We start from the raw sequence: 57,521 nt of genomic DNA, 5'->3' as shown, positions 1-57,521 counted from the left end.
GCTGCTCGGCGGACAGGTGCAGGGTGATGCGCTCCCGCAGGTCGTCCAGGCTGGACAGGAAGTCCAGCGGCCGGTCGCCCGCGAGGGCCCGCAGCCCCTGCTCCTGACCGAGGGACACCCGGTGTCCGGTGTGTACGAGCACGGGCACGCTGGCCAGCGCCGAGTCGCCGCGCATGGCCTCCAGGAAGTCCGCGCCCTCGTCGTGCGGCATGCCGAGTTCGAGGACGACACAGTGGCAGGGTTCGGCCGCCAGGGTGCTCGCCGCCTCCTGCGCTCCCACGGCGGTGATGATGTCGATCGCCCCGTGCGGGTCGTCGGGGTCCTGCGCGAGGTCCGCCACGGCCCGCTCCGCGACCAGCGTGAGCAGACCGCGCGGGCGCTCCTCGATGACCAGCAGCCGGCGCCTGCGCTGCTCGGGGGAGGGCGCGGGGCCCGTGAGCGCCCGGGGTGCCGTCTCCTCCTCGGGGGCGACGCCGTCGTACGCATGCTCCGCCGGCCGGCCCCCGTTCTCCAGCTGCTCCTCGAAGTCGGCGCGGGCCACCGGGAGATGGAGCGTGAAGGTGCTGCCCTGGCCTGGGGTGCTGTCGACGGTGACCGCGCCGCCCAGCAGGTGGGCGATCTCGCGGGTGATGGACAGACCGAGTCCGGTGCCGCCGTACTTGCGGCTGGTCGTCCCGTCGGCCTGCTGGAACGCCCCGAAGATCGTCTCCAGTTGCTGCTGCGGGATGCCGATGCCGGTGTCGATGACCCGGAACGCCACGATCGGTCCGCCGCGGTGCACACCCGGCGGGACCTCATGGTCGGCGGCGGGCTCGATGCGCAGCTCCACCCCGCCCTGCTCGGTGAACTTCACCGCGTTCGACAGCAGGTTGCGCAGGATCTGCCGCAGCCGGGAGTCGTCGGTGAGCAGGTCGGCCGGGGTGCCGGGCGCGGTGGCGACGGTGAACTCCAGGCTCTTCTGCGTCGTCATCGGCCGGAACGTCGCCTCGACGTACTCCAGGAGCTTGCGCAGCGGCACCCGCTCCGGGGCCACGTCCATCTTGCCCGCCTCGACCTTGGACAGGTCGAGGATGTCGTTGATCAGCTGGAGCAGGTCCGAGCCCGCGGAGTGGATGATGCCCGCGTACTCGACCTGCTTCGGGGTGAGGTTGCGCGAGGGGTTCTGGGCCAGCAACTGGGCCAGGATCAGCAGGCTGTTGAGCGGGGTGCGCAGCTCGTGGCTCATGTTGGCCAGGAACTCCGACTTGTACTTGGACGCCAGCGACAACTGCTGCGCCCGGGTCTCCAGTTCCTGCCGCGCCTGCTCGATCTGGAGGTTCTTCGCCTCGATGTCGCGGTTCTGCGAGGCCAGCAGCGAGGCCTTCTCCTCCAGCTCGGCGTTGGAGCGCTGGAGTTCGTCCTGCTGGACCTGCAACTCCTCGGAACGGGCCTGGAGTTCGGCGGTGAGCCGCTGCGACTCGTCGAGCAGTTCGTCGGTGCGGACGTTGGCCACGATGGTGTTGAGGTTGACGCCGATGGTCGGCATCAGCTGGGCCAGGAAGTCCTGGTGGATCTGGGTGAAGCGGCTCACCGACGCCAGCTCGATCACCCCGAGGACCTGCTCCTCGACCACGATGGGCAGCACCACCAGCGCGGTCGGCGACACCTGTCCGAGACCGGAGGAGATGGTGACGTACCCCTCGGGCAGCTCCTCCACGGTGACGGTACGGCGGTTGCGCGCGGCCTGACCGACCAGCGAGCGCCCGACCGGGATCCGGGTGGGCCGCTCGTCGTCGTCCGGATAGCCGTACGACCCCACCAGGCGCAGTTCCGGCCCCCGTACGGTGTCCTCCGCGAGGTAGAAGGCGCCGTACTGGGCGGCGACCAGCGGGGTGAGCTCGTCCATGATGAGCTCGGCGACCACGGGCAGGTCGCGGTGGCCCTGCATCAGGCTGGAGATGCGGGCCAGGTTGGTCTTGAGCCAGTCCTGCTCCTGGTTGGCCCGGGTGGTCTCGCGCAGGGACTCCACCATGGAGTTGATGTTGTCCTTGAGGTCGGCGACCTCGCCGGAGGCCTCCACGGTGATGGAGCGGGTCAGGTCGCCCTCGGCCACCGCGCTGGTGACCTCGGCGATGGCGCGGACCTGCCGGGTGAGGTTCCCGGCCAGTTCGTTGACGTTCTCCGTCAGCCGCTTCCAGGTGCCCTCGACGCCCTCGACCTCGGCCTGGCCGCCGAGCCGGCCCTCGCTGCCGACCTCCCGGGCGACGCGGGTGACCTCGGCAGCGAACGACGACAGCTGGTCGACCATCGTGTTGATGGTCGTCTTGAGCTCCAGGATCTCGCCGCGGGCGTCGACGTCGATCTTCTTCGACAGGTCGCCGTTGGCCACCGCGGTCGTCACCAGGGCGATGTTGCGCACCTGCCCGGTGAGGTTGTTGGCCATGGAGTTGACGTTGTCGGTGAGGTCCTTCCAGGTGCCGGCCACGTTGGGCACGTGCGCCTGGCCGCCGAGGCGTCCCTCGGTGCCGACCTCGCGGGCCACGCGGGTCACCTCGTCGGCGAACGCGGACAGCGTGTCGACCATGGTGTTGATGACGTCCGCGAGGGCCGCGACCTCGCCCTTGGCCTCGACGGTGATCTTCTGCGAGAGGTCGCCGCGGGCCACGGCGGTGGCGACCTGGGCGATCGAGCGGACCTGACCGGTCAGGTTCGACGCCATCACGTTGACGTTGTCGGTGAGGTCCTTCCAGGTCCCCGACACGCCCCGCACGATCGCCTGCCCGCCCAGGTTGCCCTCGGTGCCGACCTCGCGGGCGACGCGGGTGACCTCGTCGGCGAAGGCGGAGAGCTGGTCGACCATCGTGTTGATGGTGTTCTTGAGTTCGAGGATCTCGCCGCGGGCGTCGACGGTGATCTTCTGGGAGAGGTCGCCCTGTGCCACCGCGGTCGTCACCTGGGCGACATTGCGGACCTGCGACGTCAGGTTTCCGGCCATGAAGTTGACCGAATCGGTGAGGTCCCGCCAGACGCCGCCCACCCCGGGCACCTGCGCCTGACCGCCCAGTCGGCCCTCGCTGCCGACCTCGCGCGCGACACGGGTGACCTCGTCGGCGAAGGCGGACAGCTGGTCGACCATCGTGTTGACGGTCTCCTTCAGCTGGAGGATCTCCCCGCGCGCGGGCACGTCGATCTTCTGGGAGAGGTCGCCCTTGGCCACCGCGGTCGCCACCTGGGCGATGTCACGGACCTGCGTGGTCAGGTTGCCCGCCATCGCGTTGACCGAGTCGGTCAGGTCGGCCCAGGTGCCGGAGACGCCCGGCACCTCCGCCTGGCCGCCCAGCGTGCCCTCGGTGCCCACCTCGCGGGCCACGCGTGTGACCTCGGAGGTGAACACGGACAGCTGGTCGACCATGCCGTTGAAGACCGTGGCGATGTCGCCCAGCAGCCCCTGTCCGTCGGCCGGCAGCCGGGTGCCGAAGTCGCCGTCGCGCACGGCGGTGAGCCCGGCCAGCAACTGCCGCAGTTCCTGCTCACCGGGAGCCTGCTCCCGGGCCTCCGTCGACGTGCTGGTCATGGCACCCTCGTTCCGCTCCCCAAGAGTCCCCGCTCCGGGGACTCGGAACCGCGCCGAGCCTGATGAAAGGCTCGCTCACCAGCGGCAATCCCGCACCCCACGGGGCTGCCAGATGAGAAATCCGTCGAAGATTAACCCAGGTTCCGAGCGGCGGCCAAAGCTCGGGGAGAGCGTTGTGACACGGCGAAAAATGACGTCACGAACCTGGCATGAGGGCATTGATCCCGGGTACTCGGGTCGATTTTCACGTCTCCGCGTCCGTCGCCGCGAGGGCGTCCTCCAGGGTCGGGTGAAAGGGCACGAAGGTGTCGAGCCCCACCAGCTGGAGGGTGCGCAGCACGGACCCGCGCGCCCCCACGAGCCGCAGCCAGCCCTGCGCGGCCTGCGTGGAGTGGAAGGCGGCGATCAGCGCGTTGACACCGCTGGAGTCCATGAACGTGACCTGGCTCAGGTCGACGACGACCCGGTGACCGGCAGCGGTGTCCCCCGGGGACAGGGCCCGCGTCAGGCCGGGCACGCTCTGGTGGTCGATCTCTCCGTCGAGGCCGAGGACGGTGATGTCGTCGGCCTCGGTACGGACCACGGACAGTCTGCCGTGTCCCACTGCTTCCCGGTTGTCTGCCACTTGGTGCGTCCTCTGCGCGTTCGATGGGGGGCTCTCACGCCGTTGTTGCCACCGTTGCCCAGGAAGTCCGGGTGCGAAGCATGGGACGGCCCATTCGTTCGTGGGCGGCGCGGATCCGGGCGGCACAGGAGTAAGGCGGGAAGGACGGGGTATCCGGGCGCCCATGAACGGGGTATTGGAGATGGTCGGCAGGGTGCGGGTCCTGCCTGAGGAGTGTTCGCGGATGCCGGAAGCCGCACCTGTCGAGGTGACTGTGGCCCTGGACGGAGCGGACGGCTGTATCGCCGACGCGCGGGACCAGACGTCGAAGTTCCTGACACGGGTGCAGGGGGAGCGGGGCCTACCCGTCTCGGCCCGCGCCAGGGATCTGGGGCAGCTGGTGGTCAGCGAGCTGGTCACCAACGCGCTGAAGTACGCGCCGGGGCCGGTGCTGCTGAACCTGCGCGTCCACGACGGCATGCTGGAGATCGAGGTGTGGGACAGCGATCCCACCCTTCCGATGGCCCGAGCCGCCGACGCCGGGCGGGTCGGTCAGCACGGTCTGGAGATCGTGATGGCGGTGGTCCAGGGCTTCGAGGCACGCCGGGAGTCCGTGGGCAAGCGCATCACGGTCCGCCTGGCCCTCATCGACGGCATGCCGGGCTTCCCCGACTGAGGAGCCCCGCGGGACGGACGAGGCGAGCGAGAGGGACGTGCCCCAGGCACGTCCCCCGACCCTCCTCGCTCAGCCCAGGTGGTCGGCGACGAGCAGCGCGAACTCGTCGGGTGTGGCGAGGCGGATGCCGAGGTCCTCCGCTTTGGCGCGCTTGGATCCCGCACCCTCACCGGCGACCACGAGTGAGGTCTTGCGGGAGACGCTGGAGGACGAGCGACCGCCCGCGCGCTCGATGAGTTCGTTCATCTGGTTGCGGCTCAGGCTCTCCAGGGGCCCGGTCATCGCGCCGGTGACGACGACCGTCATGCCCGCGAGCGGCCCCGCGTCCGGCACGCCCTCCGGGGCTTCGGACGTTTCGGACGCCTTGGGCGCCGCCGTGTCGCCCTCGCCTGCCGCGGGCGGGGGAGTGGCGCCGGGTTCAGTCATGTTCACCCCGGCCGCCGCGAGTCTGTCGATCAGCTCCGACAGCTCCGCGAGCTCGGCGACGATGGCGGGCGCCTTCTCCGGACCGATGCCCTCGACCTGCTGGAGGGCATCGGCGTCGGCGGCACGGATGTGGTCCATCGTGGCGAAGTGCCGGGCGATGCGGCGGGACATCGAGCGGCCGGTGCCGCGGACTCCGAGCGCGCACAGCACCCGCGACAGCGGCCGCGTCCGGGCCGTGTCGATGGCGGCGAGCAGATTGTCGGTGCTGGTCTCGCCCATCCGCTCCAAGGCCAGCAGCTGCTCACGGGTCAGGGCGAACAGGTCGGCCAGGTCAGCGACGAGTCCCGCCTCGACGAGCTGCACGACACGCGTGGCACCCAGGCCCTCGATGTCGAGCTGGTCGCGTCCTGCGGCGTACGACAGGGACGCCACCAGATGGCAGTTGCGGCCCTGCTCGCACCGCCAGCGTTCCTGACCGGTGTCGATGGCAGAGCCGCACCGGGGGCACACCTCGGGGAACACGATCGGCTGCTCGTCACCGGTGCGCAGATGGGCCACCGGTGCCTCGATGCGGGGGATGACGTCGCCGGCCCGATGGACCATGACGTGGTCGCCGAGGCGCAGGTCGCGGCGGGTGATGTCGGCCGGGTTGTGCAGGGTCGCGTACGTGATGGTCGCGCCCTCGATCTGCACCGGTTCGAGGACGCCGCGCGGAGCGATGATCCCGGTGCGGCCCACGTTCCACTCCACCCCCACCAGCCGGGTGATCTTCTCCACCGCGGGGAGTTTGTAGGCGATCGCCCAGCGGGGCGCGCGCGAACCGGATCCGGCGGCCCGCTGGTCGGCCGCCAGATCGGCCTTGACGACGATGCCGTCGATCCCGAAGGGCAGCTCCGCGCGCAGCCCCGCGATCTCCCGCACCCGCTCCAGGACCTCCTCCACGGTGGCGGCGGTGACCGTGGGCACCGCGGTCGCGGCGGTGGTGTGCACGCCCAGCCGCGCGGCCAGGGCCATCAGCTCGCTGTGCGCGAGCCCTTCCAGCCGCTCGGTGAGTTCGGCGTCGGTGTCGGGCAGGGGCAGCAGGCCGTAGCCGAAGAACGTCATCGGCACGGTGTACGCCCGGTCCTTGGCCCGCAGGGTGCCCGCGGAGGCGCCGCGCGGGTTGGCGAACGGCTGCCCGCCGTGCCCGGTGCGCACCCCGTTGGCGTGCTCGAACTGGGCCGTCGTCATCAGGACTTCGCCGCGCACTTCCACGGTCACCGGCTGGTCCAGCTTCTCCGGCAGCCCTTCGAGGGTGCCGAGCGCGTGCGAGACGTCCTCCCCGGCGATGCCGTCGCCGCGCGTGATCAGGCGGGTCAGCCGGCCCTCGGTGTAGCGGGCGGCGACGGCGAGACCGTCGAGCTTCGCCTCCACGCTGAAGCGCTCCACCTCGTGCCCGATCCGGCGGGCCAGCGAGGCCGTCCACGCGGTGAACTGCTCGGGCGAGAACACATTGTCCAGGCTCAGCATCGCCACGGTGTGCGGCACATCGCCCTCGACCGCGCCGCCGGCGACCTTTCCGGTGGGGGACTGGGACAGCACCTCGTCGGGGTGCGCGGCCTCCCACGCCGCGATGCCGCGCACCAACCGGTCGTAGGCGTCGTCGTCGAGCGGGGAGGTGCCGTCCGTGTAGTAGGCGGCAGCGGCCGCCACGACGTCCTCGACGGCCTGCGCGTAGGCGACGGCGTCCACGATCTGCGCAACTGGTGTGGTCATGAACTCATCCTGCCTGCCACCACTGACAACGCGGCGAGCCCCGCGGGAGCGACCCCCTGCTCGGCACGGTCCGGATGTCCTGCTGCCACCTCGCGGCACGACCAGCCGTCCCAATGGTCAGGCGTCGAGCGGTGCGGTCTCCCGGTCGCTGGTGTCGGCGGCCGGGGCGATGAGGATGGCGGAGGCGACGAACACCAGGACCGCGACCATCGCCGCGCGCAGCCCGTAGTGGTCACCGAGGAACCCGAGGGCCGGCGGTCCGACGAGGAAGGCGACGTAGCCGATGATGGCGACCAGGGAGACCCGCGCGGTCTGGTCGGGGCCCGAGTCGCCGGCCGCCGACAGGGCCACCGGGAAGCCGAGGGAGGCCCCGAGTCCCCAGAACAGGACGGAGGCCGCCGCTATGACGACGTTGTCCGAGAAGATCACGAGGACGAGTCCGACGGCTCCGGAGACGGCGCTGGCCCGCACGACCGCGGCCCGCCCGAAACGGACCAGGAAGTACGTGCCGCAGAAGCGGCCCAGGGTCATCGCGGCCGCGAACCCGACATAGACCAGGGAGCCGGCCGTGGCGTCGAGGCCGTGGCCGTCCACCATGAGCAGCGGCAGCCAGTCGTTGGCCGCCCCTTCGGCCAGGGCCATGGCCAGCACGATGGCACCGATGAGGAGCAGTTTGCGGTCCTTCCAGACCTGCGGCCCGGCTCCCTTCACCGCCTCGGCGGTGCGCGGCTCCGTGCTGAGGCCGACGCCCCTCGGAAGCGCCCGCACGGCATGGAGCAGCATCCCCGTGGCGGCCAGGGTGACCACGGCCAGGTGCCAGGAGACGGGGACCCGTGCCGCCGTCGCCGTCATTCCGGCCAGCGCGCCGATCACCGTGCCCAGGCTGAAACAGCCGTGCAGGGTCGGCAGCACCGGTGTGCCGGTGATCCGCTCCACGTCGGCGCCGTCCACGTTGACCGCCACCTCCCCCGACCCCATGCCCGCGCCGAACAGGAAGAGGCCGGCCGTGACCAGCGGCGCCGACGACATGGCGCTGCCGGCCGCGATGACGCTCGTGGCCGCGATGATCAGCACGGTGCCGAGGACGATCACGGGCCGCGTGCCCAGGCGCGCCACGAACCGGCCGGAACACAGGATGCCGAGCATGGATCCCACGGACAGGCCGAACAGGATCAGCCCCATCTGCGCGGTGGACACGCCCAGTTGGTCCCGCACGTCCGGAGTGCGGGTCACCCAGGAGGACAGGGCGATGCCCGGGAGGAAGAAGAAGAGGTACAGGGCCTGGCGGCGCCGCCGCACGGCGGGGTCGGTCAAGAGAGGGCTCCGCGGGGGTCGGAAGAATGGGCGGGCACGTGACGAGTCCCGCGCCCATCGGGTATGCACAAATGTACATAACCGCGAGGCGCGGGAGAAGAGAAGGCGGACCACCCCAGATGACCGGTAGCAACCGCGGCCCCAACGACCCCCTGCGCCGTGAGCGCATCCTCGACGCGGCCCTCGACGTCATCGCCGAGCACGGCGCCATCAAGGTGACCTTCCGCAGGATCGCGGCAGCCGCCCAGGTGCCGCTCGGATCGCTCACCTACTACTTCGACGACATGCAGCATCTGCTCACCGAGGCGTTCACCCGCCTCGCCGAGTCCGTCTCCTCGCGCTACGGCGCCCTGCTGACCGCGGCGCGCACTCCGCAGGAGGCCCAGGAAGCCGTCGTCGAGATCATCTGCGGCAAGGTCTGGGGTACCGACCGCAACCTCCTGCTCAGCTACGAGCTGTACGCCTTCGCCACCCGCCACCCCGAGCTGCGTGCGGTCATGCGCTCCTGGATGCAGGCCAGCCGGGACTCCCTGGCCAGGCACTTCGACCCGCTCACGGCCCGGGCCCTGGACGCGCTCGTCGAGGGCTTCTCCATCCACAACTCCGTCGACGCCCGGCCCACGGACCGCGCGGACGTGGCGGCGATCGTACGGGCCGTGGTGGACCGCCCCGAGGCGAGGGCGACGTACGCGCCGGGCCCCCGGGAGTAGCTCCCGGCGCGTGCGCCGCACCGCCCCCTAGCCCAGGGGCGCCGGCCGGTCGTAGACGTGGTCGGGAGTGACGATCTCCGTGATCGCCCGCGCGAGCAACGACGACGGTTCCTGTCCCTGGTACGTGATGTCGGTGTTGATCATCAGCACCAGGGTGGCCTTCTCCGAGGGCAGATACACGGTGACGGTCTCGTAGCCGGGGATGGAGCCGTTGTGCCCGATCCAGCCGCCGCTCTCGAAGATGCCGAGGCCGTAGCTCGTCCCCGGGTGGCCGGTGGGCAGCATCTTCAGCCGCTCGGCCTGCGTCTTCGGCCGCAGCAGCGTGCCGGTGGCGACGATCTTCGCCCAGCGGCGCAGGTCGTTGAGGTCGGAGATCATCGCCCCGGCCGCCCAGGCCCAACTGGGGTTCCAGTTCGTGCTGTCGGCGACCTCACCGCTCAGCGTCTGGTTGGTGTAGCCGCGCGGGTGCGGCCGGGGGAACTCGAAGCCCTCGGGAAGCAGCGTGTGGGGCAGACGCGCGGGACGCAGCACCCGCCGTTCGAGGAAGTCGGCCAGCCGGCGCCCGCTGACCTTCTCGACCACCAGCCCGAGCAGGACGAGGTTGGTGTTGGAGTACTGGAACTGCGTGCCCGGCGCGAAGGTGTTCTTGTGCTTGAAGCCGTACGTCAGCACCTGCCGCGGGGTGAAGAAGCGCCTGGGGTCGCTCAGCAGGTCGTGCTGGAAGTCCGCGTCCTCGGTGTACGGGAAGAGCCCGCTGCGCATCTCGGCGAGGTGACGCAGCGTGATGCGGTTGCCCTGGGGCACACCGTGGACGTAGTCGGAGATCGGTTCGTCGAGTCCGACCAGGCCGTCGTCGACGAGTTCGAGCAGCGCGGTGACCGAGAAGGTCTTGGTCTCGCTCCCGATGCGCACGAAGACGTCGGTCCTCATCGGCTCGCCGGTGGCCTTGTCCGCGACGCCGGTCGCGCGCACGTAGCTGCCTTTGCCGGGCATCCACAGTCCCGCCACGACACCGGGAATGCCGGCCTGCTGACGGACCTCCTCGATGGCCTTGTCCAGCCGCGAGGCCACCGCGCGGTCGAGTTGCCGTGGAGGGCAGTCGTCGTCCACGGACCGGTGGGGCGGGTTCGTCTGCGCGGCCGCGGCGGGGGTCGCCGCCACAGGAGCCAGCAGGGACGCCACGAGCAGGGCAGCGGCGCAGATACGGCGAGCTGAGATGCGAGGGGCGGGGACACGACAGGCGGGGTTACGACGTCTCACGGCTCGGTGCCTCTTCCAGGTCCGGGGGAGCGGGTCGTCACCATCGCTGCCCTGGGAGTGCGCCCTGCGTCCGGTCACCCCCAGGGGAGTCCACCCGTTCGGCGCCGCCCGAGTCGCTCCGACGCACTAGCGGATGTAGAAGGGCGATCGCCGGGAGCCGGATCCGTCAGCCCGTGGGGCCTGGCTTCCAGCCCCAGGCCGTGATCATGCCCGCCGACAGCGCGGCACACTCGTCGGAGTCCAGGTAGAGGAGCGCGGCGTCGATGGTGTCGTCGTCGACCGTGCCGGTGGCGAGCATGGCCTGACGGCTGCGCTCCCAGGTGTCCGCCCAGAAGCGGCTGATGGGGCTGCCCGGCGTCAGCGGGGGTGCGTACAGCTCGGCCGCGGCGCGCACCAGCCCCGCCCCGCGCAGCAGTTGAGGGGAGGACGGCACCCACGAGACATCGGTGCCGATGGTGGCGCGCAGCCCCAGCCACATGGCCTGCATCACCTCCGTGTACGGCGTGTCGGGGGTCCGGTCGGTCGTCAGGTCCACCGCGTCGCTGAGCACCAGCACCCCACCGGGCGCGACGAGTTCGGCCAGGTTCGCGATCACCCGTTCCCGGTCGGCCAGGTGCATCAGCACGAAGCGGGCGTGGACGAGCCGGTACCGGCCGGGGGCGAAGCCCGGCGCGGTGATGTCGCTCTCCAGCACCTTCAGCCCGGGGGTGGGCCGTCGCGCGAGGAACCGCACGTCACGGTCCACGGCCAGCACGCTCTCCACGCCGCGCTCTTCCAGCAGCGCGCGGGACACCGTGCCCGTCCCGGCCCCCACGTCGAGACAGCTCCAGCCCGGGCCGACCCCGAGGGCCCGCAGCCGCGTCAGGGTGATCTCGTCGTAGGCGAGAGCGCCGAAGTCGATGCGCTCGCCCTCACCCTCCTGTTCGGGACGGAAGACGTCCTCGCCGTAGCGGCCGCCGCCCTCCGGGTCCCCGGTCGAGGCCGCCATCAGCTCACCGCCCGCGTGGTGCGGTGCAGCGGCTGACGACCGCCGGGTGCGCTTCGGTGGCACGGGCGGCGTTCCGGCGCCTGCGGACGACCGAGGCGAGTGCCGTCGTACGGTTTCATTGCGGGACCTCTTCACGCAGCGGGCGGTACCCGGCGGCCCGTCCGGCGCCGCCGTCCGACCGATGTTCCCCACGCGGCCGCCCGCATCACCGAGGCGCGCCGTGTCTGAGCCGATCGGCGCACAGGCGGCACCCGCCCTCGGTCACCTCGACCTCACTCCGTGCTGCGCAGAGCGCTCCAGGTGTCGTGGGCCACGACGCCGTCCGCGTCCAGACCCCGGTCGCTCTGGAAGGCCTCGACCGCGGCCTCGGTGCCGGACCCGAACTCACCGTCCACACCGGTGCTTCCCACGCCGTAGCCGCGCTCGGTCAGCATGCACTGCACCTGCTGCACGCGTTTGCCGCTGTCCCCGAGGCGGGTGCGGCCGTTGCCGTTGTAGTAGGTGCACTCGGAGAGCCAGGGGGCGGTGCCGGGGTCCGTGGTGGGGCTGTCGTCGGACGGTGTGGGGGAGGGGGAGGCGTCGGGTGCGGAGGTGCCGTCGTCCGGGTCGTCGGCCGGACTCGAGGCCGTGGGCTGCTGCTTCGGATCGGCCCCAGCCCCGGTCCCGACCCCGGCCCCGGTACCGCCCTCGCTCGCCTCTTCGTTCAGGGCGCCGTCGAGGTCCGGCCGGGACTGTCCGCCGGAGATCTGGGAGGCGGGCAGGGTCGAGACGTCCCGGGGCGCGGCGCCGATGCCCCTGGCGCCTCCGGCCTGCGGGGCGGAGCCACCGCCGGGGGTGTCCGGACGGGTGAGCAGAACGGCCGACGCGGCCACCACGCAGATGACGAGGGCCGCGGCGACGACCAGCCCCGTCTTGTTCTCCCGGAACCCCCGGAGCCGTGCGAGGACTCCGACGGGACGCGACGGGCGTACCGGCGGAGTCACGGCCGACGCCGGGGACCGTTCCGTCGAGGCCGCCCGCGGCACCGGAGGGTGTTCCTGCGGAGCCGAGGCCGGCACCGGCGGCTCCGGTACGGCCAGAACGGCCGGGACAGGCTCAGGAGCAGGCCGGAGTGACCGCGGCGGCAGGCTCTCCGCACCCCGCACCCGGACCATGCTCGCGACCGGCAGTCGATGCAGGGTCTCGTACGCCCGCTGCCGGTCCGAGACCTTCTCGCCCAGCGGCTCGGGCCAGGCGGCGGGCAGGATGCGCGCCCCGGCCGTGTCGATCAGCTCCCGCGGGGTGGGCCGTCGCGCGGGGTCCTTGGCCAGGCAGGCGGTCAGCAGCGCACCGAGTTCCGCGTCCACCGCCGATATCTCGCCGATCACCTCGGGGTTCGGTTCCTCGAACGCGACGCGGTGCATGACGTCGACACCGGTTCCGTCGCCGAACGGAGCGCGCCCGGCCGCCGCGTACACCAGGGTCCCGCCGAGCGAGAACAGGTCGGACGCCCCGTCGGAGATGCCTTCCCGTAAATGCTCGGGAGACATGTAGGCCGGGGTCCCCACCCGGTTGCCGGTACCGGTGATGGCGCTCGCGTCCGCGGCCTTGGAGATGCCGAAGTCGATCACATGCGCGCCCCGGACGGTCAGCAGCACGTTGGACGGCTTCAGATCCCGGTGCACGATCTCCTCGGCACCGAGGTCCGCCAGGGCCTGTCCGAGTTCCGCCACCAGCCGCCACACCGCGGCCGGCTCCAGGGCGCCGCCCTCCCGTACGGCCTCCGCGAGATCGAAGCCGGGGAGGTACTCCGTGGCCATCCACAGCAGTTCGTCCTCGAAGCCCGTGCCGCACAGGCGCGGGGCGTGCGGGGTGCGCAGCCGGGCGTGCACGGACGCCTCCCGCTCGAACCGCCGCCGGAACCGGGGATCCTCCGCGTACTCCGGCCTGATCACCTTCACCGCGACCAGACCGGGACCGTCGTCCGCGGGACGCCCCAGGTAGACCCGCCCCATGCCCCCGCTGCCGAGCACCGCCACCGGCACATAGGGGCCGACCCGCGCCGGGTCCGTCGCACGCAGTGGTGAGGCGCCGGTCCGCCGCAGCGCGGCAGCCGAGTCGTCCGACGGCACGGGCCGCTGTCCCGACAAGGAATCCCCCGAAGTCACATTCGATGCACGCCAGTTCGGCCCCCGTGAGGCACGAGATTAACCCAGCCGATGCACACGGTCAGCAATTCGGTCACTTCTGTCACCGAGGTCACGGGTCGGGTGCGGCTGCGGGTGCCGGTGTGGGCGCGGCCCTCCGCCCGACCTCCGGCGCTACGGCCCCTCAGCTCGCGTGAACCCGGGCTCTGCTCGGTTGGCCGAAGGCCCCCGCGGCACGCCGATGTGGAGGGCGCACACGTCGTCGGGGTGGTCGGCGTGGGCCAAGGACGTGTGCAGGGTGGTGAGGCTGTCCGGGTGGGACATGTCCAGGACCGCCGCGGCCGTGGTGGCCAGGGCGTTCAGGCCCGCACTCAGGTCCTGGCCGGGGTGCTCGATCAGGCCGTCGGTGAACAGCAGCAGCTGGTCGCCTTCCTGGAGCTGCAAGGTGGCTTCCGCGAACACCGGGGTGGTCGTGGCGCCCAGGAGGATGCCCGCGGGCCGCCGTACCGTGTGCGCCTCGCCGTTCCGGACCAGCAGCGGCGGCAGATGGCCGGCCTGGGCCCAGGTGAGGGTGCAGTCGGCGGGACGGTAGCGCGCCACGATCATCGTCGCGGTGGTGTGCCGGTCGGTGGGGGAGCGAAGGTGCATCAGCAGCGCGTTGAGCCGGGTGAGCGCGTCCGTCAGACCGGACCCGGTGATGATCATGCCCTTGGCCGTGAAGCGGAGCTGGGCCATCGTCGCCACGGCGTTGATGCCGTGCCCCATGACGTCCCCGATGACGAACAGCGCGTCCCCGTTGGGGAGTTCGATGGCGCTGTACCAGTCGCCGCCGACGCTGATGCCCCGCTCGGCCGGATGGTAGAAGGCGTTCGTCCACAGCCCGGCGAGCATGACGGGCCCCGTGGGCAGCGGCAGCAGGGCCTGCTGGAGCCGGGCCGCCATCCTGCGCTCGGCCTGGAGCAGCCCGCGCTGGGCGGAGACGGCGCGTTCGCTGCTGAGCAGGGCCAGTTCCGCGTCCCGTTGACCGGAGAGGTCCTGGAAGAAGCCGTGCACCTCCAGCGGGGTGCCGTCGGCGTCGGTGATCGCCTCGGCGACGATCCGCAGATGCCGTACGCCCGCCCCGGTCGTGATGCGGAAGGGCTGGTCGATGGCGGTGCCGTCGCTCAGCAGCCGCTGGGCCGCCGCCGTCAGCGCGGGCAGGTCCTCGGGCAGGACGCACTCGGGCAGCTCCTCCAGCCGCAGCGGCCCGAGGCTCCGGTCCCGGTCGAAGATCGTGAACACGTGCGGGGACCAGGTGATGGTGTCGCTGATCAGGTCCCAGTCGGCCCAGCCCAGATTGCCCAGCCGCTGGAGCGTGGCCAGCCGCTCCTCCTGCCGTGCCGTGATGTCGTGCCGGACCCAGGAGACGACGAGGTGCTCGCCGAGCCGTGCCACTCGCAGCGAGAAACTGGAGTGCCGCGGGATGCCGGCCACCACCTCCTCGTAGGTGAACGGCTCGCCCGCGAACGGCCTGCCCGTGGCGAGGACGTCCAGGTAGCCCTTCCACATGTCCGTGCCGGCGAAGGTCGGATAGCACTCCAGCACCCGCAGGCCGACGAGTTGGCGTCCCGTACGGCCGGCGACGTCGACCGAGTCCGGTGCCGCGGCCTCGATGCGGAAGTCCTCCACGACACCCTCGGGCGAGGACAGCGGGGAGAGCAGGATCACCGATCCCGGGAGTGCGTCGAAGATCTGCTGCACACTGTCGACGGACGGCTTCCTCCGGGACACCTCCGCGTCCAGGGTCGCCAGCCGCCCCGCGCACAACTGCACGGCGGCCACGAGCAGTTCGCGTTCGGCGGGGGTGAAGGGCCGGTCGGTACCGCGCAGTACGGCGACGACCTCGTCGGCCTCGCCGCCCGCGTCCACCGGAAGCCAGGCCCGCGAGGGCCACCGGCGCACGGTGTCGTCGGGCACCAGGTACGCCTCGCGCGGCTCGGGTCCCTCCGACCACAGCGGTTCCTCGCGTACGGCCGCCCCGTCCCCGGCGACGGCCAGCCGCTGCCAGCGGACGGCGTCCACACCGTCGATGCCCGCGTGCCCGGCCAGCCGCACACCGTCGCCGCTCGCGAGGTAGATCAGCACGGCATCGGCCTCGGCGCCGTCGCGGAGGTGTTCCAGCAGACAGCGGGCCAGCTCGTGCCGGTCCGCCACACTCGCGAGGCCGAGGCCCAGCCTGCCCAGCAGCAGCGCGGCGTCACCGGCGGGGTCCGGGGCGGCGGAGGACGGCTCGGCGGGCACCAGGTACTGGGCGGAGTCGAACACCGAACCGCCGCTGTCGGCGTCGGGTCGCCTGCGCCGATGGCCGCGCCGCCGCCGGGCCGGACGGATGGCGCCCAGCGTCAGCCAGCACTCCTCCACGAGCGTGCGGCCGGCCCCCGCACACCGGTCCAGGAGCAGTTCGTAGGCCTCCTGGGCGGAGCATCCCTCCTGCACCATGACCGCGCCCTTGGCCCGTTCGAGCACCGGCAGCAGGGCCGCGACGCGCTGAAGATCCACGATCTCGGCCCGCTGGCGTGCGACCACTTTCGCCAAGGCCGAGGAGTCGGACGCCGGCCGAGGCGGCTGTTCCCGTGACGTCACCTGTCGAGCATCGCACAGCGGACGGCCGTGGTCAGCCGGGGCAGTGGCCGGTCGGTGGCCCGTCAGTGGGTGTCGAGCATGCCCTGCCGCAGCCGGGCCAGCGTGCGCGACAGCAGCCGCGAGACGTGCATCTGGGAGATGCCGAGGCGTTCGCCTATCTCCGACTGCGTGAGCTCCTCCACGAACCGCATGTGGATGATCTGCCGCTCGCGGTCCTTCAGGCCGGCGATCAGGGGAGCCAGCGCGTGGAAGTCCTCCACCAGCTCCAGGGCGGTGTCGTCGGCGCCGATGAAGTCCTGGAGCACGGACTCGCCGTCCTGGCTGCCGTTGATGGTGGCGTCCAGGGAAGCGGAGTTGTAGCCGTTCGCGGCGATCCGGGCCTCGATGACCTCGTCCTCGGGCAGGCTCATCAGCTCCGACAGTTCCTTCACCGTCGGGGTACGGCCGAGGCGGCTGCGGAGTTCCTCGGTGGCGCGGGCCAGCTGGACGCGGGCCTCCTGGAGCCGCCGGGGCACGTGCACGGCCCAGGTGGTGTCCCGGAAGAACCGCTTGATCTCGCCGACTATGTAGGGGATGGCGAACGAGGTGAACTCCGCCTCGCGGGACAGCTCGAACCGGTCGATCGCCTTGATCAGGCCGATCATGCCGACCTGGACGATGTCCTCCATCTCCTCCGGTCCACGGCTGCGGAACCGGCCGGCCGCGAAGCGGACCAGGGACATGTTCATCTCGATGAGCGTGTTGCGGGCGTAGCTGAACTCCGGCGTGCCTTCTTCCAGTACGGCCAGCTGCTCGAAGAACAGCCGCGACAACTGCCGCGCGTCCTTGGGTGCCACCTGAGAGGGCTCGGCCAGCTGCGGCAGCTCGGTGGTCTCCGACGCGATCGTCGTCCTGGTCGACACCGCCATGATCGTTCCCCTCCCGAAGTCGAGTCCTGCGCCGTCGGCCACCCCGGGGCCGACGATCCAGCGCCTACCCCGGCATTCACCGTCCACGCCTGCGAAATGCGTCGGCCGCGGAAAGTGTCCCCCGGGAGGTTTCAGGAACGGCCGGATGCCGTCTGTGCACCGGTGTGTGAACGCCCATAACCTGTGCGGCCTTCGCGTACTGGAGGGTCTCGTGAACCGTCTCCGTGCCGTCGTCGTCTGCCTGGTCGTCGCGTGGGTCACGGTCGTCCTGCCGGCCGCCGCCGTGCCCCCGGGCTGGACGGCGCTCCCGGTGCCCGCGGCCGCCCCGCCGGTGACCGTGTCCGACCTGGCCGCCCGCGGCCCGGCCGAGGCCTGGGCGACCGGCTACGAGAACACCTCCGACGGGCTGCGGCCCCTGCTGTACCGGTGGGACGGCACGGTGTGGAGCCGGGACACCGGCTTCCCCGGAGCCGGCGAGCTCGGCCGGCTCGGCAGGGTGCAGTTCGTCGGGGACGAGGTGTGGATCCTCCACGTCCACGACGGCGCGGGGGAGATCCTGCGCCGGTCGGCGGCCGGTTGGAGCGCGGTCCCGCTGCCGCAGACCCTGTGGACCTACCAGGACTTCACCGCGGTACCGGGTGCCGCGTGGGTGGTCGGCGAGGACGAGACCGGCCTGAAGGTGCTGCACCACGACGGTTCCCGCTGGACCGCGCAGGCCACCCCGGACGGCGTGCTGTACCTGATGGGGATCACCGCGCGCACCGCCACCGACGCCTGGGCGTGGGCGGACACCACCACCGGTGCCACCGTGCTGCGCTGGGACGGCACGCGCTGGCGCGACGCGCGGGTGCCGCTGCCGCCGGACAGCAACGTGCACACGATCCTGCTCGAACCGTCCGGTCGGGTCACGATCGGCGGCAGCCAGTACACCGACGGCGTCGCCGGCACCTACCTGCTGACCTGGAACGGACACGCCTGGCGCACCACCCGCCCGCCCCTGGGCGACACGTACACCGAGGGCATGGTGCGCGGCCCGGACGGCGCGCTGTGGCTGCCGGTGCGCAGCGACCGCGCCTTCCAGTCCAGGTACGCGCGCGTGGACGGCCGCCGCACGACCTTCTCCTACGGCCCGGAGCGCACCGACGCGATCGACGTCAGACCCGTCGCGCTGGCGAGAGCCGGATCCTCCCTGCTGTCCTTCGGCACCGTCGAGATCTACGGCTCCCAACCCCATCTCATGAGTGAGCGGAGGGAAGGTTGACCATGGCACGCCGACTCCTCGTCGCGGCCCTCGCCGTCGCCATGACCTTCATGGCGATCCTGACCCCGGCCGCGGCGGACACCGCGTCCTGGCAACACGTCCCCGTCCCGGCACAGGTACGCCCGCAGGCCGCGCTGAACGAGGCCGTGGCGTTCGGGCCGGACCTGGCCTGGGCGGTCGGCGCCGACGCCGTGGGCCGCCAGGCGCCGGGCTTCCCCCTGGTGCTGCGCTGGGACGGGACCGCCTGGCAGCGCCAGAGTCTGCCCGGGATCGGCTGGCAGGGAGAGCTGCTGTCCACCGCCGCGACCTCGCCGGCCGACATCTGGGCGGTCGGCCGCGACTCGGCGGGCGGCACCCGCCTGCTCCGCTTCGACGGCACCGGCTGGCGGGAGAGCCGACCGCCGCGCGGTGTCGTGCTGAGCAAGGTCGTCGCCGGGGGCGGCGAGACCTGGCTGATCGGTGCACGGGACGGCACACAGGTGCTGCTGCGCCGGGACGGGCACGGCTGGCGGGAGCTGCCGGTGCCGCCCGGTTCGGTGTACGGCCTGCACGTCCTGGCGGCCGACGACGTGTGGGCGGCGGGTGCCACCGACGCGGGGGCGGCCGTGTCGCACTGGGACGGGCAGGAGTGGCGGCAGACCGTCGTGGACGGCTTCCCGCGCTCGGCGGTGGGCAGTGTGCTGGCGGTCTCGCCGACCGAGGTGTGGGCCGGGGGCACGGCGGGCTTCGTCGGCGGTCCGCCCGGCCGGCCGATCCCGCCCCTCCTGGTCCGCTGGGACGGCCAGACGTGGAGCCGGGTGACCGTCCCCACCGACTTCGGCTCCATCAGCTCGCTGGCCCCGGGCACGTCAGGCGGCCTGGCCTGGGTCGCGGTGTCCCGCTCCCAGAAGTGGGGTCCGCCCGGCAGCACCCCGCCGCTCGTCCCCGGGCCAGACTTCCTCGCCTGGGACGGCCGGTCCTTCACCGAGTACGGCGAACCGGCGGTGGCCGGGGAGGGCGACTCCTCGGTGCTGCGGCCGGCACCGGTACCGGGCACGGAGACCGTGTGGTCGGTGGGCCGCGCTGACGGCCCCGAGGGCACGTTCGCACCGCGCATCCTGCGGTTCGGCTGAGCACGCCGGGTCCGGGTCGCCGTACGAGGACGACCCGGCGTTCCGGTCAGGCGGCCGCGGGTTCCAGTCGTACGACGATGCCCTTGGACGCCGGCTGGTTGCTGATGTCGGCGACGCTGTCCAGCGGCACCAGGACGTTGGTCTCGGGGTAGTAGGCGGCGGCGGAGCCGGGCGCGGTCGGGTAGGAGACGATCTCGAAATTCGCCGCGCGGCGCTCGCTGCCGTCCGCGCCGACGCTGACGAGATCCACATGGTCGCCCTGGGCCAGGCCCAGACGGGAGAGGTCGGCCGGGTTGACCATGACGACCTGCCGGCTGCCGTGGATGCCCCGGTAGCGGTCGTTCAGGGTGTAGGGGACGGTGTTCCACTGGTCGTGCGAGCGCAGGGTCTGGAGCAGCAGATGTCCCTCGGGGGCCTGCGGGACCACCCGCTCGTTGCGGGTGAACAGGGCTTTGCCCGTCGAGGTCTTGTACACGCCCTCGTTGACCGGGTTGGGCAGCTGGAAGCCGCCGGGGCGGGACACCCGCCGGTTGAAGTCGTGGAATCCCGGCACGATGCGGGAGATCCGGTCGCGGATCGTGCCGTAGTCCGCCTCGAATTGGTCCCAGGGGATGTCCCCCTTGCCGTCGAGGGTGCGGCGGGCGAGCCGGCACAGGATGGCGACCTCGCTGAGCAGCATCCGGGACGCCGGTTCGAGACGCCCCTGGGAGGTGTGCACCTCGCTCATGGAGTCCTCCACCGTCACGAACTGCTCGCCGTCGGCCTGGACATCACGTTCCGTGCGGCCGAGGGTCGGCAGGATCAGCGCGGTCTCCCCGCAGACGGTGTGCGAGCGGTTCAGCTTGGTGGAGATGTGGGCGGTGAGCCTGCACGAACGCATCGCCTCCTCGGTGACCTCGCTGTCGGGAGCGGCGCGTACGAAGTTGCCGGCCAGGGCGAGGAACACCTTGACGCGGCCCTCGCGCATCGCCTTGATCGCGTTCACCGAGTCGAGGCCGTGCGGGCGCGGCGGGTCGAACCCGAACTCCTCCTGGAGCGCGTCCAGGAACGAGTCCGGCATCTGCTCCCAGATGCCCATGGTGCGGTCGCCCTGGACGTTGCTGTGCCCGCGCACCGGGCAGGCGCCGGTGCCGGCCCGCCCCAGATTGCCGCGCAGCAGCAGGAAGTTGACGATCTCCCGGATGGTGGGCACACCGTGCTTGTGCTGGGTGATGCCCATCGCCCAGCAGACGACGACGCGTTCGCTGCGCAGGACCTCGTCGCGGACCTTCTCGATCTCCTCGCGGGTCAGTCCGGTCGCCGTGCGCACCTCGTCCCAGTCGACCGTACGGGCGTGCCGGGCGAACTCCTCGAAGCCGGAGGTGTGGGCCTCGATGAAGTCGTGATCGAGAACAGTGCCGGGGCTCGCGTCCTCGGCCTCCAGCAGCAGGAGGTTCAGGGCCTGGAACAGGGCGAGGTCGCCGCCGGGCTTGATGTGCAGGAAACGGTCGGCGATCTGGATGCCGCGGCCGACGACCCCGCTCGGTTTCTGCGGGTTCTTGAAGCGCCGCAGTCCGGCCTCGGGCAGCGGGTTGACCGCCACGATGCGGGCGCCGTTGCGCTTGGTCTCCTCCAGGGCGGAGAGCTGGCGCGGATGGTTGCTTCCCGGGTTCTGCCCCACCAGGAAGATCAGCTCGGCGTGGTGGAGGTCGTCGAGGCTGACGGTGCCCTTGCCGGTGCCCAGCGTCTCGCTCAGGGCGAATCCGCTGGACTCATGGCACATGTTGGAGCAGTCCGGGAGGTTGTTGGTGCCGAAGGCGCGGGCGAAGAGCTGGAGGACGAAGGCGGCCTCGTTGCTCGCACGCCCCGAGGTGTAGAACACGGCCTCGTCGGGGGAGTGGAGTGCGGTGAGCTCCCCGGCCAGTACGCCCAGGGCGTCCTGCCAGCCGAGGGGCTCGTAGTGGTCGGAGCCCGGCCGCTTGATCATCGGTTCGGTGAGCCGGCCCTGCTGGTTGAGCCACATGTCGGAGCGCCCGGCGAGGTCGGAGACGCTGTGCTCACGGAAGAAGTCGGCGGTGATCCGACGGGTCGTGGCCTCGTCGTTGATGTGCTTGGCGCCGTTCTCGCAGTACTCGTTGCGATGGCGGTGCCCCGGCTTGGGATCCGCCCACGCGCAGCCGGGGCAGTCGATCCCGCCCACCTGGTTCATGGTCAGCAGGTCCACCCCGGCCCTGCGCGGGGAGGTCTGCTCCAGCGAGTACTCCAGGGCGTGCACGACCGCGGGAACGCCCGCCGCCCACTTCTTCGGCGGTGTCACGGAGAGGGTGGTCTCCGGCTCCTCACCGGGCGGGTTCTGCATCGGTTCGCCTTTCTCTTGCCGGGTCCGGTACGCGGGTCAGCCGACGGGCCAGTGGGCCACCCGGCTCCTCGGCGGTTCCGGATGATCGTGCTGCACACGGCCGTGGCGGATGGTGCCGCGCCATGCGCCGCCCTCCTGCCCCAGGCCCTCGATGAACTCCTTGAAGTTCCGCAGCTCGCGGCGCAACAGCCGGGCGGCCACCTGTGCGCCCCTCGACGAGCCGAGCAGGAGTTTCGCGGCTCCGCGCGGCTCCAGGAGCATCCGCACGGTGAGGGCCGTACCGCCCGAGCGTGTCGACCTGAACTCCACCTCGCCCTGGTGGGTGGGGTGCTGCTCCAGGCCGCGCCAGGCCAGGTAGGCGTCGGGGTCCTGCTCCACGATCTCCACCGGGAAACGGTGCCGCAGCCGTCCGTAGCCGATGATCCAGGTGGTCACGCTGGGCCTGACCTGCTCCACGCCGTGCACCAGGGCCGAGAACCGGGGGAAGGTCCTGAACTGCGTCCACTGGTTGTACGCCGTACGCACCGGCACAGCGATCTCGACCGTCTCCTCGACGTTCTGCTCCCGCAGGGGGCGGCGGCGCGTGACGCCGTCGCCGTCGGGGGGCGTCCCCGGCGTGTCCGGGACGGCCCGCCGCGAGTCGTGTGCGCGTGCCATCGTGGCCTCTCCTCCGGTCGGCTGGCCGGGCCGTACGCACCCGGGCTTCTCTCCCGGTTCCCAGATCCCGGCCTTCGAGTCGCCTTCCCGCGGAAGCGTCCCTCCCGGGTCCGCATCCGCCCGCCGACTTTCACACGACACGTTTGTATGCGCGCGGACGGTAAACACGATGTGCTGACGCAGTCCTTATGCGATGAAGGAAGAGGGACACACACCATGGGAATCCTCGCGTGGATCATCATCGGCCTGCTCGCCGGAGCCATCGCCAAGGCCATCATGCCGGGCAAGGACCCCGGCGGTGTCATCATCACCATGCTCATCGGCATCGTGGGCGGGCTGCTCGGAGGGTGGCTCGGCAAGGTGATCTTCGGCGTCGACTCCGTCGACGGCTTCTTCGAACTCTCCACCTGGATCGCCGCGATAGTCGGCTCCCTCATCCTGCTCGCCCTCTACCGGGTCTTCACCGGTAACCGAGGACACTCGCACCGGCACGCGTGACGCTCTGCCAGTGCCTACAGGTCGACAAAGCGACCTGCGCCCCGTGCGCCGGGATCCATATGTGATCCTGGCGCACGGGGCTTTTGTCGGGCCGCGCGACCGCCCCGTGCGCCGTGATCACGACCCGCCTCGCCCGGTGTGCCGCAGCAGAGCCGCGGTGAAGTCGCCCCACACCGCCCGCGGCACGTCGTGCCCCGCCCCCTTCAGGATCAGCAGCTCCGCACCGGGGATCGCGTCGCGCAGCGCCTCGCCGTGGGCCGGTGGCAGCAGCGGGTCGTGGTCGCCGTGCACCACGAGCGTGGGCGCCGTGATGTCACCGAAACCGCCTCGCGAGGGCGCGTCGGGCTCGATGACGTAGTGGTTCGCCAGCGTCGACGCGTAGTTCCTGGCGCGCGCCACGTCCCGTTCGGCCAGCGCCCGGATCGCGGCCTCGTCGAAGTGGGGCGAACCGCCCGAGCAGGCCCTCGCCCCGGCGACGACGTACTCGACGACCGCGGCCGGGTCCAGGGAGTCCGGCTCGGCCGGCATGTCCAGGTCGGCGTCCGGCGGCGGCAGGTCGTCGGCCCCGGTCGACGTGGAGACGAACGTCAGCGACGCGACCCGGTCGGGCCGGTCCACCCCGAGAAGGAGCCCGATCCCGCCGAACATCGACTGGCAGACCGGATGAGCGCGCTCGATCCCCAGGGCGTCCAGGATGCCCAGCACGTCCTCGGCCAGGTCGCGGTAGGTGTACGTCGGCCTTCCCGGCGGGCAGCAGGTCGAGCGGCCGGTGTCCCGATGGTCGTACCGCACCACGAACCGGCCACCGGCGGCGATCCCCTCGCACAGTCCGGCGTCCCACCACAGCATCGACGCGCTCGCCCCCGCGACCAGCACGATCGCCGGGGCCGTGGGGTCTCCGAAGGTCTCGACGCACAACTCGACACCGCGGATGTCGAGGAGCCGCTCGCCGTGGGAGTGGGGTGAGGTCATGTACGGCACGCTAGAGCCGCGAGCTCCGTGGCGAACCGTGAAGAACGCGACTCGACGAGCAGCTCCGCCTGACCGGCCCTCGGCACTCGCTCATCCCGCCCCGTACACCGGCTGCGGCACCTCCGCCTCCGCCAGCAGCTTCAGTGCCGTCTCGCCCGCCTCCGCCGGGGTCCAGCGGGCCCCCTTGTCCGCTGTGGGGCCGGGCCGCCAGCCCTCCATCACGGTGATACGGCCGCCCTCGGCCTCGAAGACCCGTCCGCTCACCCCGGCGGACGCGGGGGAGGCGAGCCAGACGACGAGGGGGGAGACGTTCTCCGGGGCCATGGCGTCGAAGCCGCCGTCGCCGGGAGCGGCCATGGTCTCGGCGAAGGTCGCCTCCGTCATCCGGGTGCGGGCGGCCGGGGCGATGGCGTTGACCTGGACGCCGTAGCGGGCCAGCTCGACGGCCGCGACCAGCGTCAGCCCGATGATTCCGGCCTTGGCGGCGCTGTAGTTCCCCTGCCCGACCGACCCCAGCAGCCCGGCCCCGCTGCTGGTGTTGACCACCCGCGCGACCGGAGCCCGCCCGGCCTTCGCCTCCCCGCGCCAGTGCGCGGCGGCGTGCTTCAACGGCAGGAAATGGCCCTTGAGGTGGACCCGCATGACGGCGTCCCAGTCGTCCTCGTCGAGGTTCACGAGCATCCGGTCGCGCAGGAAACCGGCGTTGTTGACCAGGGCGTCCAGCCGGCCGTACGTCTCCAGGGCCGTGCGGACCAGCGAGGCGGCGCCCTCGGTGCTCGCGATGTCGCCGTCGTGCGCGACCGCCCGCCCGCCGAGCGCCCGGATCTCCTCGACGACCTGCTGCGCGGGCCCGGCACCGCTTCCGCTCCCGTCGACACCGACCCCCAGGTCGTTCCCCACGACCGCGGCGCCCTCCGCGGCGCGGGCGAGCGCGTGCGCGCGGCCGAGTCCGCGGCCCGCTCCGGTGACGACGGCGACGCGTCCGGTGCACAGTCCGTTCATGGGGATCACCCTCGATCGTGGGTCGGTGGGCGGTTCATCGGTTGACGGTGGCCGCGTCCAGGAAGGACGGGCGCTCGCCGCCGCCGTGCACGAGGAGGCTCGCGCCGGTGATGTAGGAGGCGCGCTCGGAGGCGAGGAACGCGCAGGCGTCGCCCACCTCGGCGGGGTCGGCGAGCCGGCCGAGCGGGACGGTGCGTCCTACGGCTGCGACGCCGTCCTCGTCGCCGTAGTGCAGGTGGGCCAGTTCGGTGCGGACCATGCCCAGCACAAGGGTGTTGACCCGCACCAGCGGAGCCCATTCGACGGCCATGGTCCGGGCGAGCTGCTCAAGTCCCGCCTTGGCGGCCCCATAGGCGGCCGAGCCGGGGGAGGGGCGGCCGCCGCTGACGCTGCCGATCATCACGATCGACCCGCCCTCCGGCTGCTCGCGCATCACCTCGTACCCGGCCAGGGACGCGGTCAGGGGCGCCAGCAGGTTCAACTCGACCACCCTGACGTGCCGTTGGGCCCCGCCCTCGTCGAGCATGCGGTACGGCGTGCCGCCGGCGTTGTTGACCAGGATGTCGAGACGGCCGTACTCCCGGCGCACCTGCTGGAAGAAGACGGTCACCGCGTCGGCGTCCCTGAGGTCCAGCGGCAGGAACCGGGCGGCGCGGCCGGCGGCCCGCACGGGTTCGTCCGGCGGGCGCCTGGCGCAGACGACGACCTCCGCGCCCGCCTCCAGCAGTGCCCGGGTGATGCCCGCGCCGACCCCGCGGGTGCCGCCGGTGACCACCGCGACCCGTCCGCCCAGCTCGATGACCGATGCCATGAGGCCCTCCCGGAGGGTGCGCTCCGCTGCTACCTTCGTGCCTAACAAACGTTTGGTGGAAAGGTAGCTGAATCGCTCATGGGTGTCTCCACCGCAGCCCCCGATGAGGGCGTTTCCGTCGTCAATGTCGACTTCCCACCGGTCAACGCCCTCCCCGTGCAGGGCTGGTACGAGCTCGCCGCGGCGGTGCGCGCCGCCGGGTCCGACCCCAAGGTGCGCTGTGTCGTCCTCACCGCCACCGGCCGCGGATTCAACGCGGGCGCGGACATCAAGGAGATGCAGCGCACCGACGGCCACGCGGCGCTCATCGGCACCAACCGCGGCTGCTACGAGGCGTTCGCGGCGGTGTACGACTGCGAGGTCCCGGTCGTCGCGGCCGTGCACGGGTTCTGCCTGGGCGGCGGTATCGGCCTGGTCGGCAACGCGGACGCGATCGTGGCGAGCGAGGACGCCACCTTCGGGCTGCCCGAGCTGGACCGGGGCGCCCTCGGCGCCGCCACCCACCTGGCCCGGCTGGTGCCCCAGCACCTGATGCGGACCCTGTACTACACCTCGCGCACCGTCACCGCCGAGGAGCTGTACCGGCACGGCTCGGTGTGGCGAGTGGTGCCCCGTGAGCAACTGGCCTCGGCGGCTTTGGAGTTGGCGCGGGAGATCGCGGCCAAGGACGGTCTGCTGCTCCGCCTGGCCAAGGCGGCCATCAACGGCATCGACCCGGTCGACGTCCGCCGCAGCTACCGCTTCGAGCAGGGCTTCACCTTCGAGGCGAACCTGAGCGGCGTCTCCGACCGGTACCGCGACGCGTTCGTGGCGTCCCGGTCCTCCGAGGGGAGTGCGGGTGAGTGACAAGACGATGACCGCCGAGGAGGCCGTGGGGCGCCTGCGCAGCGGCATGACCGTCGGCATCGGCGGCTGGGGATCGCGGCGCAAACCGATGGCCCTGGTCCGGGCCCTGCTGCGGACCGACGTCACCGACCTCACCGTGGTCTCCTACGGCGGTCCCGACGTCGGACTTCTCGCCGCCGCCGGGAAGATCCGCAAGCTGGTCGCCGCCTTCGCCACCCTCGACTCCATCCCCCTGGAGCCGCACTTCACCGCGGCCCGGCAGCGGGGTGACTTCGAACTGGTGGAGCTGGACGAGGCGATGTTCATGTGGGGCCTGACCGCGGCCGCGCAGCGACTGCCGTTCCTGCCCGTCAGGGCCGCCCTCGGCTCGGACGTGATGAGGGTCAACCCCGGGCTGCGGACCGTCACTTCGCCCTACGACGACGGCGAGGAGTTCGTCGCCGTCCCGGCCCTGCGCCTGGACGCGGCCCTGGTCCACCTCAACCGGGCGGACGCCATCGGCAACGCCCAGTACCTGGGCCCCGACCCGTACTTCGACGACCTCTTCTGCGAGGCCGCCGATGCCGCCTACGTGTCCTGCGAGCAGATCGTCGAGACCGCCGACCTGCTCAAGGACGCGGCCCCGCAGACCCTGCTGGTCAAGCGGGCGTTCGTGACCGGGGTCGTCCAGACGCCGGGCGGAGCCCACTTCACCTCCTGCGCCCCCGACCACGACCGCGACGAACCCTTCCAGCGCGCCTACGCGCAGGCCGCCCGCGACCCGGAGACCTGGCGGGCGTTCACCGACCGCTTCCTGTCCGGCGACGAGCGGGCGTACCAGGCCGCGGTCACGGCATTCCACGAGGAGCGGACGTGAGCGCACCCAGGACGCACGCACCCCTGACGAACGAGACCACCCGCGCCGAGTACTGCGTGGTGGCCTGCGCGGAGGCCTGGCGGGACGCCGGCGAGATCCTGGCGAGCCCCATGGGCACCATCCCGACCCTCGGTGCCCGGCTGGCGCGGCTCACCTTCGCCCCCGATCTGCTCCTCACCGACGGCGAGGCGCTGCTCATCGGCGACACACCCGCCCTCGGCGCCGCCCCCGAGGTGGTGGAGGGCTGGCTGCCCTACCGCCGGCACCTGGCCCTCGTCGCCACCGGCCGCCGCCACGTGATGATGGGCGCGAGCCAGATCGACCGCCACGGCAACCAGAACATCTCCTGCATCGGCGACTGGGCCCGCCCCACCAGGCAGTTGCTGGGGGTGCGGGGCGCACCCGTCAACACCCTCAACAACCCGACCAGTTACTGGGTCCCCAGGCATTCGCCCCGTGTCTTCGTCGAGCACGTCGACATGGTCAGCGGAGTCGGCTACGCCCGCGCCGCCGAGGCGGGCCCCTCCGCCACCCGCTACCACCGCATCCCCGAAGTCATCAGCGACCTGGGCGTGTTCGACTTCGACACCCCGGACCGCACCATGCGCCTGCGCTCCCTGCACCCCGGCGTCACCGTCGAACAGGTCCAGGAGGCCACCGGGTTCGCACTCACCGTCCCCGCCGAGGTGCCGTACACCCGCGAACCCGACGCCGACGAACTGCGGCTGATCCGCGAGGTCCTGGACCCCGGTAACGTCCGGGCCCGCGAGGTCCCCGCATGAGGGACGGCACGATCCCCACCGCGCTCACCGCGCTCGTCGGCGTACGGCACCCGATCGTCCAGACCGGGATGGGATGGGTGGCCGGACCACGGCTGGTCAGCGCCGCGGCGAACGCCGGCGCGCTGGGGATCCTCGCCTCCGCCACCATGACCGTGCCCCACCTGCGGGCCGCCGTACGCGAGGTGAAGTCCCGTACGGACGCCCCGTTCGGGGTCAACCTGCGGGCGGACGCCTCGGACGCGGCCGACCGGGTGTCCGTCCTGATCGACGAGGGCGTGCGGGTGGCGTCCTTCGCGCTCGCGCCGGACCGGGACCTCATCGCGCGCCTCAAGGACGCGGGGGTGGTCGTCATCCCCTCGGTCGGCGCCCGCCGCCACGCCGAGAAGGTCGCGGGCTGGGGCGCCGACGCGGTGCTCGTGCAGGGCGGCGAAGGGGGCGGCCACACGGGCGGCGTCGCCACCACGGTGCTGCTGCCCCAGGTGGTCGACTCCGTGGACATCCCGGTCATCGCGGCCGGCGGCTTCCGCGACGGACGCGGACTGGTCGCCGCACTCGCCTACGGCGCGGTCGGCATCGCCATGGGCACCCGCTTCCTGCTGACCTCCGACAGCACGGTCCCCGACCAGGTCAAGGCCCGCTATCTGGCCGCGGGCGTGCAGGACATCACCGTCACCACCAAGGTCGACGGTCTGCCCCACCGGATGCTGCGCAGCGAATTCGTCGACACACTGGAGCGTGCAGGGCGCGCCCGTGCGCTGGCCCGCGCGCTGCGTCACGCGTCCGCCTTCCGGCGGGAGTCCGGCCTGAGCTGGACCGCCATGATCCGCGACGGCCTGGCGATGAAGCATGGCAAGGACCTGACCTGGAGCCAGGTCCTGCTGGCCGCCAACACACCCATGCTGCTCAAGGCGGCGATGGTGGACGGCCGCACCGACCTCGGTGTGATGGCCTCCGGGCAGGTCGCCGGCCTGATCGACGACCTGCCCTCCTGTGCCGAACTGGTGGACGGCGTCATCGCGGAGGCCCTGGCGACCCTGAAGCGACTGACCTGATCCCCCGGTGCGTGCGGCGGCTCGGCCCGACGTACCGTCAGAGCCGTTCGATGATGGTGACGTTGGCCTGGCCGCCGCCCTCGCACATCGTCTGGAGGCCGAACCGTCCGCCGGTGCGCTCCAGTTCGTGCAGCAGCGTGACCATGAGCTTGGCGCCGGTGGCCCCCAGCGGATGGCCCAGGGCGATCGCGCCCCCGTTCACGTTGACCTTCTCCGGATCGGCGCCGGTCTCCTTCAGCCAGGCCAGCACCACGGACGCGAACGCCTCGTTGATCTCGACGAGGTCGATGTCGTCGATGGTCATCCCGGCCCGCTTGAGGGCGTACGAGGTCGCCGGGATCGGCGCGGTGAGCATCCGGATCGGGTCCTCGCCGCGCACCGACAGGTGGTGGACCCGGGCCCGTGGGGTCAACCCGTGCTCCCGGACGGCTCGTTCGCTCGCCAGCAGCAGCGCGGAGGCGCCGTCGGACACCTGGGAGGAGACGGCCGCCGTCAGGGTGCCGCCCTCGATGACCGGCTTCAGCCCCGCCATCTTCTCCAGGCTCGTGTCGCGGCGCGGCCCCTCGTCGGTGGACACCTCGCCGTAGGGGGCGAGTTCACGGTCGAACCGGCCCTCGTCGATGGCGCGGATCGCCCGCCGGTGGGAACGCAGCGCGAACTCCTCCATGTCCTGGCGGGAGATGCCCCACTTGCTCGCGATCATCTCGGCGCCCACGAACTGGTTGACGGGCCGGTCGCCGTAGCGGGCCCGCCACCCCTCCGAGCCCGCGAACGGGCCCTGGGTGAGCCCCAGGGGCTCGGCGGCCTGCCGGGTGGCGAAGGCGATCGGGATCATCGACATGTTCTGCACACCGCCCGCGACCACCAGGTCCTGGGTGCCGGAGAGCACACCCTGCGCGGCGAAGTGCACGGCCTGCTGCGAGGAGCCGCACTGCCGGTCCACGGTGGTGCCCGGCACCTCCTCCGGCAGCCCGGCCGCCAGCCAGCTGGTGCGGGCGATGTCACCGGCCTGCGGTCCGACGGCGTCCAGGCAGCCGAAGACGACGTCCTCGACGGCCGCCGGGTCGGCGCCCGAACGCTCCATCAGCGCCTTGAGCACATGTGCGCCCAGGTCGGCGGGGTGGACGGCGGCCAGTCCGCCGTTCCGCTTGCCGACGGGGGTACGGACCGCTTCGACGATGTATGCCTCGGCCATGGCCGCTCCTTGAGGGCTTCAGGGGATCATTCCCGCAGGTTGATGCCCTCCAGCACCATGGTCAGGTACTGGCGGGCGATCTCCTCGGGGCTGTGCTGTCCGCCCGGCCGGTACCACGAGGCCGCGACCCACACGGTGTCGCGCAGAAAGCGGTACGTGAGCCGGATGTCGAGATCGGCACGGAAGGCCCGTTCGGCCACCCCGCGCTCCAGGGTGCTCAGCCACGCCTTCTCGAACTTCACCTGGGAGTCGGCGAGATAGGCGAAGCGCGGCTGGGTCTGCAGGGTCTTGGCCTCCTTCTGGTAGATCGCGACCGCCGCGTGATGCCGGTCGATCTCCCGGAAGGACTCGGTGACGAGCGCCTCGATGGTCTCCCTGGGCCCGAGACCGCCGGCGAGCACGGCGTCGTAGCGCGCCCAGAGGTCGGTCAGGAAGGTGGAGAGGATCTCGTCGAGCATCGACTCCTTGGAGTCGAAGTGGTAGTACAGGCTGCCCGCGAGGATCCCCGCCGCGTCCGCGATCCTGCGGACGGTGGTGGCGCGGTAGCCCTGCGCGGCGAACACCTCGGCGGCGGTGGCGAGGAGTTCCTCACGGCGCTCGGGCCCGCCGCTCATCGCCGTCTTCTTACGGTCACTGTCACTGTTCGGCACCGGGTCATTGTCGCCTCACGCGTGCTGACTGCTGACCGCGACGACCTCGCCCGTCATGTACGAGGAGTAGCCGGACGCCAGGAAGACGATCACGTTGGCCACCTCCCACGGCTCGGCGTACCGCCCGAACGCCTCCCGCGCGGTCAGCTCCTCCAGCAGCTCCGGAGTCGTCACCTTCACCAGATGGGGGTGCATGGCCAGACTCGGCGCCACCGCGTTGACCCGGACACCGAACTCGGCGGCTTCCAGGGCGGCGCACCGGGTCAGCGCCATCACGCCCGCCTTCGCGGCGGCGTAGTGCGCCTGCCCTCTCTGCGCCCGCCAGCCGACCACGGAGGCGTTGTTCACGACGACTCCGCCCCGGCCCGCCGCCTTCATCCGGCGCAGTGCGGCCCGGGTGCAGCGGAAGGTGCCGTTGAGGGTCACATCGAGGACCTTCGACCACTGGTCGTCGGTCATGTCGATGAGATCGGCGGTGCCGCCGAGCCCGGCGTTGTTGACGACGATGTCCAGCCGCCCGTGACGCTCCTCGGCGAGGTCGAACAGGGCGCCCACCTGGTCCTCGTCGGTGACGTCACAGGGCAGCGCGGCGACCCGCTCCGCCCCGAAGGCGTCGGCGAGTTCGGCCGCGCACTCCTTGAGCCGACGCGCATGCGCATCCGATACGACGACGCTCGCGCCCTCCTCCAGCAGCCTGCGCGCGGTCGCACCACCGATGCCGGCACCGGCGGCCGCGGTCACGACGGCGCCCCGGCCGCCGAGCAAGTGGTGACCGGGCACATAGGGCGGCGGGGAGGTGGTCACGAACGGGCCTCCTTGGACAGGCCGGCGGCGCGCTCGACTCTCGACGGCCGACGCCTCGTACGTTAACCTACCAAACACTTGTTAGGGAAGGAGCCGAAGCCTGATGGACCTCGACTTCTCGGCGGCCGAGGACGCCTTCCGGGCCGAGGCCCGCGCCTGGCTCGCCGCCCATGTACCCGACACCCCCCTGCCCTCGCTGGAGACCGAGGAGGGCTTCACCGCCCACCGGACCTGGGAGCGCACCTTGTCCGCCGACCGTTGGTCGGTGGTGTCCTGGCCCGAGGAGTACGGGGGCCGGGGAGCCTCCGTACTGGAGTGGCTGATCTTCGAGGAGGAGTACTACGCGGCCGGCGCTCCCGGCCGGGTCGGGCAGAACGGCATCAACCTGCTCGCCCCCACCCTCTTCGCGCACGGCACCCCCGGCCAGCGCGCCCGCGTCCTGCCCCCCATGGCCACCGGCGAGGTGATCTGGGCCCAGGCCTGGTCGGAACCCGAGGCCGGCTCCGACCTCGCCTCGCTCCGCTCCACCGCCCGCCGTGCCGACGGGGGCTGGCTGCTGAACGGCCAGAAGACGTGGTCCTCCCGCGCCGCCTTCGCCGACCGCGCCTTCGGCCTCTTCCGCAGCGACCGGGACGGCCTGGACCAGGGCAAGCCCCACCGCGGCCTGACCTACCTGATGTTCCCGCTCCACGCCGACGGCGTGACCGTACGGCCCATCGGACGGCTCGACGGGAAGCCCGCCTTCGCGGAACTCTTCCTCGACGACGTCTTCGTACCCGACGAGGACGTCATCGGCGCCCCTGGCCAGGGCTGGCGGGTCGCGATGAGCACCGCGGGCAACGAACGCGGCCTCACCCTGCGCAGCCCCGGCCGCTTCACCGCGGCCGCCGAGCGGCTGACCCGGCTGTGGCGGGACCGCGCCGACCCCGCCGACACCGCGCTGCGCGACCGGGTCGCCGACGCCGTGATCCGCGCCCGCGCCTACCAGTTGTTCACCTACGCCGGTGCCGCACGCCTCGCCGCCGGCGGCTCGATCGGCGCCGAGTCCAGCATGAACAAGGCGTACTGGTCCGAGCTGGACATCGCCCTGCACGAGACCGCGCTGGACCTCCTCGGCCCCTACGGCGAACTCGCCGACCACGCCGACGAGGCGCCCGAACACGGCAGTTGGGCCGAAGGGCACACCTTCTCCCTGGCCGGACCGATCTACGCGGGCACCAACGAGATCCAGCGCGACATCATCGCCGAGCGACTGCTCGGCCTGCCGAAGGGACGCCGGTGATGCGCTTCCTCCTCGACGACGAGCACAGGGAGTTCGCGCGCTCACTCGACGCCCTGCTGAAGGCCGCCGACACCCCGGCCGTCGTCAGGGCCTGGAGCACCGGTGATCACGAGCCCGGACGCGCCCTGTGGGGCCGCCTCGCGGAGGCCGGGGTGTTCGGCCTCGCGGTACCCGAGGAACAGGACGGCCTCGGCTTCCGTCCGGTCGAACTCGCCGTGGTGTTCACGGAGTTGGGCCGCCATGCCGTCCCCGGCCCGCTGGTCGAGACGGTGGCTGCGGCCGTCCTCCTCGGCCGGCTCGGTGACCGGCACACGACTTGGCTCCGCGGCATGGCCTCCGGCAAGACCGTCGCCACCCTGTGCCCGCCGGGGGACGACAGCCCCTACGCCCTGGACGCGGACGTGGCCGACCTCGTCCTGGTCGTCACCGGAGACACCCTGCGCGCGGCCGAGTCCACCGGTCCCGTCCAGCCGTCAGTCGACCCGGCCCGCCGTCTGTTCCGGCCGACGGGCGGCACCGTCCTGGCGGAGGGACCGCAGGTGCGACGGGCGGTCGCACCCGCCGCGGACGTGGCCGCACTCGCGACAGCGGCACAGGCCCTGGGAGTCGGCCGGGCGCTGCTGGACCGGACCGTCGCCCATGTACGCGCACGCCACCAGTTCGGGCGGCCGGTCGGATCGTTCCAGGCGATCAAGCACCGGCTGGCGGACGTCCTGATCAGCCTCGAGTTCACCGAACCTCTGGTCCACGCGGCCGCCCTCTCGCTCGCCTCCGCGGCCGCGGACAGCGGCCGGGACATCGCCGCGGCGAAGTCCACCGCCGGTGACGCGGTCCGTCTGGCCGCCCGCACGGCACTCCAGTGCTACGGGGCCGTCGGCTACACCGACGAACTGGACCTGTCCCTGTGGATCCGCAAGGCCCACGCCCTGCGCACCGCCTGGGGCACCCCGTCGGCCTGCCGCGCGCGTGTCCTCATCCCCTGAAGACCGCCTGAGCGCTGAGCTCACAGGGCCAGCGGATCGGAAACGCTCTGCCACGGACGGCACAGCGCGAGAAAGCAGCCGGCCGCGGCGAGGGCGAGGCCGAGCACCGACATCGCCATGGGCAGGGCGGACGACTGAGCGGTGCTGGTGTCGGCCATGTCCGTTCCAGGGCTGTGTCAGCGGGTGAGGTGGGCGACGAGCAGGTTGGGGTCCTGGTTCGTGAGGTACGCGGCGCTCGGGACGTACACCGTGCCGTCGTGGACCGCGACGGAGGTCGGGGTCTGGAGGCCGTCGGCCGCCGTGAGGGCCGCGGTGTGGGTGCCGTCGGGGCGGACGAGGTCGACCTGGTTGTCGTCGCGGGCGGCGAGGAGGGTGTCGCCGTGCCCGGTGAAGGCGAAGTCGTCGATGGACGGCATGCCGGTGGCGCGGACCTCGATCCGGCCTGCCGCGCCTCGCGCGGTGACCGGGATGCGCAGGACCGTGCCCTTGTCGAGGTTGGTGGCCCAGACCGCTCCGTCGTGCAGCTTCAGACCGTTGGCGCCGGCGAAGGTGCTGGGTTCGAGTGCCTCGCCGCGGGCCCAGACGGTCGCCTTGCCGCCGTGAGTGGGGAGGCGGTAGATGACGCCGTGGACGGAGTCGGTTACGTAGAGCCGGTGCGTGTGCTGGTCGAGGGCGAGGCCGTTGGGCAGCCCGTCGGCGGGCAGGGCGGCGATGCGGTGCGGGCGGCCACCGGGGCGCACGGCCCAGACTCCGGTGAGGTCGGCGGTGCCGGTGGCGTAGGTGACGTAGAGCGTGCCGTCGTCGGCGCGCGCGATGCCGCCGACGAACGCCTTGCCCAGGTTGGGGGTGCTCGCCTTCGCGGGCGCGGGCAGTGTGGCCAGCACGTGCGGGTGCCCGCCGGGGGCCACGCGGACGATCTGCCGGGCGAAGGAGAAGGTCAGGTACGCCGATCCGGCGCGGTCGACGGTGATGTTCTCGGGCTGCTGCTCGGCCGCCAGGCTGAAGTGGGCCGTGATGCGGGGATGGGAGAGCGGCTCGGTGGCGGCGGTGGCGGTCGCCGCGGAGGTCAGCAGGGCTGCGGCCGCTGCGAGTGTGGTCACGGTGGTGCGGGCGTGCATGGGGGTTCTCCTGGTGTGCGTCAGGGCCACTGCCGGCCCGTGGGGGAGAGGCGGGCCGGCAGTGGTGTCCGGGGAGGGATCCGGGCGAGGCGTCAGTCGGCGGCGGGGAACAGCGACCGGTTGGCGATGTCGATGATGAAAGGGCCCACGTGGGAGGGGTATCGGTCCACGATCGCCTTCTTGTACGCGTCGCCGTCCTCGCCCAGCAGCTCGCGGGCGTCGTCGAGGTAGCGGCGGACGTCCGCGTAGACCTCGGGACCGGTGGGGGCGCCATGGCCGGGGAGGATCGTGTCGTAGCCGGACTCGGAGGCCAGCGCCTCCACGAGCTGCTGCCAGCCGGTGATGTCGTTGTTGCCCAGGTAGAGGTGGACGTCGTGGTAGACGAGGTCCTGGGCGATCAGGAAGCCCTGCTCGGGCAGCTTGACCAGGAGTTCGTCAGCGGCCTCGCCGCCGGAGACGGCCTCGAAGACGAAGGGCACTCCGTCGACGACCTCGGTGCCCGGGACGAGGGTCACGTCCGGGGTGAACTCGGTGACGGGGATGACCTGTCCGCTCGGCAGCCGGCTGTCGCCGCGGGCGATGATCTGCTCGGTCACCTGGGCCAGCGCGTGGACGGGGGCGCCGAAGCGGGCGGCGCCGTTGTAGTGGTCCGGGTGGGCGTGGGTGACGATGAGCCGGTCGATCGGCTTGCCGAGGCCCTTGGCGTAGGCGACGGCCTCCTCGGCGTAGGCGGGGAGCAGTTGGGCGTCGATGGCGATGATCCGGGCCGGGGTCTCGATCAGCTGGGTGGTGGTGTGGAAGGTGTCGGCCGGCGACATGTAGCTGTGGATCCGGACCGAGCCCCTGTCGAGAACCGTGACCGTGCCGTGCATGGTGCTACTCCCTGCTCCTTGCGGTGAAGGCGGCCTCATGCCGTCTTGATGTCCTCCACTCTTGTCGCAACACCGCAGGCAGGCGAGATACGCTGAAGACGCGGCATGGTAAATCGAGGACATCTGGAGAGTTCGATGCGTGCGGCCGGTTCCGAGTTCGCCGACCCCTCACAGCGGGGTGCGATCCCGCGGCTCGACTTCAACCCGCCGCGGGAACGCGTACCGGGTCTGGAGATCATCGACCTCTCGACCCTGCACGAGCGGCGCCGGCGCCGGGGCAGCCGGCCCGACCAGGTGCACCGGGTCGACTTCCACACCCTCACGCTGATCACTGAGGGCAGCGCGGAGCACGCGGTCGACTTCGTGACCTACCCCTGTCGCCCCGGCACCCTGCTGTGGATCCGCCCCGGCCAGGTGCAGCGCTTCGTGCGCCCCGGCACGGCCAACGGCACCCATCTCCTGTTCACACCGGCCTTCCCGCCGCACACCAGCAGCGCCGACCGCCTGGTGAAGGAGTGGTACGGGACCGCCTGTTGGCAGTTGGGGGCACGTCCCGAGTACGCCGTGCTGTCGACCCTGCTCGGTCAGATGCGGGCCGAGTACGACCGGCAGGAGGAGAGCGTGTCGGCGGAGATCCTCCAACTCCTGCTGGCCACCGTCCTGTTGCAGATCGACCGGCTGCCGCACCCCGGCAGCGGGGGAGACCCGCACGCGGGCGGCGAGGTGTACGCCCGCTTCCGTGCCGAACTGGAGCGCTCGTACGCCACCACCCGCCGCGCCGCCGACTACGCCTCCCGGCTCGGGTACACCGTCAAGACCCTCACGCGTGCCTGCGTCGCCGCCACCGGGCAGCCCGTGAAGCACGTCATCGACGCCCGGGTGGCCCTGGAGGCGCAGCGGCTGCTCGCCCATACCGACGAGCCAGTGGCGACCATCGCCCGGCGTCTGGGATTCGTCGAACCCACGAACTTCGGCAAGTTCTTCAACCGCCACACCGAGATGACCCCGGGTACGTTCCGTCAGGCCCATCAGGGCGGCTAGTGGCCCGTTCGCGAGGAACCGGCGCGGAGGGCTCCGCTGATCAGACGCCGACGATCCGCCACTCCTGGTTCGTCCCGTCGGCGTCAACGCACCATGTGCCGTTGCGGACGTTGACGAGGCGGTGGAAGCCGCCGCCCGCGTCGACGAGCCGCCACCACTGGGTGTCGTTGCCGGCGTCCGGCCCCTGGATGAGCTGTTGGGCGCCGCTCCCGGGGCTGTCGAGTACCCGGTCGCTGTGCCGCGCCCGCAGGCGGAAGGAGCCGTCGGCGTTGGGCAGGAACTGCCACTGCTGCTCGGGGGCACCGGACGGCGTGGACTGGATGACCTTCGCGCCGTCGGCGGTGTCTCCGGCCGACGCGTCGAGGACCTTGCCGCTTCCCCGGTTGACCAGCTGGAACCAGCCGCTGAGCAGCGAGACGGTGATGTCCGTGCGCTGCCCCGCGACCAGGGACACCTCGCGGGCGTGGGTGCCGAGGGGCGAGGCGGCGACGGTGGCCGGGGTGGTCACCGAGGTCATGCCGCGGCGGCTGATGAGGGTGACGGTCTGGTCGACCGCCGAGGTCACGGAGAGGGTGGCGGTGCGGTCGGTCAGGTCCCAGGCGAAGGTGTGGATCCGGATCCGGCCCCGGGCGCGTACGCCGGTGATGGATCCCTTGGCGAGCTGGTCGGGCAGGGCCGGCAGGATCTCCAGCACCCCGGGACGGGAGTAGATCAGGGCCTCCGCGAGCACACCCGGCAGGGCGTGCGCGGCGTCGGCGTTGTAGATGTCGAGGTCGGGATTGTGGGAGGTCATCAGCGACCTGAAGACCATGTTGTTGCCGATGATCTTCTTCAGGTTGTCGTAGACCTTGGCCCCGTCCTTCAGGCGGGCACCGGCCAGCGCGCGGTGGAGGCTGCCGTGCGCCGAGATGTTCTGGTCGCCGCGCTTCTCCAGGGCCTTGAGCGCGGGGCGGACCAGTGCGGGCTTCTCCTCGGGGTTGATCTCGTGCAACGGCCAGGCGCCGTACAGGTGTTGGATGTGCCGGTGGTCGTACTGGTCGGTCAGGGTGGGCCAGGACCATTCGGCGAGCGCGTGGTCGCTGTTGACGCGGTAGTCGGGCAGTCTGGCGAGCAGTGCCGTCCAGCGGGCCACGCCCTGGCCGCTGCCCTGCTCGACGCCCAGGGCGTCGGCCGCGTCGACGGCGGCCTGGAGGGCGTGCCGGCCGGCCATGATGTCGCCGGTGGCGTTGACCGACAGGCACACGCCGGTGTTGCCGGGCGCGTTCTCCATGGAGAAGGACGGTACGAAGACGGCCTTGCCGTGCGCGTCGGTCCGGGTCAGGAAGTCCTCGTAGAACAGGGCCAGTTCCATCAGGGCCGGGGCCAGCTCGGTGCGGTGGAAGTCGCTGTCACCCGTGACCTCGTAGTACTCCAGCATCGGGTACAGCAGCCAGTCGGCGCCGCCGGTCCAGCAATGGCCCGGGAAGTCCTCGTCGTCGAAGTGGAGCATGTGGCCGTACTCGCCGTCGGTGCGGGAGGGGGCGAGGAAGCCGCGGGCGCCGTAGAGGTGGGTGGGTGGCGTTGGTGCGCCAGTCGGAGAGCTGCCCGAGGATCAGGTCGAAGTAGCCTTGCATCACCTCGGTGGTGTCGAGGATGTTGGCGCCCGCGACCTGGAGGTTGATGTTGGCGTCGGTGGTGAAGTCGTCGGCCCAGGCGCCGTTCCAGGAACCCGTCCAGATGCCGGTGAGCCGGGGCGGCAGGACTCCGCTGGAGCTGATGAAGAGGTAGCGGCCGGAGTCGTAGAGGCGCTCCAGGAGGGCGAGGTCGATGGTGTTTCGGTGCGCGTTCTGGCGGGCGATGAGCTCGCTGACGGAGAGCTTGCGGTCGGCGTCGGAGACGCGGAGGTCGAGGCGGGAGCGGTCGTACAACTCCGTGTGGATCGCGGTGTGCGCGGAGAGCAGGGTGGCGTAGTCCGTGCCGATCGTGGCCAGTTGGGCGTGCAGCGGCTCGGAGTTCCACGCCGTGGCCGACTCGTAGCGGTCCAGCCTGGTCAGCAGGATCACCCGGGTCGCCCCGGTCACGACGATCGTGGAGCCGCTGACGGCGACCGAGGAGTCCGGACCCGTCGCCACGACCCGGGTGACGCCCTCGTAGCCGAAGGCGCCCTGACCGGAGGGGTAGGTGGCGCGCAGGTTCAGATAGCCGTCGCCGTTGCCAAGGGTGGCGCGGGTGGTGAAGGCGACGTCGGCGGGCACCTCTTCGAGCGCGGTGTCGACGCTGAGCGTGATGTCGATCGTGCGGCCGGGTGCGGGGATGAGCTCGTGGACGATCACGTTGTCGGCGCGGGAGACGAACGCGCGGCGCCTCCAGGTGCCGTACTGGTCGGTCCAGCTGGAACCGACCTCGCCCGTGCGGAAGTCCGTGACCCGGCCGTAGTCGGTGACCGTGGTCAGGGCAGGGGAGCTGAGCCGCAGTTCGTACGCGGGGTGGTAGGTCTGCGTCCAGCGCAGTGACCATCCGGCGGCGAAGTCGCGGCTCGCGCCCGCGTAGTCCCCGGCGAGCGCCTTGTCGCGCACGGAGTCGAGGCGGCCGGAGAGCACGGGCGGCCGTACGGTGCGGGTGCCGTTCGGCAGGACCAGCCGGTGGTGGTTGAGGACCACCTTCTCCAGGGCCGGCGAGCCGTGCAGGACGGCGCCGTGCTCGCCGTTGCCGGTGAGGAAGCCGTCGGTCCAGGAGGCGGCGGGGGAGGTGTCGTGGATCCCGCGGTCGGGGAGCGTGACGTGCGGCGGTACGGCGGCCGCGGCCGTGCCCGCGACGGGGTGACTGCGGTCCAGGGGGAGGTCCGACACCTGAGTTCCTTCATGTGCTGTGGTTCGTGAGGGCGCCCGGTACGGCGGTACGCACCGGCGCGCGGCATGAGAAAGGTATGCGGAGGCGACCCAAGGGACCGGGTCGCCTCCGTCCGCTAATCCTGGACCTTGCCTCCCGTGACCCGTGACAGCGCCAGGGCGATCAGGATGATGGCGCCGTTGAGCGCGCCGATCCACTGCGCGGGGACGCCGCCCAGCGTGAGGACGTTCTGGATCAGGAAGAGCAGCAGGATGCCGGTGAAGGCGCCGAACATCGTGCCCTTGCCGCCGTTGAGGCTGATGCCGCCGATGACGGCCGCCGCGAACACCGTGAAGATGTAGCCGTTGCCCTGCGCGGAGGCCACCGAGGCCAGACGTCCCGAGAGCATCAGACCGCTGAGCGCCGCCAGCAGGCTCGCGGTGACGATGACGATCCACAGCACCCGGTCGGTGCGGATACCGGCCGCCTTCGCCGCGTCGACGTTGCCGCCGATGGCGTAGAGGGAGCGGCCGAAGCTGGTGAAGCCGAGTACCACGATCCCGACCGCGAACAGGAGGAGACAGACCCAGACCGAGGCGGGCATGCCCAGCCACTCCGCGGTGCCGAGGTACAGCATCGAGGACGGCAGCTGGAAGAAGGTCTGGCCGCCGGAGATGCCGGTGAGGATGCCGCGCAGCACGATCAGCATGCCGAGCGTCACGATGAAGCCGTTGAGGCCGAACCGGATGATGAACAGGGCGTTGACCGCGCCGATCAGCAGGCCGACGGCGAGCGTGACCGGTACCGACCACGCGCCCGGGAGCAGCCCGAGGCCGTGCGTGGCGCCCGCCGGGACGGTGAGCCAGGCGGCGACACCAGGGGCGAGGCCGACCGTGGACTCCAGGGAGAGGTCCATCTTCTTGACGATCAGCACCAGCGTCTGTGCCAGGACCAGGACCGCGATCTCGGACATGGTCTGGAGGACGTTGATGAGGTTGTCGGCCTGGAGGAAGACCGGGTTGACGATCTGGCCGACGATCGCGATGGCGATGATCGCGGGGATCAGTGCGAGGTCCCGCAGCCGGGCGAAGGCGATCCTGCGGCCGCCCGCCTTCCGGGCGGCCGGCTGTTCGTCCGGCGGGGTCTTCGCGGTGGTCGCGGCCGCTGTCTCAGACATCGAGGTCCACTCCTTCCATCGCGGCCACCAGCTCGTGGTCGTGCCAGCCGCTGAGCTTCTCGGCGACCACGCGGCCCTGGAACATCACCAGGACCCGGTCGCACATGCGCAGGTCGTCGAGTTCGTCGGAGGCGATGAGCACGCCCGTGCCGGACTCGGCGGTCTCCTCGACCTTGCCGAGGAGGAACTCCTTGGACCGCACGTCGACACCGGCGGTCGGGTTGATCAGCACCAGCACCTTGGGGTCGTTGGCCAGGGCGCGGGCCATGACGACCTTCTGCTGGTTGCCTCCGGAGAGCCCGGCGACCTCCAGCTCGGGGCCCGGCGTCTTGATCTCCAGGTTGTCGATCATGTCCCTGGCGAGATCGTCGCGTCGGCGTCGGTCGATGAACCCGGGCGGGCCGAGCCGTTCCGGGATGGTCAGGGTGCCGTTGTCCGCGATGGACATCCCGGGGACGTACCCCTGGTGATGACGGTCCTGCGGGACGAATCCGACACCGGCCCCGAGAGCCGCGGGGACGCTGCCCGGCCGGGGCCGGACTCCCGCGATCTCCACGGTGCCGGCATCCGCGGCGCGCAGGCCCACCACGGTCTCCGCGAGCTCGGTGCGGCCACTGCTCGCCGCGCCGGCCAGCCCGACGATCTCGCCGCCGCGGATCGCGAACGACACGTCGTCGTAGGCGCCGTCCAGCGAGGCCCCGACGACCGACAGGACCTCCGGGACCCCGGTGCCCACGGGGCCGCGGCGCCTGCCGACGCTCTCCGCCGCGGCGTCGCCCGTCATGGCGGCGACGAGCTCGGAGCGGGGCAGGTCCGTGACGGAGGCGGTCAGGATGTGCCGGGCGTCGCGGAACACCGTCACCGTGTCGCAGATCTCGTAGATCTCCTGGAGGTGATGGCTGATGAACAGGAAGGTGACACCCTGCTCCTGGAGGTCCTTGATCCGGCCGAACAGGCGGTTGATGGCCGCCGCGTCCAGCTGCGCGGTGGGCTCGTCCAGGACGATGAAGCGGGCCCCGAAGGAGAGCGCCCGGGCGATCTCCACGAACTGCCGCTGCTCGACGTCGAGTTCACCGGCCGCAGTGCGTACGTCCACGTCGACCGACCAGGTCCGCAGCAGGTCCTCGGCCTTGCGGCGGAGCGTGCGCCAGCTGATCAGGCCGCCCCGGCCGCGGTCGTGACGGTTCAGGAAGAGGTTCTCCGCCACCGTCAGTTCGGGGATGATCGTGGACTTCTGGTAGACGCAGGCCACCCGCCGCCGCCAGGCGTCCCGGTCGGCGAGCCGGGGCGCCGGCTCGCCACCGAAGGTCACCGTGCCCGTGTCGGGTGCCTGGAGGCCGGTGAGGACCGAGACCAGGGTCGACTTGCCCGCGCCGTTGCGTCCCACCAGCGCGTGCGTCTGCCCGGGTGCGATCGTGATCCGTGCGTCGCTGAGCGCGACGGTGGATCCGAACCGCTTCGTGATCCCCGCCGCCTCGGCGACGGGCGGAGCAGTAACCATGTCTGCGAATCGCCTTCCGGTCAGCCGAGGTTGTTGCCCCAGAGGGACTTGTCGTCGCTCTTGAGGCTGCTGACACCGCCGTAGGTGCCGCCGTCCGCGGTGACGAGCGGGGCCGAGAGCTGGTCCTCCAGGACTCCGTCGCGGACCTGGATGATGGTGCTGTCGTGGTCGGTCTTGCCGGGCTTGAACGTCTTGCCGTCGATGGCCGCCTTCAGGTAGTAGAGGGCGTACTTGGCGTAGAGGTCGGCCGGCTGGGAGACGGTGGCGTCGATCTGGCCGCCGCCGATGTCCTTGAGCTCCTCGGGGATGCCGTCGTTGGACACGATGAAGACGTGCTTCTTGTCCTTCGGACCGACCAGCAGGCCCTTCTGCTTGAGCACCTGGAGCGTCCCGGAGAGCGCGAAGCTGGACTGCATGTAGACGCCCTTGATGTCCGGGTGGGCGGTCAGGTCGGTCTGGAGCTTCTGGGCGGCCACAGCACCGTCCCAGTTGGTGGCCTCGCCGAAGACCTTGATGCCGGGGTAGTTCTTCTTCATGCAGTCGTTGAACGCCTCGGTGCGGTCACGGCCGTTGATTGAGGCGAGGTCGCCCTGGAGCATGACGACCTTGCCCTTGCCGCCGAGCTTGGTGCCGAGGAACTGGCACGCCTTCTCGCCGTACGCGCGGTTGTCGGCCCGCACCACCATGTAGACCTTGCCGGTGTCGGGACGGGTGTCCACGGTGACCACCGGGATCTTCTTCGCCTCCATCTGCGACAGGGTGGGCGCGATGGCCGCGGTGTCCTGCGGGGCCATCGCCACGCCCTTGACGCCCTGGCTGATGAACGTCTGGGCGTTCGCGGTCAGCTTGGCCACGTCGTTCTGCGAGTTGGTGGTCTTCAGGTCCAGGCCCAGTTCCTTGGCGTACTGAGGCGTGTACTTGATGTAGGAGTTCCAGAAGTCGGTGTCGGAGCGCGGGTAGTCGACGCCCACGACGGGCTTGCCGTCACTGGAGCCGGCCGAGGTGCTGGAGCTCTGGCAGGCGGTGAGGGCGGAGACCGTGAGGACGGCGAGCGCGCCGAAACAGGCGTACCGGGTGTGTCCGAGCGTCATTGCTCTTCTCCTTGGTGCGGGAAAGCCGGGAAAGCCGGGAATCGGTGGGAACGAGCCGAAGAGAACGGAGCTTGCGGGTACGGCCGCGGTCAGCCCCGCGGGCGGATCCGCAGTCCCTGCATCCCGCCGTCGACGGCGAGATCGGTACCGGTGGTGGAGGCGGCGAGCGGGCTTGCGAGATGGGCGACGGCCGCGGCGACTTCCTCGGCGGTGACCAGACGTCCCATCGGCTGGCGGGCGTTGAGGGCGGCGCGTTCGGCCTCCGGGTCGGCGGCGCGCTCCAGCAGCCTGCCGACCCACGGGGTGTCGACCGTGCCGGGGTTGACGCAGTTGACGCGGACGCGGTCGTGCACGAGGTCGGCGGCGCTCGCCCGGGTGAGGGCGAGGACGGCGCCCTTGGTCGCGGAGTACAGGGCCCGTTGGGGAAGACCCGCGGTCGCCGCGATCGAGCAGGTGTTGACCACGGCCGCGTGACCGGAGCGGCGCAGGTGGGGCAGCGCGGCCCGGGTCACCCGGACGATCCCGAGGACGTTGACGTCGAACACGCGGTGCCACTCGTCGTCGGTGTTGTCCTCGATGGTGCCCTGGGCGCCGATCCCGGCGTTGTTGACCAGGATGTCGATGCCGCCGAGCACGCGCGCGGCCTCCTCGACGGCCGAGCGCACCTCGTCGTCGTCGCTCACGTCGGCCCGGATGCCGGTGAGCGGCGCGGGCACGTCGTCGGGCTTGAGGTCGAGGCAGGCGACCCGGGCCCCCCGTTCGGCGAGCAGCCGGGCGGTGGCCAGGCCGATGCCGGAGGCACCGCCGGTGACGATCGCCTTCAGCCCGCTCAGTTCGGATCCGCTCACGGGGCGGTCGCCTCCTGCCAGACGGGGCCTTCCGGGTAGCGGTGGGCGGTGACCGAGTCGGCGTGGATCTCCGCGCTGATGCCGGGCGCGGTGGGGGCGAGGTAGCGGCCGTCCCGGATGCGGACCGGGTCGGTGAAGTGCTCGTGCAGATGGTCTACGTACTCGATGACGCGGTCCTCGGTGGTGCCGCTGACGGCCACGTAGTCGAACATCGCCAGGTGCTGCACCATCTCGCACAGGCCGACCCCGCCGGCGTGCGGGCAGACCGGGACGCCGAACTTGGCGGCCAGCAGCAGGATGGCCACGTTCTCGGTGACGCCGGCGGTGCGGCTGGCGTCCATCTGGAGGATGTCGAGCGCCTCGGCTTGAAGGAGCTGCTTGAACATCACCTGGTTGTGGGTGTGTTCACCGGTGGCGACCTTGATCGGTGCCAGCGCCCTGCGGACGGCGGCGTGGCCGAGGATGTCGTCGGGGGAGGTGGGTTCCTCGATCCAGTACGGGTCGTAGGGGGCGAGCGAGCGCATCCAGTCGATCGCCTCCTGGACGCCCCAGGCCTGGTTCGCGTCGACGGCGATCCGGATGTCCGGGCCGACCGCTTCCCGGGCCAGCCGCAGCCGGCGTACGTCGGCCTCGCGGTCGGCGCCGACCTTCAGCTTGATCTGGGAGAAGCCGTCGGCGACGGCCTCCTTGGACAGCCGCACCAGCTTCTCGTCGTCGTAGCCGAGCCAGCCGGGCGTGGTGGTGTAGGCGGGGTAGCCGGACGCCAGCAGGTGGGCGGTGCGTTCGGCGCGGCCCGGCTCGGCGCGGCGCAGGATCTCCAGCGCCTCCTCGCGGGTCAGCGCGTCCTCCAGGTAGCGGAAGTCGACCAGGTCGACCAGCTGTTCGGGGGACAGCTCGGACAGCAGACGCCAGACCGGCTTGCCGGTGCGGCGGCCGTACAGGTCCCACACGGCGTTGACGATCGCCGCGGCGGCCATGTGGATGGCGCCCTTCTCCGGTCCCAGCCAGCGCAGTTGACTGTCGCCGGTCAGCCGGCGGGAGAAGGCGCCGAGGTCGCCGATGACCTCTTCCACCGGCAGACCGACCACCAGCGGAGCCAGCGCGCGGACGGCGGCCACCTCCACGTCGTTGCCGCGGCCCACCGTGAAGGCGAGCCCGTGGCCCTCGTCGCCGCCGCTCGTACGGATCGTCACATAGGCGGCGGAGTAGTCGGGTTCGGGGTTCATGGCGTCGGAGCCGTCGAGGTGGACCGAGGTCGGGAACCTGACGTCCACCGCTTCGACGGAGCTGATCAGTTCAGTCATGGGGCCCGGCCGTCCCGTCCCGGGGGCCGCACTGTCCGTGAGAGGTCATGGCACACCACCTCTTGTCATGTGTCGTAGGTATGTCCCCTGTGGCGACAGGTCTCGGACATGGGATGGATGTAAGGGGGCGTTTGGTCGCGCTGTCTATACCTGCGTCCAAACAATTTGGGTTGTTGCGGATTCACCTGCGGAGATGTGTCCGGGCCTGAGATCTGGGAAAGGGTGTCGGTCATCCCATCTCTTCCGTATCCATGGGATGTATTGCTACGGTGCCGCTTGCGCACGCACTACGAGGGGACGGCGACCCATGTCACTCACCGACAAGGCCATCGACCGCATCCGGGAGCTCATCCAGTCCGGTGAGCTGGCTCCGGGAGCCAAGCTGTCGCCCGAGCCGCAGCTCGCCGCGGAGCTCGGGCTGTCCCGCAACCTGACCCGCGAGGCGGTCAAGGCCCTGGTCGTCTCCCGGGTGCTGGAGATCCGTCGCGGCGACGGCACCTATGTCACCAGCCTGGAACCGGAACTGCTGCTCAGCGGCGTCGGATCCGCCGTGGAGCTGCTGCACGGCGACACCCTGCTGGAGCTGACCGAGGTGCGGCGGCTGTTCGAGCCGGTCGCCACCGCGCTGGCCGCGACCCGGATCACGCCCGCCGCCCTCGGCGAGGTCGAGCGGCACCTGGACGCGATGCGCGCCGCCCGCGAGGACGTGGAGCGGCTCAACGAGCACGACGCGGCCTTCCACCGTACGGTGATCGCGGCCACCGGCAACGCCACGCTGTCCGCGCTGCTGGAGGGCATCTCCAGCCGTACCGTGCGCGCCCGGATCTGGCGCGGCCTGGTCGACGACAACGCCTCCGCGCGCACCGTCGCCGAGCACGAGGCCATCCACCAGGCCTTGGCGGACGGGGACGCGGCCCTCGCGCAGGCCGCGGCGCTGCTGCACGTCACCACGACGGAGCGGTGGCTGCGGGCGCACTGGGGCAACGAGGCCGGCGATGTCCCGCTCGACCTGGCCGCCGCCGCCGACGCCTGAGCCGGCGGTCGAACCCCGCGGCCGGGACTTCGCCCTGTCGTCGGCGTGCGCCTCCGGGACCGACGCAAGGCTGCGGCGTGCGCCTCCGGGACCGACGCAAGGCTGCGGCGTCAGCCTCCGGGACCGACGCATGACCTCGGCGCCCGCCTCCAGGACCCCGACGTACCGCCGTATGACGTCGCCCCGCCGACGCGTGAGATCTCCCCCTCCCTGAACCGACCCCTCATCCCCACCCAGGAGAACCCGATGAGATTGCTGCGTGTGGGCCCGCCCGGCCTGGAGCGCCCCGCCCTGCTGGACGCCGACGGCGGCGCCCACGACCTGACTCCGGTCACCGACGACATCGACGGCGCCTTCCTCGCGGGCGGTGGCATCGAACGCGCCCGGACCGCCCTCGCCGAAGGCCTTCTGGCCCCGATCGAGATCGCCGGGCAGCGGATCGGCGCACCTGTCGCCCGCCCCGGCAAGGTCGTGTGCGTCGGCCTCAACTACGTCGACCACGCCGCCGAGACCGACACCCCGCCGCCCGCGGAACCGGTGGTCTTCATGAAGGCCCCCGACACCGTCGTAGGCCCCGACGACACCGTGCTGATCCCCCGGACCAGCCTCAAGACGGACTACGAGATCGAACTCGCGATCGTCATCGGCCGCACCGCCCGCTACCTGGACTCCGAGCGCGACGCCGACGAGGTCATCGCCGGCTACGCCATCGCCGACGACGTCTCCGAGCGCGCCTTCCAGCACGAGCGGGGCGGGCAGTGGGACAAGGGCAAGTCCTGCGAGACGTTCAACCCGCTCGGCCCCTGGCTGGTCACCCCGGACGAGGTCGGCGACCCGCAGGGCCTGGCGATGCGGCTGTGGGTCAACGGGGAGCTCCGGCAGGACGGCCACACCAAGAACATGATCTTCGGGGTGCGGCACGTGGTGTGGTACCTGAGCCAGTTCATGGTGCTGGAGCCCGGTGACGTCATCAACACCGGGACCCCGGCCGGTGTCGCCTTCGGCGCGAACGACTTCCCCTATCTGCGGGAGGGAGACGTCGTCGAGGTGGAGATCGACCGGCTCGGGCGTCAGCGGCACGTCCTCGGACAGGCCTGATGAAAGTACGTCTGGCCTATGGGCAGTCGGGACTCGACATCGACGTCGACCCGAGCGCGGCGACCGTCGTCGAACCCGTCCACCACGAGGCCGCCGCGGACCAGTCGGCGGTGCTGCGCGCGGCCCTGCGCGACCCGGTCGCCGGACCGCCCCTGCGCGAGCGGGTCCGGCCTGGGCAGACCGTGGCGATCTCCGCCTGCGACGGCACCCGCCCCCAGCCGCGCCACCTGATGATCCCGGCCGTCCTCGACGAACTCGACGGCGTGGTGCGCCTGGAGGACGTCGTCATCCTCGTCGCCACCGGCACCCACCGCGGCAACAGCGAGGCCGAGCTGCGCGCGATGTTCGGCGACGAGGTCATGGACACCGTACGGATCGTCAACCACGACGCCCGGGACGCCGGGCAGCTGACCTGGATGGGCAGGTACGGCAAGGACGTGCCGGTGTGGCTGAACCGCGAGTGGGCCGAGGCGGACGTCCGGATCACCACCGGCTTCGTCGAGCCGCACTTCTTCGCCGGGTTCTCGGGCGGGCCCAAACTGGTCGCCCCCGGGCTCGCCGCCCTGGAGACCGTCCTGGTCCTGCACGACGCGGCCCGGATCGGCGACCCGCGCGCCACCTGGGGCGTCATCCACGGCAACCCGGTCCACGACGACGTACGCGCCATCGCCGAGGCGACCGGCGTGACCTTCGCGCTGGACGTGGTGCTCAACCGGGACAAGGACATCGTGGCCGCGTTCGGCGGTGATCTGCTGCCGATGCACGCGGCCGCCACCGCGGCGGCCAAGCGCATGGCGATGCGCCCGGTTCCGGCGCCGTTCGACGTCGTCGTCACCACCAACTCCGGCTTCCCGCTGGACCAGAACCTCTATCAGGCCGTCAAGGGCATGTCCGCCGCCTACCAGGTGGTCCGCCCCGGCGGGACGATCGTCTGCGCCGCCGAGTGCCGCGACGGCTTCCCCGACCACGGCTCCTACCGCGAGGTCCTCGCCTCCGCCGCCTCGCCGCGCGCCCTGTTCGACGACATCAGCGCCCGCACCGAGACCGTGCCCGACCAGTGGCAGGTGCAGATCCAGGCCCGCATCCAGTCCGGCAGCCGGGTCGTTGTGCACACCGGTTTCCTCAGCGACGCCGACCTGGCCACCGCCCATCTGGAGCAGACACGGGACATCTCGGCCACCGTCGCCGAGGCCCTGGCCGCCGCGGGGCCCGGCGCCCGGGTGTGCGTCCTGCCCGAAGGGCCGCAGACCATCCCGTACATCGACGAGGCCCGGTCATGAGCGAGGTGCTGAACCTGGGATTCGCCCGCGTCGACCTCGACCGCGAGGCCCGCCAAGGGCTGCCCGAGGTCGTCTACGGCCCTGGCAAGACCCCGCAGCAGATCATCGGGATCGTCACCGGGCTGCTGGCCCACAACACCGGTCCGGTGCTCGTCACCCGCGTCGGGCCGGACATCGCCGAGGCCGTCCTGGCGTCCGTGGAGGGCGGCTCGTACGACGCGGAGGCCCGCCTGCTGCGGTGGCGCCCCGCGGCCACGGGGGAGTTCTCCGTCCTTGTCGCCGCCGCAGGCACCTCCGACCGGCCGGTCGCCGCCGAGGCCGTGGCCGTGGCCACCGCGGTCGGCCTCGACACCAGCGCCGTCCACGACGTCGGTGTGGCCGGACTCGACCGCATCCTCCAGGTCCGGGACCAGCTCCGCGCCGCGGACGCGGTGATCGTCGTGGCCGGCATGGAAGGCGCGCTGGCCAGCGTGGTCGGCGGCCTCGTCCGCGCACCGGTCGTCGCGGTACCCGTCTCCACGGGCTACGGCGCCTCGCTGGAGGGCGTCACCGCACTGCTCGCGATGCACGCCTCCTGCGCCGCCGGGGTGACCGTGGTCAACATCGACTCGGGCTTCTCGGCGGCGATGGCGGTGCACCGGATCGCCCAGTCGCGCAACGCCGAGTCGCGCAACGCCCAGTCGCGCCGCGGCACCGTCGACGGCGGCGGCGAGGGCCGCAGCAGCACCGACGACCGCCGCGGCACCGACGACCGCGGAGGCCCCCCGTGATCTGCTGGATCAACCCCTTCACCGGCCTGGCCGGCGACATGCTGCTGGCCGCACTCATCGACGCCGGGGCACCCCTGGACCGTATCCGGGCCGCGATCGCCGCCACCGGGCTGACCGGTTGGGAGCTCACCGCCGAACGCGTCACCGACCACGGCCTGTCCGCCACCCGCGTCCACGTGCACGTCACGGACCCCCACACGGAGCGCCACGCCGCCGAGGTCATCGACCTCGCCTCCCGGGCCGCCCCCGAGCCCGTCGCGGCCCTCGCGGTCGCCGCCGTGACCGCGGTCGCCGAGGTGGAGGGCCGCCTGCACGACGCCGACCCCGCCACCGTCCACCTGCACGAACTGGGCGGCCACGACACCCTCGTCGACATCGTCGGCACCGCCGCGGCCCTGCACGCCCTCGGCGTCACCGAGGTCGTCAGCTCGCCGCTGCCCCTCGGCCGGGGGCGTATCGACGCGGCCCACGGCGTCCTGCCCTGTCCGGCCCCGGCGACCCTGGCGCTGCTCGCCGGAGCCGCGGTCACCGGCACCGACCTGCCGGGGGAGACGGTGACCCCGACCGGCGCCGCACTGCTCCGCGCCGCCGGGGCCCGGTACGGCCCACCGCCCCCCATGACCCTCGGGCCGACCGGCTACGGCGCGGGCACCCGACGCCTGCCCGACCGGGCCAACGTCGTCGCCGTCACCCTCGGGGAACCGGCCCGCACCGGTCAGGAGGACGTCGTCGTCCTGGAGACCAACCTTGACGACGTCACCGGCGAGATCCTCGGCCACACCATCGCCCGGGCCCTGGAGTCGGGGGCGCTCGACGCCTGGGCCACCCCCGCCGTGATGAAGAAGGGCCGCCCCGCCCAGGTCCTGCACGTGCTCACCACCCCGCAGCACGAGGGGGCGCTGCGGGACCTGGTCCTGGCCGAGACCGGCAGCCTCGGTATCCGCCGCCTCACCGCGACCCGCACCACACTGCCCCGCCGCTTCGAGACCGTGGAGGTCGACGGACACCCCGTGCGGATCAAACACGGCCCTCACCGGTCCAAGCCCGAGCATGACGACCTGGTGGCAGCGGCTGCCCAACTGGCCCTGCCCCTGCGCGAGGTGGCCGCCCGCGCGCTGCGCGGGCGACCGAGCGGGGAGTCCCAGGACCACCCGCCGAAGGAGAGGGGAACCCATGGCTGACGACACAGACGACACAGACGACACAGCGGAACGGCGCCTGCTGGACCGTATGCGAGCCATCGGACCGCTCGCCGTGGCCTACTCCGGCGGCGCGGACTCCGCCCTCGTCCTCGCCGCCGCCATACGCGCACTCGGCCCGCAGCGGGTCCTGGCGGTCACCGCCGTCTCCGAAAGCCTGGCCGCCGAGGAACTCCCCCGGGCGCAAAGGCTCGCCGAGAGCCTGGGAGTGGTCCACCTGACCCCGCGCACCGAGGAACTCGCCCGCCCCGGCTACCGGGCCAACGGCCGCGACCGCTGCTACTTCTGCAAGTCGGAGGTCCTGGACACCATCACCGCCCTCGCCCGTGAGCGCGGCCACGACCAGGTGGCCACCGGGACCAACGCCGATGACGCCCGCGACCCGCACCGCCCAGGCATCCGGGCCGGCCGGGAACGCGGCATCCACACCCCACTTCTCGACACCGGCCTGGACAAGGCGGCCGTACGGCGGCTCAGCAGGGCCTGGGAACTGCCCACTTGGGACAAGCCCGCGACCCCCTGCCTGGCCAGCCGCATCCGCTACGGCATCGAGGTCACCCCGCACCGCCTCGCCCGCGTCGACCGCGCGGAGACCGCCGTACGCGCCCTGCTCGCCGACGCCGGACTGACGGTGACGGATCTGCGGGTCCGTGACCTCGGGGACACCGTCCGCCTGGAGATCGACCCCCGGCTCGTGGACCGTGTCGCGGCACACCCCGAGATCCCCGTGGCCCTGGCGGCCGCGGGATACGGCGACCTGCCCCACCACATCGAGCCCTTCCGGTCGGGACGGCTCAACGTGGAGCCCTGAGGGAGCCCTGAGGGCGGGGGTGCTCAGGTCGGCAGCGGCAGCTCCGCCCAGATCGTCTTCCCGGTGGCGGTCTGGCGGCTGCCCCAGCGCTCCGCGAGCTGGGCGACGAGCAGCAGTCCGCGTCCTCCTTCGTCGAAGGTGCGGGCCCGCCGCAGGTGTGGGGCGGTGCTGCTGCCGTCGGAGACCTCGCAGATGAGGGTGTCGCCGCGCAGGAGGCGCAGTTCGATGGGCGCGCTGCCGTAGCGGATGGCGTTGGTGACCAGTTCGCTGACGATCAGTTCGGTGGCGAAGGCCAGCTCGTCCAGTCCCCACACGGTCAGCTGCTCGCCGGCCTCGCGGCGGGCCCCGGCGACGAGTGCGGGGTCCGTGGGCAGCCGCCATGTGTGCACCCGGTCGGCGTCGAGCGCGGACGTGCGGGCCAGGAGCAGCACGATGTCGTCGGCGGGGGCGACGGGTATCACCTTGCGGACCACCTGGTCGCAGATGTCCTCCAGGCGCGAGGGCGGGTGGGCCAGAGCGTCCCGCAGCAGGTCGAGCCCCCGGTCGATGTCATGGTCGGCGGCCTCGATCAGCCCGTCCGTGTAGAGGGCGAGCACGCTGCCCTCGTCCAGTTCGACCTCTACGGCCTCGAACGGCAGGCCTCCGACCCCCAGAGGCGGGCCGGCGGGCAGGTCGAGGTACCGCACGGTTCCGTCCGGGGCCACCAGGGCCGGCGGCGGATGTCCCGCGCGGGCCATGCGGCAGGTGCAGGAGACCGGGTCGTAGACGGCGTAGAGGCAGGTGGCGCCCACCTCTCCCGAAGCCCCGCTCGGTAGTCCCCGTGCCTCGGGGCCCTCCTGCCGGTCGAGTCTGACGACGAGGTCGTCGAGCTGGGTGAGCAGTTCGTCCGGGGCGAGGTCGACGTCGGCGAGGGTGCGTACGGCCGTGCGCAGCCGGCCCATCGTGGCCGAGGCGTGGATGCCGTGGCCCACCACGTCACCCACCACGAGGGCGACCCGTCCCCCGGACAGGGGGATGACGTCGAACCAGTCGCCGCCGACCCCGCTCGCGGAACCGGCCGGCAGGTACCGGTAGGCGAGGTCGACCGCCGCCGGTGCGGGCAGCCGCTCGGGCAGCAGACTGCGCTGGAGGGCGAGGGCGGTCCGGCGTTCCTGGGTGTAGCGGCGGGCGTTGTCGATGCTCACCGCCGCCCGCGCGGCCATCTCCTCGGCCAGCAGCAGGTCGTCGTCGGTGAAGGCCTCCGGCGTGCGGTGGCGGACCAGGTACACCAGGCCCAGGGTGATGCCACGGGCGCGCAATGGCACCAGCAGCACCGAGTGCATCCCGAACTGCCGAACCGCCTCGCCGCGCGGCGGGGACTCGGCCAGCCACTCGCGCAGCACCGGGTCGCCCATGCGCAGCCGGGTGCCCCGGCCGGTGCGCAGTGTCCTGGCCGCGGGCGAGTGCGCGGGCCGGGTGGCCGTCTCACCCACCGGTACCGCGGCCTCGGGACATCCCGGAAGGACCGAGGCGTAGGCGGAGCGGGACAGCACGACCGGTCCCGTGGGCGGGACCGGTTCCGGTTCCTCTCCGCGGGCGACGGACTCCAACAGGTCGACGACGACGTAGTCGGCGAATCCCGAGACGGCGACCTCGGCGAGCTCTTCCGCGGTCCGCGTGACGTCGAGGGTGCTGCCGATGCGCGTACTGGCCTCGTTGAGCACCTCCAGGCGGCGCCGGGCCCAGTACTGCTCGGTGGTGTCGATCACCAGCGCCGACAGGCCCTGCACAGAGCCGCCAGGATCCTTGAGCGGGGTGAGATAGACCGACCAGGCATGGTCCGCGAGCTCGCCCGGGGCCCGGCCCGGCTCCTGCTCGCTGTGGAGCGCGTCCCCGGTGCGCATGACCTCCCGCTGGAGAAGGTCCATCTGCTCGTGACTCGCCTGGATCTCGGTGAGGGTCAGGCCCTTCATCTCGTCGCTGGTCATGCCCATGGCCCGGCTCATCACCTGGTTGCAGGCCACGAAGCGGGCCCCGCGGTCGTAGACGGCCACGGACAGCGGGAGCTGCGCGAGCGCCCGGTCCCACAGCTGAGCGGCGTCCGCCTCACTCGGACCGGAGGCGTACGTCGCCGCGGCGCCCGTGACGAGCCAGAGCGAGCCCGCCTCCCCGGCCGGCAGCGGGGTGCCGCACAGCTGCACGAGGACGCGGTCGCCGTCGCGGTGGCGCAGTGCCACGTCGCTCGTCCACGGCTCTCCGGCGGACAGGTGCCGGCGGGCGGAGTGGGGCAGGTCCGCGGCGAGCAGCTCGGCGGCCGGCAGGCCCACGACGTCGTCGGACGCATGTCCGAGCAGCGCCCGTGCGCCTGCGCTCCACGCCATGATTCTCAGCCCGGCATCGATCACGACGGCGAAGTCCTCGGGTACTGCGCTGCCCGCGTCCGCTGCCGCACCGGAGACGTCGGACTGGTTGCCCATGCCTACAGAATCCCGCCCCGACGCGTCTCGCTCAACCGATACGATCGCTCGAAAAAATAAGTACGACTCATCTGTGCTCGCTCGTCATGGTCAATTCTGGCTGATTCCGGTGAGTTGATCTGTCTCTTCAGGTCATCTACCTGCTCTGTTGCAGGTGTTGGTGAACGGGCTCCAGAAAATGTGCCCGTCACATCTCTTGACTCGTGTCCGACATACCCACGATAAATGCAACTCATGAGCAACGTGGCTCAGAGAGGACACCGCACATGAGACCCCTGCACATAGGCGCCGGACTGGCCAAGGCACTCGCGGCCGGAGTCGTCGTCTTCGCGACCCTGGTGCCGGCCCAGACGGCACAAGCGGCCACGACGAACTTCTACGTCGATCCCACCGGCGGCAACGACAGCAACTCCGGCACCAGCACCTCCGCCGCCTTCAAGACCATCCAGGCGGCCCAGGCCGCCGTCCGCGCCTCGAACACCAACATGTCCGACGACATCGTCGTGAACCTGCGCGGCGGCACCTACAACCTCACCAGCCCGATCACGCTCGGCACGAGCGACTCCGGCACGAACGGCCACACGGTCGTCTACCAGGCCTACAACGGCGAGACCCCCGTGATCAGCAGCGGCAGGACGATCACCGGCTGGACCGCCGTCGGCAACGGCGAGTACAAGGCGTCGGTGGGCAGCCTCAACTTCCGCCAGCTGTACGTCAACGGAGTGCGCGCCACCCGCGCCCGGTACCCCGACCTGGGCTCGGACTTCCAGCTCCAGGGCAGCGACAAGACCAACAAGCTGCTCCAGGTGCTCAGTTCGCAGATCTCCAACTGGAGCAACCTCAGCCAGGTCGAGATGAACCTGGAACTCCAGTGGGCGGAGAACTACCTGCGGCTGAAGTCGTTCACCACCGCGGGCGGCATCGCCAACGTGTCGATCCAGGACCACGAGGCCGGCATCCTCTTCCAGCGGCCCTTCCCGATCCTGTCCGCAGGCTCCCCGCTGCACTTCGAGAACGCCCACGAGTTCCTCAACGAGCCGGGCGAGTTCTACGTCGACACGGCCGCGCAGACGGTCTACTACAAGCCGCGCTCCGGCGAGGACATGTCCACCGCCACCGTGCAGGCACCCACCCTGCCCACGCTCGTGGAGGTCAAGGGCACCAGCCTCGACGCCCCGGTCCACGACCTGCGCTTCTCCGGCATCACCTTCACCCGGACCACCTGGATGGAAGCGACCGACAACGGTCTGCTCAACGGCCAGGGCGGCCTCTACAACCTCTCCGCCGACCCCTCGAACCACCAGTACGTCGACCGCCCGCCGGCCGGGGTCCACGTCGCGGACGCCGACCGCGTCTCCTTCACCGGGAACACCTTCACGCAGATGGGCTCCACCGCCCTCGACCTGCACCACGGCGTCCACGACAGCAGCGTGACCGGCAACGTCGTGTACGACATCGCGGGCAACGGGATCATGGTCGGCAAGTTCTCCGACCCCACGGTGGAGTACCACACCGTCTACAACCCGCCCACGTCACCGGCCGGTGAGGACGTCCGCGAGGTCGTCAAGAACGTCACCGTCAACGACAACCTGATCACCCGGATCGGCGAGGACTACCTGGGCACCGCCGGCATCAACGCGGGGTTCGTCAACAGCACCACCATCAACCACAACGACATCTCCGACACCCCGTGGGCCGCCATCTCGCTGGGCTGGGGATGGCAGTCCGCGGCGAACGCCGAGGGCAACAACAGCATCAGCTACAACCGGATCGGCAACGTGGTGAACCGGCTGTGCGACACCGCCGGCATCTACCACCTCTCCAACGACCCGGGAACCGTCATGAACGGCAACTACGTGCACGACGTGGTCCGGGGGCCGGCCGCCTGCGGTTCCGCGGTGGCGGGCCTCTACCTGGACGAGGGCTCCAACAACATGACCCTGTCCAACAACGTGCTGTCGCACACCGACGGTTTCATCAACCAGAACGCCAACGGCGGCAATGTGACGCTGTCCGGCAACGCGACCTTGGGCACCTCGGTGATTCAGGCCTCCGGGCTGGAGCCCGCGTACCAGTCCCTGACGGCGAGGCTCAACCTCGCCTACAACAAGCCGGCATCCGCGTCGTCGGTCTACGGTTCCTGGACGCCGGCCGCGAACGCCGTCGACAACGACAGCTCCACCGGGTGGTCGGCGACCGGCAGTGACACCTCGGCCTGGTGGCAGGTCGACCTCGGACAGGCCTACCAGCTCGGCCAGTACTCCCTGACGACGCGCCAGGACCTCGACCAGCCGGAGACCCGCAGCAACTTCGAGATCCGCGCCTCGAACGACCCGTCGTTCGCCACCTACACCGTGCTGGGACGCCAGGGCGCCACGACGCTGCCGATGGCCTCCACGCTCACGGGGAACATCGACGTCCGCCAGAAGTTCCGCTACGTGCGGGTCGCCAAGACCGACGGCGCCTACTTCTTCTTCTCCGACTTCAGCGTGCAGCAGGCCGGCGGGGCGCTGGAGGACGCCACCGGCACGCCGAACGTCAACCCGTCGACGTACTACACCATCAAGAACGTCAACAGCGGCCAGCTGGCGGACGTCTACGGGGCCTCCACCGCCGACGGCGCGAGCGTCGTCCAGTGGCCGGCCAACAGCGGAACCAACCAGCAGTGGAACATCGTCCAGGTCAGCGGTCAGCTCTACAAGATCGTCAGCAGGAGCAGCGGCAAGGTCCTCGACATCAACGGCGCGACTCACTACAGAGGGACCGATCTGCAGCAGTACACCTACAACGGCGGCAACAACCAGCTCTGGTACTTCGAGCCGACCAGCGGCGGATACGTCATCCGCAACTTCGAGACCAAGCAGGTCCTGGAGGTCGGCGCCGGCTCGACGGCCAACGGTGCCGCCATCGACCAGTGGATGTCCCTGAACCAGTCGAACCAGGCGTGGACCATCCAGTGACCGAGTGAGCCGAAGGACACCGAACGCCCGGCGGCCGCCCCCGTGACCGGGCGGCCGCCGGGTGGGTGGTGCGGGGTGTCAGTCCCCCGTAACCCACATACACCACTGGCG

General features: G+C 71.5%; 47 protein-coding genes (1 of these 47 running past the window's edge). 19 read left to right on the top strand and 28 right to left on the bottom strand.

Annotated elements, in window-relative coordinates; genetic code table 11:
- A protein-coding gene (locus ACFULQ_RS20350) for a HAMP domain-containing protein (RefSeq protein ID WP_383545890.1) crosses the window boundary here: on the bottom strand, positions 1-3,553 show its 5' portion. Its footprint begins 443 nt before the window's first position; the window shows 3,553 of its 3,996 coding nt (coding positions 1-3,553); the start codon lies at positions 3,551-3,553; its stop codon lies off the left edge, out of view.
- Between the two features lie 244 nt (positions 3,554-3,797).
- Positions 3,798-4,178, bottom strand: a complete 381-nt coding sequence (locus ACFULQ_RS20345; protein ID WP_383545887.1) for an STAS domain-containing protein — start codon at positions 4,176-4,178, stop codon at positions 3,798-3,800.
- Between the two features lie 223 nt (positions 4,179-4,401).
- Between ACFULQ_RS20345 and ACFULQ_RS20340 the strand changes: the two genes are divergently transcribed.
- Positions 4,402-4,833, top strand: a complete 432-nt coding sequence (locus ACFULQ_RS20340; protein ID WP_383545884.1) for an ATP-binding protein — start codon at positions 4,402-4,404, stop codon at positions 4,831-4,833.
- A 69-nt stretch (positions 4,834-4,902) separates the two neighbouring features.
- Here ACFULQ_RS20340 and ligA read toward each other — a convergent pair whose 3' ends face one another.
- Both ligA and ACFULQ_RS20330 read right to left on the bottom strand, forming a co-directional pair.
- Positions 4,903-7,014, bottom strand: a complete 2,112-nt coding sequence (ligA, locus tag ACFULQ_RS20335) for an NAD-dependent DNA ligase LigA (protein ID WP_383545881.1) — start codon at positions 7,012-7,014, stop codon at positions 4,903-4,905.
- Between the two features lie 117 nt (positions 7,015-7,131).
- On the bottom strand, positions 7,132-8,397 hold the full coding sequence (locus ACFULQ_RS20330) for an MFS transporter (protein WP_383545879.1): 1,266 nt from the start codon (positions 8,395-8,397) through the stop codon (positions 7,132-7,134).
- Between the two features lie 50 nt (positions 8,398-8,447).
- On the opposite strand from ACFULQ_RS20330, the gene ACFULQ_RS20325 reads away from it, so the two are divergent.
- Complete coding sequence (locus ACFULQ_RS20325) at positions 8,448-9,038, top strand: TetR/AcrR family transcriptional regulator (protein ID WP_383545877.1); 591 nt, start codon at positions 8,448-8,450, stop codon at positions 9,036-9,038.
- A gap of 27 nt (positions 9,039-9,065) precedes the next feature.
- Here ACFULQ_RS20325 and ACFULQ_RS20320 read toward each other — a convergent pair whose 3' ends face one another.
- From ACFULQ_RS20320 to ACFULQ_RS20300, 5 genes are all read right to left on the bottom strand, one after another.
- On the bottom strand, positions 9,066-10,199 hold the full coding sequence (locus tag ACFULQ_RS20320) for a serine hydrolase domain-containing protein (protein ID WP_383545874.1): 1,134 nt from the start codon (positions 10,197-10,199) through the stop codon (positions 9,066-9,068).
- Between the two features lie 265 nt (positions 10,200-10,464).
- Positions 10,465-11,286, bottom strand: coding sequence for a class I SAM-dependent methyltransferase (locus ACFULQ_RS20315; RefSeq protein ID WP_383545872.1), 822 nt, complete (start codon positions 11,284-11,286; stop codon positions 10,465-10,467).
- Between the two features lie 272 nt (positions 11,287-11,558).
- Positions 11,559-13,397: a protein kinase gene (locus ACFULQ_RS20310; RefSeq protein WP_383545870.1), complete on the bottom strand. Its 1,839-nt coding sequence runs from the start codon at positions 13,395-13,397 to the stop codon at positions 11,559-11,561.
- Positions 13,398-13,586: 189 nt separating this feature from the next.
- Positions 13,587-15,977, bottom strand: coding sequence for a SpoIIE family protein phosphatase (locus tag ACFULQ_RS20305; protein ID WP_383545943.1), 2,391 nt, complete (start codon positions 15,975-15,977; stop codon positions 13,587-13,589).
- 119 nt (positions 15,978-16,096) lie between these two features.
- Positions 16,097-16,942, bottom strand: coding sequence for an RNA polymerase sigma factor SigF (locus ACFULQ_RS20300; protein ID WP_383545866.1), 846 nt, complete (start codon positions 16,940-16,942; stop codon positions 16,097-16,099).
- A gap of 211 nt (positions 16,943-17,153) precedes the next feature.
- On the opposite strand from ACFULQ_RS20300, the gene ACFULQ_RS20295 reads away from it, so the two are divergent.
- Both ACFULQ_RS20295 and ACFULQ_RS20290 read left to right on the top strand, forming a co-directional pair.
- Positions 17,154-18,203 carry a hypothetical protein gene (locus tag ACFULQ_RS20295; RefSeq protein ID WP_383545863.1) on the top strand — a complete coding sequence of 350 codons (1,050 nt, stop codon included), beginning with the start codon at positions 17,154-17,156 and terminating at the stop codon, positions 18,201-18,203.
- A 2-nt stretch (positions 18,204-18,205) separates the two neighbouring features.
- Positions 18,206-19,315: a hypothetical protein gene (locus ACFULQ_RS20290; RefSeq protein WP_383545860.1), complete on the top strand. Its 1,110-nt coding sequence runs from the start codon at positions 18,206-18,208 to the stop codon at positions 19,313-19,315.
- A gap of 46 nt (positions 19,316-19,361) precedes the next feature.
- Here ACFULQ_RS20290 and ACFULQ_RS20285 read toward each other — a convergent pair whose 3' ends face one another.
- Entirely contained in the window at positions 19,362-21,653 is a 2,292-nt protein-coding gene (locus ACFULQ_RS20285; protein WP_383545857.1) for an FdhF/YdeP family oxidoreductase, read from the bottom strand.
- A gap of 36 nt (positions 21,654-21,689) precedes the next feature.
- The gene (locus tag ACFULQ_RS20280; RefSeq protein WP_383545855.1) at positions 21,690-22,310 is read right to left on the bottom strand and encodes an SRPBCC family protein; all 621 of its coding nucleotides are present in this window, start codon (positions 22,308-22,310) and stop codon (positions 21,690-21,692) included.
- 216 nt (positions 22,311-22,526) lie between these two features.
- Here ACFULQ_RS20280 and ACFULQ_RS20275 point away from each other — a divergent pair, with 216 nt between their 5' ends.
- Positions 22,527-22,808: a GlsB/YeaQ/YmgE family stress response membrane protein gene (locus ACFULQ_RS20275; RefSeq protein WP_383545852.1), complete on the top strand. Its 282-nt coding sequence runs from the start codon at positions 22,527-22,529 to the stop codon at positions 22,806-22,808.
- Positions 22,809-22,925: 117 nt separating this feature from the next.
- Here the strand turns inward: ACFULQ_RS20275 and ACFULQ_RS20270 are convergent, their stop codons facing one another.
- From ACFULQ_RS20270 to ACFULQ_RS20260, 3 genes are all read right to left on the bottom strand, one after another.
- Positions 22,926-23,780: an alpha/beta fold hydrolase gene (locus ACFULQ_RS20270; protein WP_383545850.1), complete on the bottom strand. Its 855-nt coding sequence runs from the start codon at positions 23,778-23,780 to the stop codon at positions 22,926-22,928.
- Between the two features lie 90 nt (positions 23,781-23,870).
- Positions 23,871-24,782 carry an SDR family oxidoreductase gene (locus ACFULQ_RS20265; protein WP_383545847.1) on the bottom strand — a complete coding sequence of 304 codons (912 nt, stop codon included), beginning with the start codon at positions 24,780-24,782 and terminating at the stop codon, positions 23,871-23,873.
- Between the two features lie 34 nt (positions 24,783-24,816).
- Entirely contained in the window at positions 24,817-25,593 is a 777-nt protein-coding gene (locus ACFULQ_RS20260; protein ID WP_383545844.1) for an SDR family oxidoreductase, read from the bottom strand.
- Positions 25,594-25,671: 78 nt separating this feature from the next.
- Here ACFULQ_RS20260 and ACFULQ_RS20255 point away from each other — a divergent pair, with 78 nt between their 5' ends.
- Genes ACFULQ_RS20255 through ACFULQ_RS20240 form a run of 4 tightly spaced genes read left to right on the top strand, consistent with a single transcriptional unit; the run spans position 25,672 to position 29,129 of the window.
- Positions 25,672-26,439, top strand: coding sequence for an enoyl-CoA hydratase family protein (locus ACFULQ_RS20255; RefSeq protein ID WP_383545842.1), 768 nt, complete (start codon positions 25,672-25,674; stop codon positions 26,437-26,439).
- Entirely contained in the window at positions 26,432-27,295 is an 864-nt protein-coding gene (locus ACFULQ_RS20250; RefSeq protein WP_383545839.1) for a CoA transferase subunit A, read from the top strand. Before ACFULQ_RS20255 ends, ACFULQ_RS20250 begins: the two co-directional genes overlap by 8 nt.
- Positions 27,292-28,077, top strand: a complete 786-nt coding sequence (locus ACFULQ_RS20245; protein WP_383545837.1) for a CoA-transferase subunit beta — start codon at positions 27,292-27,294, stop codon at positions 28,075-28,077. The genes ACFULQ_RS20250 and ACFULQ_RS20245 overlap by 4 nt, the downstream gene beginning before the upstream one ends.
- Entirely contained in the window at positions 28,074-29,129 is a 1,056-nt protein-coding gene (locus ACFULQ_RS20240) for an NAD(P)H-dependent flavin oxidoreductase (RefSeq protein WP_383545835.1), read from the top strand. Before ACFULQ_RS20245 ends, ACFULQ_RS20240 begins: the two co-directional genes overlap by 4 nt.
- 37 nt (positions 29,130-29,166) lie before the next feature.
- Here ACFULQ_RS20240 and ACFULQ_RS20235 read toward each other — a convergent pair whose 3' ends face one another.
- The 3 genes from ACFULQ_RS20235 to ACFULQ_RS20225 are packed head-to-tail and all read right to left on the bottom strand — an operon-like array spanning position 29,167 to position 31,778.
- Positions 29,167-30,324 carry an acetyl-CoA C-acetyltransferase gene (locus ACFULQ_RS20235; protein WP_383545832.1) on the bottom strand — a complete coding sequence of 386 codons (1,158 nt, stop codon included), beginning with the start codon at positions 30,322-30,324 and terminating at the stop codon, positions 29,167-29,169.
- Between the two features lie 26 nt (positions 30,325-30,350).
- Entirely contained in the window at positions 30,351-30,938 is a 588-nt protein-coding gene (locus ACFULQ_RS20230; protein WP_383545941.1) for a TetR/AcrR family transcriptional regulator, read from the bottom strand.
- A gap of 51 nt (positions 30,939-30,989) precedes the next feature.
- The gene (locus ACFULQ_RS20225; RefSeq protein WP_383545829.1) at positions 30,990-31,778 is read right to left on the bottom strand and encodes an SDR family oxidoreductase; all 789 of its coding nucleotides are present in this window, start codon (positions 31,776-31,778) and stop codon (positions 30,990-30,992) included.
- A 103-nt stretch (positions 31,779-31,881) separates the two neighbouring features.
- Here ACFULQ_RS20225 and ACFULQ_RS20220 point away from each other — a divergent pair, with 103 nt between their 5' ends.
- Complete coding sequence (locus ACFULQ_RS20220) at positions 31,882-33,060, top strand: acyl-CoA dehydrogenase family protein (protein WP_383545827.1); 1,179 nt, start codon at positions 31,882-31,884, stop codon at positions 33,058-33,060.
- Entirely contained in the window at positions 33,060-34,043 is a 984-nt protein-coding gene (locus ACFULQ_RS20215; RefSeq protein WP_383545824.1) for an acyl-CoA dehydrogenase family protein, read from the top strand. The genes ACFULQ_RS20220 and ACFULQ_RS20215 overlap by 1 nt, the downstream gene beginning before the upstream one ends.
- Positions 34,044-34,063: 20 nt before the next feature.
- Here ACFULQ_RS20215 and ACFULQ_RS20210 read toward each other — a convergent pair whose 3' ends face one another.
- The 3 genes from ACFULQ_RS20210 to ACFULQ_RS20200 all read right to left on the bottom strand — a co-directional run bounded on the left by ACFULQ_RS20210 (position 34,064) and on the right by ACFULQ_RS20200 (position 36,033).
- Positions 34,064-34,201: a hypothetical protein gene (locus ACFULQ_RS20210; RefSeq protein ID WP_383545821.1), complete on the bottom strand. Its 138-nt coding sequence runs from the start codon at positions 34,199-34,201 to the stop codon at positions 34,064-34,066.
- Positions 34,202-34,219: 18 nt separating this feature from the next.
- Positions 34,220-35,161: an SMP-30/gluconolactonase/LRE family protein gene (locus tag ACFULQ_RS20205; RefSeq protein ID WP_383545818.1), complete on the bottom strand. Its 942-nt coding sequence runs from the start codon at positions 35,159-35,161 to the stop codon at positions 34,220-34,222.
- A gap of 92 nt (positions 35,162-35,253) precedes the next feature.
- On the bottom strand, positions 35,254-36,033 hold the full coding sequence (locus ACFULQ_RS20200; RefSeq protein WP_383545815.1) for an MBL fold metallo-hydrolase: 780 nt from the start codon (positions 36,031-36,033) through the stop codon (positions 35,254-35,256).
- A gap of 135 nt (positions 36,034-36,168) precedes the next feature.
- Here ACFULQ_RS20200 and ACFULQ_RS20195 point away from each other — a divergent pair, with 135 nt between their 5' ends.
- Entirely contained in the window at positions 36,169-37,074 is a 906-nt protein-coding gene (locus ACFULQ_RS20195; RefSeq protein ID WP_383545813.1) for an AraC family transcriptional regulator, read from the top strand.
- Positions 37,075-37,114: 40 nt separating this feature from the next.
- Here ACFULQ_RS20195 and ACFULQ_RS20190 read toward each other — a convergent pair whose 3' ends face one another.
- The 7 genes from ACFULQ_RS20190 to ACFULQ_RS20160 form a co-directional block, all read right to left on the bottom strand.
- Complete coding sequence (locus tag ACFULQ_RS20190; RefSeq protein WP_383545810.1) at positions 37,115-38,563, bottom strand: RICIN domain-containing protein; 1,449 nt, start codon at positions 38,561-38,563, stop codon at positions 37,115-37,117.
- Positions 38,463-39,902: a glycoside hydrolase N-terminal domain-containing protein gene (locus ACFULQ_RS20185; RefSeq protein WP_383545807.1), complete on the bottom strand. Its 1,440-nt coding sequence runs from the start codon at positions 39,900-39,902 to the stop codon at positions 38,463-38,465. Before ACFULQ_RS20185 ends, ACFULQ_RS20190 begins: the two co-directional genes overlap by 101 nt.
- Positions 39,903-40,018: 116 nt before the next feature.
- A complete protein-coding gene (locus tag ACFULQ_RS20180) occupies positions 40,019-41,059 on the bottom strand; it encodes an ABC transporter permease (RefSeq protein ID WP_383545805.1) in 1,041 nt (346 codons plus the stop codon).
- Positions 41,052-42,560: a sugar ABC transporter ATP-binding protein gene (locus tag ACFULQ_RS20175; RefSeq protein ID WP_383545802.1), complete on the bottom strand. Its 1,509-nt coding sequence runs from the start codon at positions 42,558-42,560 to the stop codon at positions 41,052-41,054. Before ACFULQ_RS20175 ends, ACFULQ_RS20180 begins: the two co-directional genes overlap by 8 nt.
- 20 nt (positions 42,561-42,580) lie before the next feature.
- Complete coding sequence (locus ACFULQ_RS20170) at positions 42,581-43,651, bottom strand: sugar ABC transporter substrate-binding protein (RefSeq protein ID WP_383545799.1); 1,071 nt, start codon at positions 43,649-43,651, stop codon at positions 42,581-42,583.
- Between the two features lie 89 nt (positions 43,652-43,740).
- Positions 43,741-44,499, bottom strand: a complete 759-nt coding sequence (locus tag ACFULQ_RS20165; RefSeq protein ID WP_383545797.1) for an SDR family NAD(P)-dependent oxidoreductase — start codon at positions 44,497-44,499, stop codon at positions 43,741-43,743.
- Positions 44,496-45,803 carry an L-fuconate dehydratase gene (locus ACFULQ_RS20160; RefSeq protein WP_383545795.1) on the bottom strand — a complete coding sequence of 436 codons (1,308 nt, stop codon included), beginning with the start codon at positions 45,801-45,803 and terminating at the stop codon, positions 44,496-44,498. The genes ACFULQ_RS20165 and ACFULQ_RS20160 overlap by 4 nt, the downstream gene beginning before the upstream one ends.
- Positions 45,804-46,110: 307 nt before the next feature.
- Here ACFULQ_RS20160 and ACFULQ_RS20155 point away from each other — a divergent pair, with 307 nt between their 5' ends.
- From ACFULQ_RS20155 to larE, 6 genes are all read left to right on the top strand, one after another.
- The gene (locus ACFULQ_RS20155; RefSeq protein ID WP_383545793.1) at positions 46,111-46,836 is read left to right on the top strand and encodes a FadR/GntR family transcriptional regulator; all 726 of its coding nucleotides are present in this window, start codon (positions 46,111-46,113) and stop codon (positions 46,834-46,836) included.
- Between the two features lie 246 nt (positions 46,837-47,082).
- Entirely contained in the window at positions 47,083-47,934 is an 852-nt protein-coding gene (locus ACFULQ_RS20150) for a fumarylacetoacetate hydrolase family protein (RefSeq protein ID WP_383545791.1), read from the top strand.
- Complete coding sequence (larA, locus tag ACFULQ_RS20145) at positions 47,934-49,214, top strand: nickel-dependent lactate racemase (RefSeq protein WP_383545788.1); 1,281 nt, start codon at positions 47,934-47,936, stop codon at positions 49,212-49,214. The genes ACFULQ_RS20150 and larA overlap by 1 nt, the downstream gene beginning before the upstream one ends.
- Positions 49,211-49,984, top strand: coding sequence for a nickel pincer cofactor biosynthesis protein LarB (larB, locus tag ACFULQ_RS20140; RefSeq protein WP_383545786.1), 774 nt, complete (start codon positions 49,211-49,213; stop codon positions 49,982-49,984). Before larA ends, larB begins: the two co-directional genes overlap by 4 nt.
- Positions 49,981-51,165, top strand: coding sequence for a nickel pincer cofactor biosynthesis protein LarC (gene larC, locus ACFULQ_RS20135; RefSeq protein WP_383545784.1), 1,185 nt, complete (start codon positions 49,981-49,983; stop codon positions 51,163-51,165). Before larB ends, larC begins: the two co-directional genes overlap by 4 nt.
- Entirely contained in the window at positions 51,158-51,994 is an 837-nt protein-coding gene (gene larE, locus ACFULQ_RS20130; protein ID WP_383545782.1) for an ATP-dependent sacrificial sulfur transferase LarE, read from the top strand. The genes larC and larE overlap by 8 nt, the downstream gene beginning before the upstream one ends.
- A gap of 23 nt (positions 51,995-52,017) precedes the next feature.
- Here larE and ACFULQ_RS20125 read toward each other — a convergent pair whose 3' ends face one another.
- On the bottom strand, positions 52,018-54,450 hold the full coding sequence (locus tag ACFULQ_RS20125) for a SpoIIE family protein phosphatase (RefSeq protein WP_383545779.1): 2,433 nt from the start codon (positions 54,448-54,450) through the stop codon (positions 52,018-52,020).
- A 266-nt stretch (positions 54,451-54,716) separates the two neighbouring features.
- Between ACFULQ_RS20125 and ACFULQ_RS20120 the strand changes: the two genes are divergently transcribed.
- A complete protein-coding gene (locus tag ACFULQ_RS20120) occupies positions 54,717-57,410 on the top strand; it encodes an RICIN domain-containing protein (RefSeq protein WP_383545777.1) in 2,694 nt (897 codons plus the stop codon).
- Positions 57,411-57,521: the final 111 nt, after the last annotated feature.

This window comes from Streptomyces sp. NPDC057253 (assembly GCF_042669125.1).
GTDB lineage: Bacteria > Actinomycetota > Actinomycetes > Streptomycetales > Streptomycetaceae > Streptomyces.
Note: the sequence above shows the minus strand (reverse complement) of the source record. Positions and strands in the feature narration are given on the sequence as shown.

Bases quoted from the DNA above. Each gene is read 5' to 3' on its own strand.
- ACFULQ_RS20200 (WP_383545815.1), bottom strand. From the start codon at position 36,033: ATGCACGGCACGGTCACGGTTCTCGACAGGGGCTCGGTCCGGATCCAC.
- ACFULQ_RS20175 (WP_383545802.1), bottom strand. From the start codon at position 42,560: ATGGTTACTGCTCCGCCCGTCGCCGAGGCGGCGGGGATCACGAAGCGG.
- ACFULQ_RS20195 (WP_383545813.1), top strand. From the start codon at position 36,169: ATGCGTGCGGCCGGTTCCGAGTTCGCCGACCCCTCACAGCGGGGTGCG.
- ACFULQ_RS20230 (WP_383545941.1), bottom strand. From the start codon at position 30,938: ATGAGCGGCGGGCCCGAGCGCCGTGAGGAACTCCTCGCCACCGCCGCC.
- ACFULQ_RS20180 (WP_383545805.1), bottom strand. From the start codon at position 41,059: ATGTCTGAGACAGCGGCCGCGACCACCGCGAAGACCCCGCCGGACGAA.
- ACFULQ_RS20315 (WP_383545872.1), bottom strand. From the start codon at position 11,286: ATGGCGGCCTCGACCGGGGACCCGGAGGGCGGCGGCCGCTACGGCGAG.
- ACFULQ_RS20290 (WP_383545860.1), top strand. From the start codon at position 18,206: ATGGCACGCCGACTCCTCGTCGCGGCCCTCGCCGTCGCCATGACCTTC.
- ACFULQ_RS20340 (WP_383545884.1), top strand. From the start codon at position 4,402: ATGCCGGAAGCCGCACCTGTCGAGGTGACTGTGGCCCTGGACGGAGCG.
- ACFULQ_RS20255 (WP_383545842.1), top strand. From the start codon at position 25,672: ATGGGTGTCTCCACCGCAGCCCCCGATGAGGGCGTTTCCGTCGTCAAT.
- ACFULQ_RS20215 (WP_383545824.1), top strand. From the start codon at position 33,060: ATGCGCTTCCTCCTCGACGACGAGCACAGGGAGTTCGCGCGCTCACTC.
- ACFULQ_RS20285 (WP_383545857.1), bottom strand. From the start codon at position 21,653: ATGCAGAACCCGCCCGGTGAGGAGCCGGAGACCACCCTCTCCGTGACA.
- larB (WP_383545786.1), top strand. From the start codon at position 49,211: ATGAGCGAGGTGCTGAACCTGGGATTCGCCCGCGTCGACCTCGACCGC.
- ACFULQ_RS20160 (WP_383545795.1), bottom strand. From the start codon at position 45,803: ATGACTGAACTGATCAGCTCCGTCGAAGCGGTGGACGTCAGGTTCCCG.
- ACFULQ_RS20280 (WP_383545855.1), bottom strand. From the start codon at position 22,310: ATGGCACGCGCACACGACTCGCGGCGGGCCGTCCCGGACACGCCGGGG.
- ACFULQ_RS20240 (WP_383545835.1), top strand. From the start codon at position 28,074: ATGAGGGACGGCACGATCCCCACCGCGCTCACCGCGCTCGTCGGCGTA.
- ACFULQ_RS20260 (WP_383545844.1), bottom strand. From the start codon at position 25,593: ATGGCATCGGTCATCGAGCTGGGCGGACGGGTCGCGGTGGTCACCGGC.
- ACFULQ_RS20275 (WP_383545852.1), top strand. From the start codon at position 22,527: ATGGGAATCCTCGCGTGGATCATCATCGGCCTGCTCGCCGGAGCCATC.
- ACFULQ_RS20325 (WP_383545877.1), top strand. From the start codon at position 8,448: ATGACCGGTAGCAACCGCGGCCCCAACGACCCCCTGCGCCGTGAGCGC.
- ACFULQ_RS20265 (WP_383545847.1), bottom strand. From the start codon at position 24,782: ATGAACGGACTGTGCACCGGACGCGTCGCCGTCGTCACCGGAGCGGGC.
- ligA (WP_383545881.1), bottom strand. From the start codon at position 7,014: ATGACCACACCAGTTGCGCAGATCGTGGACGCCGTCGCCTACGCGCAG.
- ACFULQ_RS20190 (WP_383545810.1), bottom strand. From the start codon at position 38,563: ATGCTCCACTTCGACGACGAGGACTTCCCGGGCCATTGCTGGACCGGC.
- ACFULQ_RS20150 (WP_383545791.1), top strand. From the start codon at position 47,083: ATGAGATTGCTGCGTGTGGGCCCGCCCGGCCTGGAGCGCCCCGCCCTG.
- larE (WP_383545782.1), top strand. From the start codon at position 51,158: ATGGCTGACGACACAGACGACACAGACGACACAGCGGAACGGCGCCTG.
- ACFULQ_RS20120 (WP_383545777.1), top strand. From the start codon at position 54,717: ATGAGACCCCTGCACATAGGCGCCGGACTGGCCAAGGCACTCGCGGCC.
- larA (WP_383545788.1), top strand. From the start codon at position 47,934: ATGAAAGTACGTCTGGCCTATGGGCAGTCGGGACTCGACATCGACGTC.
- ACFULQ_RS20205 (WP_383545818.1), bottom strand. From the start codon at position 35,161: ATGCACGCCCGCACCACCGTGACCACACTCGCAGCGGCCGCAGCCCTG.
- ACFULQ_RS20220 (WP_383545827.1), top strand. From the start codon at position 31,882: ATGGACCTCGACTTCTCGGCGGCCGAGGACGCCTTCCGGGCCGAGGCC.
- ACFULQ_RS20235 (WP_383545832.1), bottom strand. From the start codon at position 30,324: ATGGCCGAGGCATACATCGTCGAAGCGGTCCGTACCCCCGTCGGCAAG.
- ACFULQ_RS20210 (WP_383545821.1), bottom strand. From the start codon at position 34,201: ATGGCCGACACCAGCACCGCTCAGTCGTCCGCCCTGCCCATGGCGATG.
- ACFULQ_RS20270 (WP_383545850.1), bottom strand. From the start codon at position 23,780: ATGACCTCACCCCACTCCCACGGCGAGCGGCTCCTCGACATCCGCGGT.
- ACFULQ_RS20170 (WP_383545799.1), bottom strand. From the start codon at position 43,651: ATGACGCTCGGACACACCCGGTACGCCTGTTTCGGCGCGCTCGCCGTC.
- ACFULQ_RS20300 (WP_383545866.1), bottom strand. From the start codon at position 16,942: ATGGCGGTGTCGACCAGGACGACGATCGCGTCGGAGACCACCGAGCTG.
- ACFULQ_RS20125 (WP_383545779.1), bottom strand. From the start codon at position 54,450: ATGGGCAACCAGTCCGACGTCTCCGGTGCGGCAGCGGACGCGGGCAGC.
- ACFULQ_RS20155 (WP_383545793.1), top strand. From the start codon at position 46,111: ATGTCACTCACCGACAAGGCCATCGACCGCATCCGGGAGCTCATCCAG.